The 56,590-nt window shown below is 67.6% G+C and carries 52 protein-coding genes (2 of these 52 only partly in view); 19 read left to right on the top strand and 33 right to left on the bottom strand.

Annotation, left to right across the window (positions count from 1 at the left end):
• The 7 genes from AAFF27_24405 to AAFF27_24375 form a co-directional block, all read left to right on the top strand.
• On the top strand, window positions 1-888 hold the 3' portion of the coding sequence (locus tag AAFF27_24405; protein ID XAH23092.1) for a GyrI-like domain-containing protein. 93 nt of this gene lie to the left of the window's left edge; only the last 888 of its 981 coding nucleotides appear in the window; the start codon falls outside the window, past its left edge; the stop codon is at window positions 886-888.
• Window positions 889-1,098: 210 nt separating this feature from the next.
• On the top strand, window positions 1,099-2,262 hold the full coding sequence (locus AAFF27_24400) for an ABC transporter substrate-binding protein (GenBank protein ID XAH23091.1): 1,164 nt from the start codon (window positions 1,099-1,101) through the stop codon (window positions 2,260-2,262).
• A 6-nt stretch (window positions 2,263-2,268) separates the two neighbouring features.
• Entirely contained in the window at window positions 2,269-4,098 is a 1,830-nt protein-coding gene (locus AAFF27_24395; GenBank protein ID XAH23090.1) for an ABC transporter permease, read from the top strand.
• A gap of 13 nt (window positions 4,099-4,111) precedes the next feature.
• Entirely contained in the window at window positions 4,112-4,690 is a 579-nt protein-coding gene (locus tag AAFF27_24390) for an OsmC family protein (GenBank protein ID XAH23089.1), read from the top strand.
• On the top strand, window positions 4,674-5,516 hold the full coding sequence (locus tag AAFF27_24385) for an ABC transporter ATP-binding protein (GenBank protein ID XAH23088.1): 843 nt from the start codon (window positions 4,674-4,676) through the stop codon (window positions 5,514-5,516). Before AAFF27_24390 ends, AAFF27_24385 begins: the two co-directional genes overlap by 17 nt.
• A complete protein-coding gene (locus AAFF27_24380; protein ID XAH23087.1) occupies window positions 5,513-6,349 on the top strand; it encodes an ABC transporter ATP-binding protein in 837 nt (278 codons plus the stop codon). Before AAFF27_24385 ends, AAFF27_24380 begins: the two co-directional genes overlap by 4 nt.
• A gap of 16 nt (window positions 6,350-6,365) precedes the next feature.
• The gene (locus AAFF27_24375) at window positions 6,366-7,205 is read left to right on the top strand and encodes a VOC family protein (GenBank protein XAH23086.1); all 840 of its coding nucleotides are present in this window, start codon (window positions 6,366-6,368) and stop codon (window positions 7,203-7,205) included.
• On the opposite strand, the gene AAFF27_24370 is transcribed toward AAFF27_24375, so the two are convergent.
• Entirely contained in the window at window positions 7,196-7,864 is a 669-nt protein-coding gene (locus AAFF27_24370; protein XAH23085.1) for a histidine phosphatase family protein, read from the bottom strand. The genes AAFF27_24375 and AAFF27_24370 overlap by 10 nt on opposite strands.
• Before the next feature lie 237 nt (window positions 7,865-8,101).
• Here AAFF27_24370 and hppD point away from each other — a divergent pair, with 237 nt between their 5' ends.
• Window positions 8,102-9,184, top strand: a complete 1,083-nt coding sequence (hppD, locus tag AAFF27_24365) for a 4-hydroxyphenylpyruvate dioxygenase (GenBank protein ID XAH23084.1) — start codon at window positions 8,102-8,104, stop codon at window positions 9,182-9,184.
• A 79-nt stretch (window positions 9,185-9,263) separates the two neighbouring features.
• Window positions 9,264-9,872, top strand: a complete 609-nt coding sequence (locus AAFF27_24360) for a YceI family protein (GenBank protein XAH23083.1) — start codon at window positions 9,264-9,266, stop codon at window positions 9,870-9,872.
• Window positions 9,873-9,946: 74 nt separating this feature from the next.
• On the opposite strand, the gene AAFF27_24355 is transcribed toward AAFF27_24360, so the two are convergent.
• The 7 genes from AAFF27_24355 to AAFF27_24325 form a co-directional block, all read right to left on the bottom strand.
• Window positions 9,947-10,579, bottom strand: a complete 633-nt coding sequence (locus AAFF27_24355; GenBank protein XAH23082.1) for a LysE family translocator — start codon at window positions 10,577-10,579, stop codon at window positions 9,947-9,949.
• Between the two features lie 194 nt (window positions 10,580-10,773).
• Window positions 10,774-11,631, bottom strand: coding sequence for a PhzF family phenazine biosynthesis protein (locus AAFF27_24350; protein XAH23081.1), 858 nt, complete (start codon window positions 11,629-11,631; stop codon window positions 10,774-10,776).
• A gap of 200 nt (window positions 11,632-11,831) precedes the next feature.
• Entirely contained in the window at window positions 11,832-12,473 is a 642-nt protein-coding gene (locus AAFF27_24345) for a glutathione S-transferase (protein ID XAH23080.1), read from the bottom strand.
• 2 nt (window positions 12,474-12,475) lie between these two features.
• On the bottom strand, window positions 12,476-13,138 hold the full coding sequence (locus tag AAFF27_24340) for a LysE family translocator (GenBank protein XAH23079.1): 663 nt from the start codon (window positions 13,136-13,138) through the stop codon (window positions 12,476-12,478).
• Between the two features lie 22 nt (window positions 13,139-13,160).
• Window positions 13,161-14,363, bottom strand: coding sequence for a PLP-dependent aminotransferase family protein (locus AAFF27_24335; protein XAH23078.1), 1,203 nt, complete (start codon window positions 14,361-14,363; stop codon window positions 13,161-13,163).
• 56 nt (window positions 14,364-14,419) lie between these two features.
• Complete coding sequence (locus AAFF27_24330; GenBank protein ID XAH23077.1) at window positions 14,420-15,385, bottom strand: DMT family transporter; 966 nt, start codon at window positions 15,383-15,385, stop codon at window positions 14,420-14,422.
• Window positions 15,382-15,981: a LysE family translocator gene (locus AAFF27_24325; protein XAH23076.1), complete on the bottom strand. Its 600-nt coding sequence runs from the start codon at window positions 15,979-15,981 to the stop codon at window positions 15,382-15,384. The genes AAFF27_24330 and AAFF27_24325 overlap by 4 nt, the downstream gene beginning before the upstream one ends.
• 98 nt (window positions 15,982-16,079) lie before the next feature.
• Here AAFF27_24325 and AAFF27_24320 point away from each other — a divergent pair, with 98 nt between their 5' ends.
• Window positions 16,080-17,531, top strand: a complete 1,452-nt coding sequence (locus AAFF27_24320; protein ID XAH23075.1) for a PLP-dependent aminotransferase family protein — start codon at window positions 16,080-16,082, stop codon at window positions 17,529-17,531.
• An 81-nt stretch (window positions 17,532-17,612) separates the two neighbouring features.
• Entirely contained in the window at window positions 17,613-18,779 is a 1,167-nt protein-coding gene (locus AAFF27_24315) for an AAA family ATPase (protein ID XAH23074.1), read from the top strand.
• Window positions 18,780-18,865: 86 nt separating this feature from the next.
• On the opposite strand, the gene AAFF27_24310 is transcribed toward AAFF27_24315, so the two are convergent.
• The 15 genes from AAFF27_24310 to flgB form a co-directional block, all read right to left on the bottom strand.
• Entirely contained in the window at window positions 18,866-19,774 is a 909-nt protein-coding gene (locus tag AAFF27_24310) for an SDR family NAD(P)-dependent oxidoreductase (protein ID XAH23073.1), read from the bottom strand.
• A gap of 62 nt (window positions 19,775-19,836) precedes the next feature.
• Window positions 19,837-21,408: a glutamate--cysteine ligase gene (gene gshA / locus AAFF27_24305; GenBank protein XAH23072.1), complete on the bottom strand. Its 1,572-nt coding sequence runs from the start codon at window positions 21,406-21,408 to the stop codon at window positions 19,837-19,839.
• A 179-nt stretch (window positions 21,409-21,587) separates the two neighbouring features.
• Window positions 21,588-22,253, bottom strand: a complete 666-nt coding sequence (locus tag AAFF27_24300) for a carboxylesterase (protein ID XAH23071.1) — start codon at window positions 22,251-22,253, stop codon at window positions 21,588-21,590.
• A 49-nt stretch (window positions 22,254-22,302) separates the two neighbouring features.
• Window positions 22,303-23,586, bottom strand: a complete 1,284-nt coding sequence (locus AAFF27_24295) for an HDOD domain-containing protein (protein XAH23070.1) — start codon at window positions 23,584-23,586, stop codon at window positions 22,303-22,305.
• 78 nt (window positions 23,587-23,664) lie between these two features.
• Window positions 23,665-24,891, bottom strand: a complete 1,227-nt coding sequence (gene flgL, locus AAFF27_24290; protein ID XAH23069.1) for a flagellar hook-associated protein FlgL — start codon at window positions 24,889-24,891, stop codon at window positions 23,665-23,667.
• Between the two features lie 182 nt (window positions 24,892-25,073).
• Window positions 25,074-27,017, bottom strand: a complete 1,944-nt coding sequence (gene flgK, locus AAFF27_24285; GenBank protein XAH23068.1) for a flagellar hook-associated protein FlgK — start codon at window positions 27,015-27,017, stop codon at window positions 25,074-25,076.
• 79 nt (window positions 27,018-27,096) lie between these two features.
• Window positions 27,097-28,092 (bottom strand): flagellar assembly peptidoglycan hydrolase FlgJ, encoded by a 996-nt coding sequence (gene flgJ, locus AAFF27_24280; protein ID XAH23067.1) that lies wholly within the window; start codon window positions 28,090-28,092, stop codon window positions 27,097-27,099.
• Between the two features lie 12 nt (window positions 28,093-28,104).
• On the bottom strand, window positions 28,105-29,259 hold the full coding sequence (locus tag AAFF27_24275; protein ID XAH23066.1) for a flagellar basal body P-ring protein FlgI: 1,155 nt from the start codon (window positions 29,257-29,259) through the stop codon (window positions 28,105-28,107).
• A gap of 19 nt (window positions 29,260-29,278) precedes the next feature.
• Complete coding sequence (locus AAFF27_24270) at window positions 29,279-29,959, bottom strand: flagellar basal body L-ring protein FlgH (GenBank protein ID XAH23065.1); 681 nt, start codon at window positions 29,957-29,959, stop codon at window positions 29,279-29,281.
• The gene (gene flgG / locus AAFF27_24265) at window positions 29,959-30,741 is read right to left on the bottom strand and encodes a flagellar basal-body rod protein FlgG (protein XAH23064.1); all 783 of its coding nucleotides are present in this window, start codon (window positions 30,739-30,741) and stop codon (window positions 29,959-29,961) included. Before flgG ends, AAFF27_24270 begins: the two co-directional genes overlap by 1 nt.
• 25 nt (window positions 30,742-30,766) lie before the next feature.
• Entirely contained in the window at window positions 30,767-31,504 is a 738-nt protein-coding gene (locus AAFF27_24260; protein XAH23063.1) for a flagellar basal body rod protein FlgF, read from the bottom strand.
• A gap of 127 nt (window positions 31,505-31,631) precedes the next feature.
• A complete protein-coding gene (gene flgE, locus AAFF27_24255; protein XAH23062.1) occupies window positions 31,632-32,834 on the bottom strand; it encodes a flagellar hook protein FlgE in 1,203 nt (400 codons plus the stop codon).
• Window positions 32,835-32,896: 62 nt separating this feature from the next.
• Entirely contained in the window at window positions 32,897-33,565 is a 669-nt protein-coding gene (locus tag AAFF27_24250; protein XAH23061.1) for a flagellar hook capping FlgD N-terminal domain-containing protein, read from the bottom strand.
• 31 nt (window positions 33,566-33,596) lie between these two features.
• Window positions 33,597-34,001 carry a flagellar basal body rod protein FlgC gene (flgC, locus tag AAFF27_24245; GenBank protein ID XAH23060.1) on the bottom strand — a complete coding sequence of 135 codons (405 nt, stop codon included), beginning with the start codon at window positions 33,999-34,001 and terminating at the stop codon, window positions 33,597-33,599.
• Window positions 34,002-34,026: 25 nt separating this feature from the next.
• Complete coding sequence (gene flgB / locus AAFF27_24240) at window positions 34,027-34,488, bottom strand: flagellar basal body rod protein FlgB (GenBank protein ID XAH23059.1); 462 nt, start codon at window positions 34,486-34,488, stop codon at window positions 34,027-34,029.
• 186 nt (window positions 34,489-34,674) lie between these two features.
• Between flgB and flgA the strand changes: the two genes are divergently transcribed.
• The 3 genes from flgA (at window position 34,675) to AAFF27_24225 (ending at window position 36,581) form a co-directional block, all read left to right on the top strand.
• Window positions 34,675-35,547 carry a flagellar basal body P-ring formation chaperone FlgA gene (flgA, locus tag AAFF27_24235; GenBank protein ID XAH23058.1) on the top strand — a complete coding sequence of 291 codons (873 nt, stop codon included), beginning with the start codon at window positions 34,675-34,677 and terminating at the stop codon, window positions 35,545-35,547.
• A 276-nt stretch (window positions 35,548-35,823) separates the two neighbouring features.
• Complete coding sequence (flgM, locus tag AAFF27_24230) at window positions 35,824-36,171, top strand: flagellar biosynthesis anti-sigma factor FlgM (GenBank protein XAH23057.1); 348 nt, start codon at window positions 35,824-35,826, stop codon at window positions 36,169-36,171.
• A gap of 20 nt (window positions 36,172-36,191) precedes the next feature.
• Complete coding sequence (locus AAFF27_24225; GenBank protein ID XAH23056.1) at window positions 36,192-36,581, top strand: hypothetical protein; 390 nt, start codon at window positions 36,192-36,194, stop codon at window positions 36,579-36,581.
• Window positions 36,582-36,954: 373 nt separating this feature from the next.
• Here AAFF27_24225 and AAFF27_24220 read toward each other — a convergent pair whose 3' ends face one another.
• The 9 genes from AAFF27_24220 to motA form a co-directional block, all read right to left on the bottom strand.
• Window positions 36,955-37,668 carry an RNA polymerase sigma factor FliA gene (locus AAFF27_24220; GenBank protein XAH23055.1) on the bottom strand — a complete coding sequence of 238 codons (714 nt, stop codon included), beginning with the start codon at window positions 37,666-37,668 and terminating at the stop codon, window positions 36,955-36,957.
• Window positions 37,668-38,489: a hypothetical protein gene (locus tag AAFF27_24215; GenBank protein ID XAH23054.1), complete on the bottom strand. Its 822-nt coding sequence runs from the start codon at window positions 38,487-38,489 to the stop codon at window positions 37,668-37,670. The genes AAFF27_24220 and AAFF27_24215 overlap by 1 nt, the downstream gene beginning before the upstream one ends.
• The gene (gene flhF / locus AAFF27_24210) at window positions 38,482-40,035 is read right to left on the bottom strand and encodes a flagellar biosynthesis protein FlhF (protein XAH23053.1); all 1,554 of its coding nucleotides are present in this window, start codon (window positions 40,033-40,035) and stop codon (window positions 38,482-38,484) included. The genes AAFF27_24215 and flhF overlap by 8 nt, the downstream gene beginning before the upstream one ends.
• On the bottom strand, window positions 40,032-42,134 hold the full coding sequence (gene flhA / locus AAFF27_24205) for a flagellar biosynthesis protein FlhA (protein ID XAH23052.1): 2,103 nt from the start codon (window positions 42,132-42,134) through the stop codon (window positions 40,032-40,034). The genes flhF and flhA overlap by 4 nt, the downstream gene beginning before the upstream one ends.
• Complete coding sequence (gene flhB / locus AAFF27_24200) at window positions 42,131-43,348, bottom strand: flagellar biosynthesis protein FlhB (protein ID XAH23051.1); 1,218 nt, start codon at window positions 43,346-43,348, stop codon at window positions 42,131-42,133. Before flhB ends, flhA begins: the two co-directional genes overlap by 4 nt.
• 168 nt (window positions 43,349-43,516) lie before the next feature.
• Window positions 43,517-44,233, bottom strand: coding sequence for a protein phosphatase CheZ (locus AAFF27_24195; protein ID XAH23050.1), 717 nt, complete (start codon window positions 44,231-44,233; stop codon window positions 43,517-43,519).
• Window positions 44,230-44,619 (bottom strand): chemotaxis response regulator CheY, encoded by a 390-nt coding sequence (gene cheY, locus AAFF27_24190; protein ID XAH23049.1) that lies wholly within the window; start codon window positions 44,617-44,619, stop codon window positions 44,230-44,232. Before cheY ends, AAFF27_24195 begins: the two co-directional genes overlap by 4 nt.
• Window positions 44,620-44,678: 59 nt before the next feature.
• Window positions 44,679-45,644, bottom strand: a complete 966-nt coding sequence (motB, locus tag AAFF27_24185; protein ID XAH23048.1) for a flagellar motor protein MotB — start codon at window positions 45,642-45,644, stop codon at window positions 44,679-44,681.
• A 21-nt stretch (window positions 45,645-45,665) separates the two neighbouring features.
• The gene (gene motA, locus AAFF27_24180) at window positions 45,666-46,526 is read right to left on the bottom strand and encodes a flagellar motor stator protein MotA (GenBank protein ID XAH23047.1); all 861 of its coding nucleotides are present in this window, start codon (window positions 46,524-46,526) and stop codon (window positions 45,666-45,668) included.
• Window positions 46,527-46,863: 337 nt separating this feature from the next.
• Here motA and AAFF27_24175 point away from each other — a divergent pair, with 337 nt between their 5' ends.
• The 4 genes from AAFF27_24175 to AAFF27_24160 are packed head-to-tail and all read left to right on the top strand — an operon-like array spanning window position 46,864 to window position 53,675.
• Window positions 46,864-48,012 carry a DegT/DnrJ/EryC1/StrS family aminotransferase gene (locus tag AAFF27_24175; protein XAH23046.1) on the top strand — a complete coding sequence of 383 codons (1,149 nt, stop codon included), beginning with the start codon at window positions 46,864-46,866 and terminating at the stop codon, window positions 48,010-48,012.
• Between the two features lie 21 nt (window positions 48,013-48,033).
• On the top strand, window positions 48,034-49,287 hold the full coding sequence (locus AAFF27_24170; GenBank protein ID XAH23045.1) for an ATP-grasp domain-containing protein: 1,254 nt from the start codon (window positions 48,034-48,036) through the stop codon (window positions 49,285-49,287).
• Window positions 49,284-50,129 carry a DUF1698 domain-containing protein gene (locus AAFF27_24165; protein ID XAH23044.1) on the top strand — a complete coding sequence of 282 codons (846 nt, stop codon included), beginning with the start codon at window positions 49,284-49,286 and terminating at the stop codon, window positions 50,127-50,129. The genes AAFF27_24170 and AAFF27_24165 overlap by 4 nt, the downstream gene beginning before the upstream one ends.
• Window positions 50,130-50,141: 12 nt before the next feature.
• Window positions 50,142-53,675: a glycosyltransferase gene (locus AAFF27_24160; protein XAH23043.1), complete on the top strand. Its 3,534-nt coding sequence runs from the start codon at window positions 50,142-50,144 to the stop codon at window positions 53,673-53,675.
• 123 nt (window positions 53,676-53,798) lie between these two features.
• Here AAFF27_24160 and AAFF27_24155 read toward each other — a convergent pair whose 3' ends face one another.
• Window positions 53,799-55,025, bottom strand: coding sequence for a flagellin (locus AAFF27_24155; GenBank protein XAH23042.1), 1,227 nt, complete (start codon window positions 55,023-55,025; stop codon window positions 53,799-53,801).
• 403 nt (window positions 55,026-55,428) lie between these two features.
• Between AAFF27_24155 and AAFF27_24150 the strand changes: the two genes are divergently transcribed.
• A protein-coding gene (locus tag AAFF27_24150; protein ID XAH23041.1) for a flagellin crosses the window boundary here: on the top strand, window positions 55,429-56,590 show its 5' portion. 59 nt of this gene lie beyond the right edge of the window; the window shows 1,162 of its 1,221 coding nt (coding positions 1-1,162); the start codon lies at window positions 55,429-55,431; its stop codon lies off the right edge, out of view.

Raw genomic sequence — 56,590 nt, 5'->3', positions numbered from 1 at the left:
CCCCTGGAGCTGTCCGTCCTGGCCGAGGTCGCGCATTTCTCGCCCTTTCACTTTCACCGGGTTTTTGCGGCCTGGATGGGCGAAACGCTGGGGGACTACCTGCGCCGCCGCCGGCTGGATATTGCGGCACTGCGGCTTGCCAGCCAGGCGCAGGCACGGGTGCCTGCATCGGTGCTGGAGATTGCGTTGGCGGTGGGGTTCGGCTCGGGCGAGGCCTTTGCTCGCGCCTTCAAGCAGCGCTTCGGCTGCACCCCGAGCGCCTGGCGCGCCGCCACTCCGCAGCGCTGGGCCGGAGAGCTGGCGGCCATGCACCAGCGGCGCCGACACAGCAATCCAGATCAGGACATGCGCAATCCGGATCAGCCGGCAGAGCCGGCTTTCACCAAAGATGCAGGCTCCTTACCCCCGGAGTCATCCATGCAAGTGAAAGTCCTCACCCTTCCCCCTGCGCGCGTCGCCTACATGCGCCACATCGGCCCCTATGGCGCGGGCGTGGCCCGGCTCTGGCGCGAAGTCTTCATGCCTTGGCGCGCGGCCCAGGGCCTGGAGCAGGCGCCCTGCTACGGCATAGGCCATGACGACCCCAGCGTCACCGACCCAGACAAATGCCGCTACGACGCCTGCGTGGAAGTGCCTGACAGCTTCGTCGCCCAGAACCCGGTGGGCATCGCCACCCTGCCGGGCGGGCGCTATGCCGTAGCCGACTACTACGGCACCGGTGCCGGCCTCTCCGTGCCCTGGACCCAACTGCTGCGCGACTGGCTGCCCGCCAGCGGCATGCGGGCCGATAGCCGCCCGCACTTTGAGTACCTCCCTGTCGACACCCGCTACGACCCTCGGACTGGCGAGTTCGGATGTCAGCTGTGCTTGCCGGTGCGGCCTTTGTAAGGCTTCACGTATAGGTCTTCCCATCCCGCAACTCGCCTACTCGTCTGTATTAAGGCCGACGCGGTGGAGGGTTGGTGGCGCATGAAAGCTCCAATGCTTGAACAGGTGGGTGTTATGTAGAAAGCGACTAATGCAGTCAGTTTTTCTTCGTTCCCGATTGCGCCTGCGAGGCGAAGACTCATGGGCTTCCTGTTGCCCTGGGTCACACGCATGCTGCTCCGCCAAACCTTCCTTCGCCTGGCCGCCACCGCGCTGCTGGCGCCGCTCTTCTCATTTGCTGCCCCGGCGACCGGCGAGCCCGTCTGGTTCGGCGTCAGCGGCCCGCTGACCGGGCAGAACGCGCAGTACGGCGCGCAGTGGAAGGCAGGCTTTGACCTGGCCCTGGACGACATCAATGCCAAGGGCGGCATCCAGGGGCGGCCACTGGCCTATGTGTTCGAAGACAGCCAGAGCGACCCGCGCCAGGCGGTCGGGCTGGCGCAGAAGTTCGTCGCTGACCAGCGCATCCGGATCGAACTGGGCGACTTCTCCAGCCCGGCGTCGATGGCCGCGTCCCCGATCTACCAGCGCGCAGGCCTGGTGCAGCTGGGCTTTACCAATTCGCACCCCGACTTCACCAAAGGCGGCGACTACATCTGGAGCCCCTCGGTCAGCCAGGCCGACGCGCAGCCGCTGCTGGCCGAGCTGGCGGTGAAGACGCTGGGCTTCAAGCGCGTCGCGGTGCTGTTCTTGAACAGCGACTGGGGCCGCACCAGCCGCGATGTCTTCGTGAAGGCCGCCGAGGCGCGCGGCGCGCAGGTGGTGATCACCGAGGGCTATCAGCCCGACGAGAAGGACTTCCGCTCGACCCTGGTGCGCGTGCGCGAGGCCAAGCCCGACGGCGTGGTGCTGATCTCTTACTACCCCGACGGCGCCCTGATCGCCGGCCAGGTACGCAGCGTGGGCCTGCAGCAGCCGATTGCCGCCAGCAGCTCGGTCTACTCGCCCAAGTTCCTTGAACTGGGCGGCGCGGCGGTAGAGGGCATCTACACCAACACCTCCTTCTTCCCCGAAGAGCAGCGCGCCGAGGTGCAGGACTTCGTCAAGCGCTTCCGCGCCAAGTACGGCAAGGAGCCGGACGCCTTCAACGCCTATGCCTATGACGCCGTGCAACTGGCCGCCGCCGCCCTCAACCAGGCCGGCCTGCAGGGCGACCGCAAGGCCGTGCGCGATGCGTTCTACAAGATCAAGGACGTGCCCAGCGTGGTGTTTGGCAAGGCCAACTTCGACCCGCAAACCCGCCGCGTGATCGGCGTGAAGAGCGTCGACCTGGTGGTGAGGGACGGCAAGTGGGTGCCGGGCGATGCCCGGACCAAAACGGCTGCTGCGCGCTGATCTGGAATGAGCTTCGCCTCTTTCTTTGACTACACCGTCAACGGCCTGATCATTGGCAACATCTATGCCTTGCTGGCGGTCGGGCTGGCGCTGATCTTCGGTGTCTCGCATCTCATCAATTTCGCGCATGGCTCGGTCTACACGGTGGGGGCCTACATCGGCTGGGGCGCGATCACCTTCCTGCATACGCCGCTGCCCATCACCATCGCGCTGGTGGTGATCGGCTCGGGCGCGCTCGGCATGCTGATCGAGCGTGTGGGGCTGCGGCCCTTGCAGGGCGCGGCGCGCATCGCGCCGCTGCTGGCCACCATCGGCATCAGCTTTGTGCTCGACATCCTGGTGCAACTGCTGGCCAGCCCGGACCCGCGCGCGCTGCCCACGCAACTGCCCGCATGGCGCCTGCAGATCGGCACCGGCACCATTGGCGCGCTTGACCTGCTGATCGCGGGCACCGGCCTGGTGAGTGCCGCGCTGCTGTTTGGCTTCTTGCGCTTCACCAAGCTGGGCTGGGCCGTGCGCGCCACGGCGCAAGACCGCGATGCCGCCCAGCAGATGGGCGTGGACGTGAACCGGGTGAACCAGAGCGTCTTTGCCATTGCGTCCGCGCTGGGCGGCCTGTCGGGGCTGCTGGTGGGCATGTACTACAACAACATCAGCCCGGCCATGAGCTTTCAGGCCACGCTCAAGGGCGTGGTCGCCACCGTGGTGGGTGGCGTTGGAAACGTGCCGGGCGCCATCGCCGGCAGCATGCTGCTGGGGCTGACCGAGAGCTATGGCGTGGCCTTGTTCGGCACGCCCTACCGCAACCTGTTTGCCTTCGCGCTGCTGCTGCTGATCCTGATCTGGAAGCCGAACGGGCTGTTTGGCCGCAAACGCGCGCTGCCGCCCGAGCCGCTCACCGGCACCTTCATTGCGCCGAGCAAGCCCTGGCGCGTGCCGCGCTGGCTGCTGGCCGCCTTGTTCGCGGCCGCCGCAGTGCTGCCGCTGTTCGAACCATCGCCCTACATCCTGCAGACGCTCAGCAACGCCTGGCTCTACGCCGCGCTGGCGCTCAGCCTCACGCTGGTGGCCGGCACGGTGGGGCAGATCTCGCTGGGCCATGCGGGGCTGCTGGCGATTGGCGCCTATGCCTCGGCGCTGCTGGTGCTTGATCTGCATCTGCCGGTGGGCACCAGCATCATCGCCGCCGGCCTGCTCACCTCCTTGATTGGTACTGCGCTGATCTTCCCGGCGTTCCGGCTGCGCGGGCACTATGTGTCGATTGCCACGCTGGGCATTGGCGAGATCGTGGCGCTCACCATCCTCAACTGGGAAAGCCTCACGCGCGGGCCCATTGGCGTGTCGGGCATCCCGCCGCTGTCGCTGTTTGGGTTTGACGCATCGTCCAACAGCGCCTTCTACTGGGCCTCGTTTGGCGCCATGGTGCTGCTGGCATTGTTGCAGTGGCGGCTGCTGCGCTCGCACCTGGGCCGCACCTTTCGCGCGGTGCGCGAAGACGAGGTGGCGGCGCGCGCCTACGGCGTCAGCCCGGATCGCTACAAGGCCATGGCCTTTGGCTTTGGCGGCTTCGCGGCGGGTGTGAGCGGGGCCTTTACCGCGCACCTCTACTCCTACATCAACCATGAGACCTTCACCTCGCAGATCTCGATCCTCGCGCTGACCATGGTGATCCTGGGCGGCCTGGGAAACATCAGCGGCGCACTACTGGGCGCGGTAGCGCTGGTGAGCCTGCCCGAGCTGTTCCGCGTGACGGCCGAGTACCGCATGTTGATCTACGGCATCGCGCTTCTGCTTCTCATCCGCTTCCGCCCGCAAGGTTTGTTGGGCACTGTTTGAACGAAGGAACACCATGAGCCACCTCAACGACTACCTCGCCGAAAAACGCGCCGCCGTGCTGGCGCGCAATGCTGCCGTCGCAGCCGGCACCGCACAGCCCCTGCAACTCAAGGCCAGCGTCAAGGCCGAAGGCCGCAGCGGCGTGCGCCGCCTGCGCATCCGTGATCACCAGATCATCAGCGACAGCCCGCCGGATTTCGCCGGCTACAACCTGGGCCCCAGCTCGCCAGAGCTACAACTGGGCGTGCTGGGCACCTGCGTTACGCACATCTTTTTGATCCAGGCGGCAGAGCGGCAAGTGCCGCTGGAGAGCCTGGAGGTCGAGGTGACCGGCATCATCGATCCGCGCGGCGGCAAGCCGGGCCATGAGCAGACACCGATCTGGCCGCACCAGATCGGCTACACCGTGCACATCGATTCACCCGCGAGCCGGGCTGACATCGACGCGCTGTTTGAGGCGGTTGAGCGCACTTGCCCGATCCTGAACCTGCTGCGCAACCCGCAGACCATCCGGGCCGAGGTCAAGCTGACCAACTCCCGCGCCGATTCGGCAAGCGCCGAGCAGAAAGCCGTGGATGCCGTCGCTGCTTGAGGTCAGCGGGCTCACGCGCCGCTTTGGCGGGCTCACGGCCGTCAACACCGTTGATTTGCAGATAGGCGAGGGCGAACTGGTCAGCGTGATCGGCCCCAACGGCGCGGGCAAGACCACGCTGTTCAACCTCGTCACCGGGCTCGACCGGCCCGATGGCGGCACTGTGCGCTTCGAGGGCCAGGACATCACCGGCTGGCCGGCGCAGAAGCTGGCCCAGCGCGGCCTGGCACGCACCTTCCAGCATGGCCGCGTGTTCGCCAACCTGAGCGTGCTCGACAACGTGCTGGTGGGCGCCCACACGCGGCTGCGCGCGGTGAAGCCGCGCCTGGGCGGCGTGCCCGGCGCGGGCGCGTTGGCCGAATTGGCGCTGGCCCTGGTGCAGCCGCCTTCCGTCACGCGTGAAGAGGCCCGGCTGCGCGAAGAGGCCTTGGCCATCATTGCGCTGTTTGGCGAACGCCTGGCGCCGCGCATCGATCACCCGGCTTACAGCCTGTCGTACGCCAACCGACGCCGCGTCGAGATCGCGCGCGCCCTGGCCTTGCAGCCGCGCCTGCTGCTGCTCGACGAGCCCACGGCCGGCATGAACGAGAGCGAGACGGCAGAGATGCTGGAGATCATCCGCACGCTGAAGGCACGCGGGCAGAGCATTCTGCTGATCGAACACAAGCTGGATCTGGTGATGCAGCTGTCAGACCGCGTGCTGGTGCTGGACGACGGCCGCAAGATCGCTGAAGGCCTGCCCGATGCGGTGCGCAAGGACCCGGCGGTGATCGAGGCCTATCTGGGCCACCGCCACGTGGGCGAGCGGCAGGCGGTGCTGGCATGAGCACGACGGTGGCCCGCAGTGGGTTCTCGTTCTGGCCGCCTGGGGGCGATGGCGCGGCGCCCGCAGCCAATGTGGGGCCGGCCGCTGGCGCGGGCAAGCAGCCGCTGCTGGAGCTGCGCAAGATCAACAGCTTCTATGGCCCGGTGCAGGCGCATTTCGATCTGGACCTGCAAGTGCGCCCGGGTCAGATCGTGAGCCTGCTGGGCGGCAATGCGAGCGGCAAGTCGACCACCATGAAGGTGGTGCTCGGCCTGCTCAAGCCGCGCTCGGGCGAGCTGCGCTTTGAGGGTGAATCGCTGCTCGGCCTGGGCACGCCGCAGGTGATACGCCGCGGCATCGGCTCGGTGCCGGAGGCGCGCCGCCTGTTCCCAGCCATGAGCGTGCGCGAGAACCTGCTGATGGGCGCCTACGCCCGTAAGGACCGCAAGGCCGTGGCCGAGGACCTTGGCCGCATGCTGGACCTGTTCCCGCGCGTGGCCGAGCGCATCGAGTTCCAGGCCGGCACGCTCTCCGGCGGCGAGCAGCAGATGGTGGCCATGGCCCGCGCGCTCATGGGGCGGCCCAAGCTGCTGTGCATGGACGAGCCCACGATGGGCTTGTCGCCGCTCTATGTCGACCGGGTGCTGGAGCTGATCGCGCAGATCAACCGGCAAGGCATCTCGGTCCTCATGGTCGAGCAGAACGCCAGCCTGGCCCTGCAGATCGCACACTACGGCTACGTCTTGCAGACCGGTCGCATCGTGCTGAGTGGGCCGGCGCACGAGCTGCTGGCCGATGCGCGCATCCGCGACGCCTATCTTGGTGGGGGCGATGCCGCCCGCACCGCTTCATGAATCTGAAGGAAGCCCCATGTCCCTACCGCTTGATCACATCGTCATCGCCGTCCATGAGCTTGATGCCGCCATTGCCGACTACACCGCGCTGGGCTTCAACGTGCAGCGCGGCGGTGACCATCCCGGCCGCACGACCCACAACGCACTCGTGGTGTTTGCCGACGGCAGCTACTTCGAGCTGATCGCCTGGAAGGCGCCGGCGCCAGAAGAGCGCTGGTGGCAACTGCTGCAGCGCCACGGTGAAGGCATCATCGACTTCGCCCTGCTGCCGCGCAGCACCGCCGAGACGGTGACGGGGGCTGCGCAGCGCGGCCTTCAGCTGGAGGGGCCGCTCGACGGCGGCCGCCTGCGGCCCGACGGCGAGCGGCTGCTCTGGCAGACGGCGCGGCCAACGTCGCTTGATCTGCCGTTTCTGTGTGGCGACCTTACGCCGCGCGCATTGCGCGTGCCAGAGGGCGACGCGCGTGTGCATCCCAACGGTGCCCTGGGCGTGGCCAGCCTGGCCATTGCGGTGCATGACCTCGACACGACGCTGGCGCGCTACCGCGCACTGTTCGGCGGCGATGTCGGGCCGTCGGTTGCGCTCCCGGGCAGCGGTGTGCGGCAGGCAGTTATCTTCATCGGCGGCAGTGCCCTGGTACTGACCGCGCCGCGCGACCCCATCGGCAGCCCCGCCAGCCCGCTGGCACAACGGCTGGCTGTGCGCGGCGAAGGGCCTTATGCGCTGGTGCTGCACACGGACGATGCGGCACAAACCAGTGCGGCGCTTGATCTCTCACGCACCCATGGCGCGCTCATAGAGTTCGAGCTGGTGGAGGCGCCGTCGCCGGTCCACCTGCATGCATCTCAGGCGTAGGTCAGCCAGTCCCGAAACTCGGCCGCATCCAGGTGCGGCAGCGTGTTGTAGGTGACCAGCATGTGCCGCTTGGGCGTGAAGGCGAATTCGCTCACCGCGCTGTTGCGTATGCGCAGGTTCAGCTCGATGGTGGTGGCCGGCGGCGTGCCCAGCACCTGGCCGACCACGGTGGAGATCGGGCCGCCGCTGGACACCATCAGCACATGGCCGCTGTACTGCGTGCGCACATGGTCCAGCGCGGCGACGATGCCGGCGACAAAGTCCGGGTAGCTGGGCATGCCGGCCGGTTGGGCGCTGCCATCCATCCAACGCGCCAGGCCTTCGCGCAGCAGGCGGAAGTGGTGCCGGTAGTCCTCCGGCGTGATGGCGGGCGGCAGCGGCTCGGGGTGCACCGTGGCGATCACGGCATCGCCGTCGTACTCATTCAGGCCGGGCAGCTCCAGCGGCGTGGGCTGCCATTGCAGGCCTTCGGCGATGCCCTGCAGGGTTTCGCGGTGGCGCCGCAGCGTGCCGGTGATGGCGGCCTCGAAGGTCTGGCCCCGGGCCTGCCAGTACGCGCCTAGCTGCCGCGCCTGCTGGTGGCCGAGCGGGCTGAGCCGGTCGTAGTCGTCGCTGCCGAAAGAGGCTTGCGCATGGCGCACGAGGTGGAGTGTTCCCATGCGGCGATTCTGGGAGCCGGGCCCGGCGCGGCCGGTCGCTTGGGCGACGGGCTGTGGCGCGATCGTGAAGGATCGCTGCGTTAGCCAGAGATCGGGGAAGCGAAATATGTGGGTGGCGGATTGGATTCGCTGGAATCCTGCGAGTCCTGGCGGTATCAGCCGGAAGTTTGCAGGCAAATTGCGGTGCTGCGCTTCTACAGTCTCTGGATCAACCCCACACACACCGGAGCTAGCAACATGGCCGACCTTTTCGAGAACCCGATGGGCCTGATGGGATTCGAGTTCGTTGAGTTCGCATCGCCCACCGCCAACCTGCTGGAGCCGATCTTCAAGCTGCTCGGCTTTACCGAGGTGGCGCGGCACCGCTCCAAGGACGTGTCGCTGTACCGCCAGGGCGATATCAACTTCATCGTCAACCGCGAGCCGCACAGCCCCGCAGCCTACTTCGCGGCCGAGCACGGCCCCTCGGCCTGCGGCCTGGCCTTTCGGGTGCGCGATTCGCACCAGGCCTACAAGCGCGCGCTGGAGCTGGGCGCGCAGCCGGTGGAGGTGCACACCGGCCCGATGGAGCTGCGCCTGCCGGCGATCAAGGGCATTGGCGGCGCGCCGCTCTACCTGATCGACCGCTTCGAGGAAGGCAAGTCGATCTACGACATCGACTTCGAGTTTTTGCCGGGCGTGGACCGCAAACCGCGTGGCCACGGCTTTAGCGTGGTGGACCACCTCACGCACAACGTCTACCGCGGCCGCATGGCCTATTGGGCCGGCTTCTACGAGAAGTTCTTCAACTTCCGCGAGATCCGCTACTTCGATATTCAGGGTGAATACACCGGCCTGACCTCCAAGGCCATGAGCGCCCCCGACGGCCAGATCCGCATCCCGCTCAACGAGGAGGCGCGCCAGGGTGGCGGCCAGATCGAGGAATTCCTCATGCAGTTCAATGGCGAGGGCATCCAGCACATCGCCCTTCTCACCGACGACCTGCTGGGCGCGGTAGACCAACTGGGCCTGGCCGGCGTGTCGCTGGCCACGGCGCCCAATGACGTCTATTACGCCCAGGTCGAAAAGCGCCTGCCCGGCCACGGCGAGAACGTGGCCGAGCTGCAGGCGCGCGGCATCCTGCTTGACGGCACCACCGCTGGTGGCACGCCGCGCCTGCTGCTGCAGATCTTCTCCACGCCGATGCTGGGCCCGGTCTTCTTCGAGTTCATCCAGCGCAAGGGCGACTACCGCGACGGCTTTGGCGAGGGCAACTTCAAGGCGCTGTTCGAGTCGTTGGAGCGCGACCAGATCGAGCGCGGCGTGCTGCAGGCCGCGTAAGCGCGTAAAGGCTGGTTGCAACTGGCGCCCGCCCGGGGCCTAGACTGGGCGCCTTTCGTGTCCCAGCCCCGGAGCCCCGTTGCACAAGATCCTTGCCCTGATCCCATTTCTTGCCCTGGCCGGCGCCCATGCGGCGCCGGTGCGCTATGGGCTTGACCCGGAGCACAGCTTCCCCAGCTTCGAGGTCGACCACATGGGCCTGTCGGTGTGGCGCGGCCGGTTCAACAAGACCAGCGGCAGCGTGCTGCTGGATGCGGCGGCGCAGCGCGGCTCGGTGGATATCGCCATCGACACGGCCTCTGTCGACTTTGGCCTTGAGGCCATGAACGAAAAGGTGCGCGCCGCCGCCATCCTGGACGTGGAGAAATTCCCCACCGCCACCTACCGTGGCAGCTTTGCCAACTTTGCCGGCGGCATGCCGCGCGAGCTGCGTGGCGAGCTGACGCTGCACGGCGTGACCAAGCCGGTGCGGCTGCAGATCGTGAGCTTCAAGTGCATCAAGGAGCACCCGGTCCACAAGCGTGAAACCTGCGGTGCCGATGCGCGCGGCAGCTTCAACCGGGGTGACTTTGGTATCGGCTTTGGGCTGGACATGGGCTTCAAGCCGGTGGTGCACCTGCGCATTCAGGTAGAGGCACTGCAAGGTGCGGACGCGGGGCCGGGCGCAACCGAGAGCGTCACGCAATAGCTATAAAATATATAGCTAATAGCCCAGGTGGGGTAAGGGCTAGAGGCACTTTTTATCAATAATAGAGCGGGGTGTCAGCGGCGATCCGTCCACAGCAGCCGCAGCGCCAGCGCCGCCAGCACGCCGCCCATCAGCCAGCGCTGCACGCGCAGCCAGCTCGGGCGCCCGTTCAGGAAGCCGCCAATGCTTGCCGCGCCCAGCACCAGCAGCGCGTTGACCGTGCCGCTGATGGTGATCTGCACCAGGCCCAGCGCCAGGCTTTGCTGCAGCACGTCACCGCGCTCGGGGTGCAGAAACTGCGGGAAGAAGGACAGGTAGAACACCGCCACCTTGGGGTTCAGCACATTGGTCAGAAAGCCCATGCGCACCAGCGTGGCCGGCGACTCTGGCGGCAGCGCGCGCGCCACGAACGGGTTTGTGCCGCCAGGGCGTACTGCCTGCCAGGCCATCCACAACAGATAGGCCGCACCGGCAGCGCGTATCACCTCGAAGGCCATGGGCACGGCCATCAGCAGCGCCGTCAGGCCAAAGGCCGCCGCCAGCAAATGGAAGACAAAGCCCGCCAGCACGCCAATCAGCGACACCAGCCCGGCGCTGCGGCCCTGGCACAGGCTGCGCGATACGCAGTACACCATGTTGGGGCCGGGGGTCAGCACCAGCACCAGGGCGGCGGCGGAGAACAGCAGGAAGTCGTTCAGCGTGGGCATGGGAGCTTTCTCATACGGTTTTACATTCAATCAGATAGCTAGGCAGGGAGTCGAAGACAGAGGCAGAAGGCCGCGGAGCAGGCCATGCGTGAACCGCCGCGGAACTGGCTCTGCCAGGCCGCTGGCGGTGCCCCCTTCGCGCAGCAGAAGGGGGGGGGGCGAAGCGCGCAGCGTGCAGCCTGGGGGGATTCATCCTAGAGCAATACGGCGCCAGCGATGCAGGGCGCGACGTCACCGCCGACCCAGGTCGTGCCGTCTGTGTCCTGCTCGATGAAGACGCGGCCGGCGCGGCCCAGGCATTCGCCTTGCGACGCCACATAGCGGCCCGACACCAGGCCGGCGCCGATCAGCCATTGCGCAAGCGAGGCGTTGAGGCTGCCGGTGACAGGGTCTTCGGCCACGCCTATGGGCGCGGCAAAGGCACGCACCAGCAGCGCGGGCGTGGCCGGGTCGATGCCGGCCTTGCTGGCATCCAGGTGCACCACGCCGACCTTGGCGTCCAGCTCGCGCAGCCGCGCGTGGTCGGGCGACAGCGCCAGCACGGTCTGCGGGTTGTCCACCAGCAGCGCCAGCCAGACCGGGCCGTTGTCCAGCAACTGGGCGGCGCGGATCTCTTGCGGCTTCAGGCCGAGCGCGCGCGCCACCTGGGCCAGCCGTGCCGGGGCCGGGTCGGTGCGGCGCAGCGGCGGCGCGGCAAAGGCCAGGCGCGTACCGCTGCGGCGTATGCGCACCAGGCCCACGGCGCTCTCTTGCACCACCTCGCCGGCCTGGCGCGGCTGGCCGCCGGCAGCCAGCCAGACATGGCAGCTGCCCAGCGTCGGGTGGCCGGCAAAGGGCAGCTCGCCACCGGGCGTGAAGATGCGCACGCGGTAGTCGGCGGCCGGCGTCGTGGGCGGCAGCAGGAAGGTGGTTTCCGACAGATTGGTCCAGGCCGCGAAGCGCTGCATGGTGGCATCGTCAAGGCCGCTGCCGTCGAGCACGACCGCGAGCGGGTTGCCCCGGTAGGGCGTAGCGGTGAAGACGTCGACTTGCTGGAAGGGGCGGGATTTCATGGGGGTGGGCGTTGCTGTTCAGTGAGCGATATGGGTTTTCTACGGCGCTGAATGTCGTCCGCAGAGCATGAGGCCGAGCGGCATTGAAGGCCGCGGAGCAGGCCATGCGCAAACGTCCGCGGAACCGGCTTTGCCGGGCCGCAGGACGTGCCCCCTGAAGGGGGTTGGCGAAGCGACACGAAGTGCGCGAAGACTGGGGGTCATTCCAATGCCAGATCAAGCACGCCGCGTGCGGCTGGGCGGGAAAGCAGGTTGGCGTACCAGCGTTCCAGGTTTGGCCAGGTCGGCCGGTGGTACTCGACCGCCGGCAGGCCGAACCAGCGGTGCGCTTCGCAGCCCAGCGGGATGTCGGCCATGGTGAAGCGCTCGCCACCGATGTAGGCACGCTTTGCGAGGTGCGCGTCGAGCATGGCGAACAGCGCCTCGCTGTCGTGCACAGAGGCGTCGATCAGCGCCGGCTGGCGCTGCGATGGCGGTGTGCGCACCCACTGGATGAAGGCGTCGCGGCTGGCGCGGTTGAGCGTGGTCTGCTGCCAGTCCATCCAGCGCTCGGCATCGAAGCGCGCGGGCAGCTCGCCTGGGTAGAGCTGGCCTGGCGAATGCTTGGCGCAGAGGTAGCGCACGATCACGTTCGATTCCCACAGCGTCACGCGCTCGGCGCCTTCGCCGTCGTCGATGGCGGGCACCATCGCGTTCGGGTTGAGCGCGAGGTATTCGGGCGTTTGCACCACGCCAAATTTTCCACCGGCCTCGGTGCGCTGGAAGTCAATGCCCAGTTCTTGCGCGCACCACACTACCTTGCGGACGTTGATCGAGCTGGTGCGGCCCCAGATATTGAGCATGTTTAGCGTCCTGGTGTGGAGAGCATGGAAACGGGGGCCGATGGGCGGTCAAGCAGCAGCAGGCGCAGCGCCAGGCCGATCATCACCAGCGCCAGCAGCGTGCGCTGGAACTTCTCGGCGCCGGGGCGGCGTTGCAGCCAGCGCCCGACCTGGCCGCTGCAGGCGCCCAGCAAGGTGTTGAAGGCCAGCGCGGCGATGGACAGCAGCACGCCCAACTGCACCAGTTGCAGCGGCACGCTGCCACGCGCCGGGTCCACAAACTGCGGCAGGAAGACCATGAAGAACAGCAAGGCCTTCGGGTTGACCAGGTTGTTCAGCAGCGCCATGCGCACGATGCGTGCAAAGCCGGCGGGCCTGGCGGCACCCACGCGCAAGCCGCCTTTGCTGCGCAGCGCCTGTGCGGCCAGCCACAGCAGGTACAGCGCGCCCGCATAGCGCAGCAGATCGAAAGAGGGTGGCCACGCCGCCACCAGCGCGGTCACGCCGGTGGCGGCAAACAACGTATGCACCAGGTCGGCCGCCGAGATGCCGATGGCCGCCGCAAAGCCGCCGCGCGGGCCGTGCGCCACGCCGTGCGAGAGCACGAAAGCCATGTTCGGGCCGGGCGAAAGGAACAGCGCCAGAACCGCGAGCAGGAAGAGCGACAGCGTTGCAAGGCCGATCACGGGAGGCTCCTGGTTTGTGCTTTCAGACCTGTGCGACGGCCAGCTTCTTGTCGCCCAGCAGCGCGAGTTCTTCGCGCAGCGTCTGCGCCAGCGCGGCGATGGCGATGTCGATCTCTTCCACGCTGGCGGTCACAAAGGACAGGCGCAGCGTGCGCGGGTCGCCCTCGCCGGCGTAGAAGGGCGCGCCGGGAACGAAGGCCACGTTGCGCTCAACGGCCTTGGGCAGCAGCGTCACGGTGTCTATGCCCTCGGGCAGCCGCGCCCACAGGAACATGCCGCCCTTGGGCGCGTTGAACTGCACGTCCAGGCCCGCCATCTCGCGCTTGAGCGCGGTGATCATGGCGTCGCGCTGGCGCTTGTACAGCGCGCGGATGGTGGGCACGTGGCGGTCCAGGAAGCCATCCTTCATTACCGCCGACACCATGCGCTGCGTGAAGATCGGCGTGTGCAGATCCACCGCCTGCTTGGCCTGCAGCAGCTTCGGGTAGATGGCCTTGGGCGCCACCAGGAAGCCCAGGCGCAGGCCCGGTGCCAGCACCTTCGAGAACGAGCCCAGGTAGATGCAGCCTTCGGGGTTGCGCGCGGTCAGCGGCAGCGGCGGGGCTTCGTCGAACCAGAGCTCGCCGTAGGGGTTGTCTTCGATGATCGGCAGGTTGGCGGCGGCAGCGGCGGCCGACACGGCGGCGCGGCGCTCCTCAGTCATGGTGCGGCCGGTGGGGTTCTGGAAGTTGGGCAGCAGGTAGACAAAGCGCGCGTCCTTGGCCTTGGCGACCAGGTCATCGACGATCACGCCGTCGTCGTCGCTGGCCACGCTCACCGGGTTCGGCTCCATCGGGCCGAAGGCCTGCAGCGCGCCGAGGTAGGTGGGCGTCTCCACCAGCACCTTGCTGCCCGGGTCGATCAGCACCTTGGCCACCAGGTCCAGGCCCTGCTGCGAGCCGGTGGTGATCAGCACCTGGGAGGCGTCGACGTCCCACGGCAGCATGTCGGCCACGGCCTGGCGCAGCGGCGCATAGCCTTCGCTGGCGGCATATTGCAGCGCGGCCTGGCCGTCGTTGTGCAGCACTTCGGCGCAGGCATCAGCAAAGGCCTGGATCGGGAAGGTCTTGGGCGAGGGCAGGCCGCCGGCCAGGCTGATGATGCCGGGGCGTTCGGTGACCTTGAGGATTTCACGCAGCACCGAAGGATTCATCTTGGCGGCGCGGGCGGCGAGTTTCCAGTTCATGTGGTTTTCTTTCAGGCAGGTGAGGTGAGATTCGAACAAAGGGTGCAGGCTGTGCGTCAGGGCCTGCGCAGGCTGGCCGTGCAGACAGTGCCAGCGGGTATTTTCGGTGCGGCGGCGCTTGCTGGTTGCGACAGCCGTTTGCCAACGACCACCGTGGCCACCACGGCGATGGCAAAGCCCAGCGTCACCACGTCGAGTGGTTCGCCCAGCAGCGGGATCGACACAAGAATGGACAGAAACGGCTGCAGCAATTGCGTCTGGCTCACACGCAAGGCGCCGCCCAGGGCCAGGCCGCGGTACCAGGCAAAGAAGCCGATCCACATCGAGAACATGCCGACGTAGACAAAGCCGACCCAGGCCGACGCGGCAATGGGCTGCTGCGGCCACATGGCCAGCGTGGCCGGCAGCGTGACGGGCAGCGCCATCACGCAGACCCAGCAAATCACGCGCTCGGCACCCAAGGAAGGCGTGACCTGCGCGCCGTAGATATAGCCAAAGGACGCGGCAATCACCGCCCCGACCAGCAGCAGGTCGGCCCATTCGAAGCCAAAGCCGTGCCCGCCCTGGTGCGCGCGCAGCACCGAGAACAGCACCACCAGCAAGCTGCCCGCAATGGCGCAGAGCCAGAAGCCCAGCCGCGCGCGCTGGTGCAGCACCCAGGCCGCAACGGCAGCCGTGGCCAGCGGCAGCAGGGCCGTCACCACCGCCGCATGGCTGGCCGTGACCACGCGCAGCGCATAGCCCAGCAGCAGCGGAAAGCCGATGACGTTGCCCAGCACCGCGATGCCCAGCGGCTTCCATTGGTGCGGCGCCGGCCGTGGCGAGCGCGTGGCCAGCAGGAAGACGGCCGACAACACGCCCGCCAGCGCCGCGCGCCCGAGCGTGACGAACCACGGCGACAACTGCGGCGCGGCCTGCGTGCCGGTGGCCAGCCGCGTCATTGGCAGCGTGATGGCGAACAGCGCGACACCGACCACGCCCAGCCACATGCCCAGCGTCTCGTCCTTGATGTCGAGCTTCATACGCTCACCATCCACCAGGCCGTGAGCACCAGCACCAGGCCCATCGCGCGGTTGAACCACAGCAGCCGCGCGCCTTTGGCCAGCCATTCACGCAGCAGCGCGCCCACCAGCGCATAGGTGAAGTTGCTGACGAAGGCATAGAACAGCATCACCGGCGCCACGATGGCAAAGCGGCCTAGCGCATCGGGCTGCCCCGCGATCCAGCCCGCCACCAGCGTGAGCGCCAGCAGCCAGGCCTTGATGTTGACGAACTGCAGCATCACGCCTTGGCCAAAGCCGATGCTGAGCTTGGCGCTGTCGGCGCGGCCCAGCGTGGCGCTACCGCTGAGCTTGTAGGCCAGCCACAGCAGGTAGCCAATGCCCAGCGCCTTGATCGCCAAGCGCAGCGGCGGCACCGCCACCACCAGCGCGCCCAGGCCGGCGGCGCACAGCACCAGCAGCAGCGTCCAGCCGATCGGCACCGCCACCACAAAGCGCATGGCGCGCGGCAGGCCGCCGTTGGCCGCCAGGGCTGTGGAGAGCGTGGTGTTGGGCCCGGGCGAAAAACTCATCGCCGTGGCCAGCACCAGCAGCGCGGTGAATTCTTGCCAGTTCATGCCCAATACTTTAAAGTCTTGACCATCACAGAACCAGTACAGATGGTCGCACAAATCCTGAATCTGTACTGTGCAAGGTACTGGCACAGACTACCCCCATGCTGACCCGAACCCCCACGCAAACCCTGACCGAACAACTCGCCGACCGCTTTGCCGAGCGCGTGCGGGCCGGCTTGCTGGTGCCCGGCGCGCGCCTGCCCTCGGTGCGCGAATGCGCGCGCCAGCAGGGCGTGAGCCCGCACACCGTGGTGGCGGCCTACGACCTGCTGCTGGCCCAGGGGCTGGTGGAGGCGCGGCGGCAGCGCGGTTTCTTTGTCCGGGATTTTTTGCCAAATAGGCCTCAAGCCAAGGATGCGACTGGGCATGAAGCTATAAAAAAAGGAGCGAAAGCGCGTGCGGCGCAGGCCGGCCCGCTGCGCAACGCGCCGCTGCAGGCCACGGCGCTGATCCGCGGCATGTTCCATTCGCCCTCGGGCCGCGCCCAGCCGGGCTCGGGCGTGATGCCGCCCGACTGGCTGGATCTGCCCGCGCTGCAGGCCGCCGTGCGCAAGGTCACCGCCAGTACCGCCTGGGCGCGCAGCTCGCTGGAATACGGCGAGCCGCTGGGCGACAGCGGCCTGCGCGAGGTGCTGTCGCAGCGCCTGTCGCAGATCGGCATCGAGGCCGCACCAGCACAGATCATCACCACCGTGGGCGCCACGCATGCGCTGGACATCGTCAGCCGCACCCTGCTGAAGGCCGGCGACCCGGTGATGGTGGAGGAGCCCGGCTGGTCGGTGGAATTTGCCCGGCTCGACGCCTTGGGCATGCGCGTGCTGCCGGTGCCGCGCGGCGCCGCCGGGCCGGACCTGGAGGTGATGGCGCGCTACTGCCAGACGCATGCGCCGCGGCTCTTCGTCAGCGTCAGCGTGTTCCACAACCCGACCAGCTACTGCCTTGCGCCCGGCAGCGCGCACCGGCTGCTGGAGCTGGCGCAGAAGCACGACTTTCACATCGTCGAAGACGACACCTACAGCCACATCGCGCCCGAGCACGCCACCCGCGTCACCACGCTCGACGGCCTGCGCCGCACCATCTATGTCGGCGGTTTTGCCAAGATCCTGGCGCCCAACTGGCGCGTCGGCTTCCTGGCCGCGCCGCCCGACTTGGTAGAGCGCCTGCTCGACACCAAGATGCTGGCCACCCTCACCACGCCCTCATTGCTGGAGAAGGCGCTGGCCATCTGCATAGAGCAGGGCCAACTGCGCCGCCACGCCGAGCGCGTGCGCGCCCGCCTGGAGCTGGCCCGCAGCCGCAGCGTCAAGCTGGCGCAGGCGGCGGGCTGCAGCTTCGTCGCCGAGCCCATGGGCGTCTTTGGCTGGGTCGACACCGGTGTCGACACCGACGTGCTGGCCCAGCGCATGCTGGACGACGGCTGGCTGCTGGCCCCCGGTGCCCTGTTCAACGCCACGCGCCAGCCCAGCACGCTGATGCGCATCAATTTTGCGAACACGCAGGACGCTACTTTTTGGCGGGCGTTTGAGCGGATGCGGGATGCGATGCGGGGGTGAGGGCATCAATGGGCGATAGAATTATCGAAGTTTATCTAAATTAAGATAATTTATCTTTTTTGTGATATCGAAGGATAAATCATGATCGCCTACTCGCGTTCCGCATTGGCCAAAGAACTGGTGGTGGCCTTGCAGGGCAGGTCGGTGTTTGGCGATGCCCACAACGGCCTGTTCCTGGCCGCGCCGCGCCGCACCGGCAAAACCACCTTCCTGCGCGGTGATTTGCGTCCCGCGCTGGAGCAGGCGGGCATCGTTGTGGTGTACGTCGATCTGTGGGCCGATACCGCTCGCGACCCTGGCGCCCTCATCGCCGAAGCCATTGGGCGCGCGTTGCAGCCGCACCTGGGCGTCGTGGCCCAGGCGGCGCGCAAGGCCGGGCTGGAGAAGGTCAGCCTGGCCGGCTGGCTGCAGATCGACACCAGCAAGATCGGCAAGGTGGATGGCCTGACGCTGACCGACGCCTTGCGCGCCCTGTACGAATCCGCGGGCAAGCCGGTGGCGCTGATCATTGACGAAGCCCAGCACGCCCTCACCAGCGAGGCCGGCGAGAACGCCATGTCGGCCCTCAAATCGGCCCGCGACCAGATGAACCAGCCCGGCGAGGTGCACCTGATGCTGGTGATGTCGGGCTCTGACCGCGACAAGCTGCTGCGCCTGGTCAACACCAACGGGTCGCCCTTCTACGGCTCCCAGATCCAGCGCATGCCGCCCCTGGGTGCTGATTTCATCGCCCACATCGCCCACCTGGTCGAGGCCCAGCGGCCCGACCTTCGACCGGTGGATACCGCCGCCCTGCAGACGGCCTTTGAAGGCTTTGGCAACCGCCCGCAGTTCTTCATGGAGGCCTTGGGCCAGGTGTTGAGCCCGCTGGCAGACCTGCAGGAGCGCTTCGAGCCCGCCATGCTGCATGCCGCGCAACAGCGCCAGCGCGACGACGAAGCGCAGATGGAATCCGACTACCTGGGCTTGAAACCCGCCGAGCAGGCCATGCTGTGGCGCATGCTGGAGCAGGGGCCGCGCTTTCGTCCGTACGACGCCGATGCACTCAAGTTCTATCGCGAAAAGGCAGGCATCGTGGTGAGCGTGGCCCAGGCGCAGAAGGCGCTGGAAGCCCTGCGCCAGCGCATGCCGGCCCTGGTGTGGAAATCAGCGCGCGGCGAATACGCGGTCGAGGATGCTGCGATGCACAGGTGGTTCGAGGCGCGCAGGGAGGCGGGAACATGGCCGCCGGTGCCGTCCCAGGTTTGAGTTCGGCAATTGTCTTCATCAGGGCCAGCGGTCGATGCTGTGACATAGACGATTTGTCACCCACGTATTCCTGAGCTGCCCACGCCTCAAGACCGCCCCGCCAACGCCCGCCCCACCTCCAGCGTCCCCTGCGCCGCCCCGCTCAGCGGCACCTGCTCCCCCGCCCGATCCGTCACCTTGGCCAACTGCGCCGCCAGCCGCTCTGGCGCATCCGGGCCGGTGCCGATGAAAGTGCCTTGGGTGAGCGTGACATGCGCGGCCTCGAAGCTGCCGGCGCCTGCGCACAGAACCGTGCGGTTGGGGGCGTCTTCCGCTGCCAGCACCAGCATGGCGGGCACGACGGCGGCGGGGTCGAGGGCGTCCAGCACCTGCTGCGGCATCAGGCCTTCGGTCATACGGGTGGCGGCGGTGGGGGCCAGGCAGTTGATGCGGATGCCGTGTTTCTCGCCTTCGATGCTGAGCGTCTGCATCAGGCCGACCAGGGCCATCTTGGCGGCGCCGTAGTTGCTCTGGCCGAAGTTGCCGTACAGGCCGGAGGACGAGGTGGTCATGACGATGCGGCCGTATTGCTGCGCGGTCATCAGCGGCCAGACGGCCTTGCTGCAGTGCACGGCGCCCATCAGGTGCACGTCCAGCACCAGGCGGAAGTCGGCCAGCTCCATCTTGGCAAAGCTTTTGTCGCGCAGGATGCCGGCGTTGTTGACCAGTATGTCGACGCGGCCCCAGGCGTCTACCGCCTGCTGCACCATGGCCTGCACGGCGTCGAAGTCGGTAACGGAGGCGCCGTTGGCGATGGCCTGGCCGCCGGCGGCGACGATCTCGTCGACCACCGCTTGCGCCGCCGTGACCGAGCTGCCGCCGCCGTTGAGCGTGCCGCCCAGGTCATTGACGACGACTTTGGCGCCGCGTTTGGCGAGGGCCAGCGCATGCTGGCGGCCCAGGCCGCCGCCGGCTCCGGTGACGATGGCGACGCGGTCTTTGAAATCAATGCCCATGGCGAGACGGTCCTGTGGATAAATGACCGCCCAACTCTACGGCAAGCCGCAGCGCGCCTTTGTCACACGTGCAGCACGGCCTTGGCTTGCTTGCTGCGCGGCATCAGGTGCAGGGGCGATGTGTACTGCTCGCGGAACTGCTCGAAGGGCATGGTGTCGGCGGCTTCGATGCGCTTTTGCGCCTCGACCGAGTCCTGCGCCATCTGCTCGAAGGCGGCCTGCCGCGCGGGCGCCAGCGGCGTGGCCAGCAGCGCTGCGCGCGTGGCCTGCGAGCGGGTGCGGGCAAAGTCGATAAAGGCGTTGCCGTGCTGCTCTTGCATGGCCGCCAGCACGCGGGCCGAGGGCAGGGTGTGCGGCGCGGCAATGGCAGCCTGGGCGGCGCGCACGGCCTCTGCGTGCAATTGGCCGCCGTGCAGGGCGTCGAGTTGCGCGGCAATGGGCGCGCAGTCGGCCAGGATCTGCGCCGCCCAATCGACCAGCGCCACCTGCTGGCCCTGGCGTTGCAGCAGCAGGCCGGGTTGGCGGCCGCTGGCGGCGGTGAGGTGCTGGTTGTGGGCGATCTCGGCGATCTCTGCCGGCGTGTCGGGCGGGCTGTCGGCCAGCAGGCAGTGCAGCAGGAAGACGTCGAGCAGGCGCATGGTCTGCGCGCTGATGCCCAGGGGCTCGAAGGGGTCGAGGTCCATCAGGCGCACTTCGACGTATTCCACGCCGCGCTCGCGCAGCGCATGCAGCGGCCGCTCGCCAGGGTGGATGGTGCGCTTGGGGCGGATGGTGCCGTAGAACTCGTTCTCGATCTGCAGCAGCGTGGTGGCGAGCTGGTTGTATTCACCGCCCAGGTTGCGCACGCCAATGCTTTCGTAGGCCGGGTAGGGGTGCGTCAGCGCATCTTGCAGCGAGGCGCCGTAGCCTTCCAGGCTGTTGTAGCTGACCGATAGCGATGCCTGCGCTTCGCTCTGGTAGCCCAGCCGCCCCATGCGCAGCGAGGTGCCGTAGGGCATGTGCATGGTGTAGTCGCCAATGCGCTCCAGCGTGTGCGGGCGGCCTTCGACAAAGCTCTCGCACACAGCCGGCGAGGCGCCAAACAGCACCAGCGGCAAAAAGGCGTGGCGGCGGAAGTTGCGGATCAGCGCGAAGTACTGCTCGCTCGACACGCCCGGCAGCGACCAGTTGTAGTGGATGCCCGAGATGGTCTGCATGCGCCGGCCGTAGCGGTGGCCCAGGCCCATGCGGTAGACGCTCTTGGCGCGGCCGATGTTGGAGGTGCCGTAGCGCCCGATCGGAATGGTCTCGTCCGATGGCAGGCCGCAGGGCATGCTGGAGGCCCACAGCAGCTCGTCATCCACGTTGGCGCATTCGCGCTGCAAGGTTTGGTAGACGAACTGGTGCACTTCGCGCAGCTCGGCCAGGCAGGCGTCCACGTCGGCATGCACGCCGGTGATGAGCTCAACCTGCGATTCGCTGAAGTCGGTGGTGATGTGCGGGTGCGTGAGCGCGGCGCCCAGCGCCACTGGGTGCGGCGTGAGCGCCAGCTTGCCGTCGGCGCGCGCGCGCAGGCTCTCTTTCTCTATCCCTCGCCGGATGCCTCGCAGGTGCGCCGGCGCCAATGCCGCCAGCCGTTGTTGTAGTTCGCCCATATGCTGATAGCCAATAGTTCTATGTTTTGCTGGGCCGGACGGTAACACCGGCGGTATTTTCTCGCCCGGGGGCGGGAAATTGCCCGGTCGACAAAGCCTTTGGTACTATGTTTTTTATAGCTAATAGCCCAGGTGGGTAAAGGGCTAAGGCCCTATTTTGCTTAAATTTTGTGCGCAGCCTAGGCCAGTACCCGCAGCAGGAAGTGGTTCAGGTCGGCGATCTCGGGTGGGCAGACCGAGTGCTCCATCGGGTAGTCGTGCCACTCAAGCGCATGCCCCAGCGCTGTGAGCGCGTCGCGCGAGGCGATGGCGCGCGGCAGTTGCACCACGCCGTCGTGCCGGCCGTGGGCCAGGAAGATGGGGGTGGCCTGGTTGGCCGGGTGCTGCTCGGCTGCAGTGCTGGCGGCCAGCGGCAGGTAGCCGGAGAGGCCGACGATGCCGGCCAGGGCCTCGGCGTGGCGCAGGCCGGCCAGCAAGGCCATGGCGCAACCCTGCGAGAAGCCCGCCAGCACGATGCGGTTGGCCGGAATGCCGCGCGCCTTCTCGTGTGCCAGCAGGGCCTCGACCGTGGCCAGCGAGCGGCGCAGGCCGGGTTCGTCCTCGCGCCGGGCGATGCCGGTGCCGGGAAAAATGTCGTACCAGGCCGGCATGGCGTAGCCGCCGTTGATGCTGACCGGCTGCACCGGCGCGTTCGGGAACACGAAGCGCACCGGGCCCACGGCGGCCAGGTCCAGCTCATGCGCGATGGGCACAAAGTCATCGCCGCTGGCACCCAGGCCGTGCAGGATGATGATGCTGGCGCGCGGCTGCGGGCCGGTTTCGATCTCGATGGGGGCTGTGCTCATGGTGCGGGCGGTGAGTGGTGAACCGCCCCGAGCATAAACAGCCGCGGTTTCAGCGCAGCGCGCCGTCTGCCTGCAGCCCGCCCAGCATGCGCAGCAGGGCGCGGTTGATGTCGCCGCGGTCCATGGCGTGGCGCACGCACAGGCGGCGGGTGGCCTCGGTGTCGGGGGATTCGAGCGCCACCGCCATGGCCAGGGCGGCGGCGTAGGGGCCGGTGTGCATCACGGTGGCGTCGTAGATGCGGCCGGACAGCGGCAGGCGGGTGAGGATGCTGCCCAGGGGCTGGTCCAGCAGTTGATCCAGGTCGGAGAACAGCCCGCACAGGGCGATCTCGCGGCGCAGCGCTTCTTCGCTGCCGGCGTCGAGCAGGCGCTCCATCAGGCGCGAGCGCATCACCATGCCGGCCTTGACCGGGCGCAGCACCGAGTCATGGCTGGCGTGCGGCAACTGCTCTACCAGCCACTGCGCCAATGTGGCGGTGCCCAGCATCATCAGCCCGTGGCGCACCGACTCCACGCCGCTGCGCAGCCCGACGCCGGGCGAATTGGCATAGACCAGGAAGCGGTAGGCCAGCAGCGGGTCGTCGCACAGCGTGCGCTCCACCGTTTCGGCCGAGCGGTCGGCCTCTAGCGCCTGCAGCGTGGCCAGCACCACCTTGTGGTCGGGCTCCAGCGGGCCGTGGCGCAGGCTGTAGACCGCGTCTTCCACCGGCCAGCCGGCCAGCGCATGGGCGCGGCAGCGCTCAAAGCAATATTCCATCAGCACATGGCTGGCGATGCCGCCAAAGATCTGGCCGCTGGGCAGCGGGCCGGTGGCGGGCACGCCGGCCGGCGCCTTGGCCTGGCGCAGGGCGTCGTGCAGGGCCAGCGCGGCCAGCGCCGGCGATACGCTGAGCCACTGGCGCGCAAAGCAGCCGGCCAGGCCGGGCTCGGGCGGCTGCTCGGCCTCGCCCTGCCAAACCAGTTGCAGCCCGCGCCGGTGGGCGCGGCGCACTGCGTCGGCCACCGGTGCGCGTGCCAGCTCGGTGGCAGGCACCACCAGCGTGGGCGTGAAGAAGGTGTGGGTGCTGAAGGTGGGCTCTTCGCCGGCGAGCCGGCGCGGGGCCGGTTGCACATGGTCCAGCAGGCCGGCCAGCAAGGGGGCTGATTGGGCCAGCAGCAGGATGGGCGGGGCCTCGGCGGGCAGCAGCTCTTGCAGCGCCTCGACCAGGTGGGCGGCATCCACCGTGGCGTCGGCTTCCGGCCGCACGAACAGTGCGATGCCCATCAGCGTGCGGCGGGGACCCCACAGCGGCTGGTAGCCCAGGGTGATGCTGTCGAGGACGGTGGCGGTCATGCGGTGCGCGGAACGGGAGCGGTGACGGGATACGCCATCGTAGCGGCGTGCTGGGGCGCGGGGGCCCCGGACAAACGATCAGCTGATGTAGTTGAACAGCGACAGCTTCTGGATCTGGGCATAGGACGCCAGCGCTGCCGAATAGACCGTCTGCTGGTTCTGGAAGTCCGACACGCGCTTGACCTGGCTGTTGGTGTCCGAGCCCTCGGCCAGCGACAGGTCGGCCGTGACCTGGACCGAGCGCGCGTCCTGCGTGTCGCTGATCCGGTCGGCGCGGTTGAGCAGTTCGCCGGCGTAGGAGCGGCTCGCGCTCACCCGGGACAGGCCGCTGTCGAGCTGCTGCAGCGCCTGGGTCACCGCGTTGGTGGTGGCGCCGACATTGGCGCCGGACTTGCTGAGCTCGCTGATCGCCTGGTCCATCACCGAGAAGATACTGGTCTTCTGGCTGGGCGCGATGTTCATGCTGTCGCCATTGGCGGGGGTGCCCGTGACGTTGAAGGACAGACCGTCGAAGCTGATCGGCTGGCCCGACACATAGGTTTGGTTGGCGATGGGCGGGGTGCTGCCGGGCACGCTGTAGGTGGTGTTGCCGGCGGCATCCACCGCAAAGCTGACGCTGTAGCTGGCGCCGGTCAGGGCTGCGGGGTTGGTCACCGTGCCGGCGTCGGCCCAGGCGGTGCCGGTGTTGGTCACCGTGCCGCTGGCATTGGTCGGCAGCGCAATGCTGAAGACGCCATTGCCGGTGGGCACGTCCATGAAGGTCGCATAGCCGTCGACGGTGGTCGAGATGGCGTTGCCGTTGCTCGCGTTCTGCCCGCCGATGCCGCTGTAGGTAACGACGTTGCCGTCAACGAAGGGGGCCGCCGTGCTGCCCAGGCCGCCGAACAGCGACTGGCCGCTGCTGTCCTTCTGGTTGGCCAGCGACAGGATCTGGTCGCGCAGCGAGCTGAGCTGCTGCACGATGCTGGCGCGCGAGGTCGCGTCATAGCTGCCGTTGCCGGCCTGGATCACCAGGTCGCGGAAGTCCTGGATGGCGGAGTTGACGTTGCCCAGCGTGCCTTCGGCGCTCTGGATGGTGGCGCGCTGCGCGGTCAGCGCCTTTTGTTCGGTATCGATGCGTGACAGGCGCGTGGTGGCGCGCTCGGCCGCCGCGGCGGCGGCAGGGTCGTCGCTGCCGCGCTGCACGTTCTGGTTGGCGCTGACCTGCCCTTGCAGGTTGACCATCGCGCTCTGGCGGGCCGACAGATTGCGAAGGGCGTTGTCAAAGGCGTTGGCGGTGCCGATACGGCCGTAGGGATTGGTCATGCTGGGTCTCTCTCTCTATCAATTGGTCCATGGCGCTACGCGTTAGCCGCACATCGCCCGCAGGGGCTCCAAAGGCCGCGGAGCAGGCCAAGCGCAGACATCCGCGGAACCGGCTTTGCCGGGCCGCTGGATGTGCCCCCTGCAAGGGGGTTGGCGAAGACGCGAAGCGCGTAGCCTGGGGGTCATCGCATGGTCTGGATCAGCGAGTCGAAGATGCTCTGCGACACCTGGATCATCTTGGCCGAGGCCTGGTAGGCCTGCTGGTACATCAGCAGGTTGCTGGCTTCCTCGTCCAGGCTGACGCCCGCGATCGAGGCCTTGTCGCTGGCCAGGCTGGTGGCGATGGAGGTGGACACCTGGGACGCGTACTGCGCGTTCTGCACGCTCAGGCCGACGTTGGCGATGATGCCGGCGTAGCCGTCAGACAGCGTGCCGCCGTCGAAGGCCGTGGCGTCGGCCAGTGCGGCCATGGCCGTGGCGTTGCCCGCGCTGGTGTTGCGGTAGGCGGCGGTGCTCGGGCCGATGGTCAGCGTGTCGCCGGCCGCAGGCGTGCCCTTGAGCATGATGCTGCGGCCCTCGATGGTGATGGTGTCGCCGGGCGTGTAGTTGGCGGTCACGGTGGCGCCGCCCCCGTCCGTGTAGCTGTAGGTGTCCTGCGTGGAGGGTGCTACCGCCTTGGCGAAGGTCAGCGTCAGTGCCGTGGTCGGCAGCACCAGATCGGGCGTGGCCGAGATCGAGGCGACCGACAGCGTGCCGGTGTTGGTGCTGGCGGGCACGGCCTCGATCGGGCTGGCCACGGCCAGCTGGCGCGGGTTGGAGATGGCGGTCTTGATGTCGCCTGCGGCAGTGGCAAAGGGCTTGGCCGTGAGCGTGCTGCCGGCTGCCGGCGCCGGCGTGCCGACGGTGAACTGCAGTCCGTCCATGCTGGTGGTGGTCGTGATGCCGCCGTCATTGGAGAAGGTCAGTGCCCCGCCGGCGCCGACGGTGAAGCTTTCCTTGCTGCCGTCAGCGCTGCGCACCAGGGTCCCGGCCGAGCCGGTGCCGTCGAAGTAGAGCTGGTAGTCGGTGGCCTTCAGCGCCGACGCATCGGTCAGGGTCACGCCCAGGGCCGAGCTCTTGAGGCCGTTCGCGTCATAGACGTTGTCGACCGAGGGCGTGTTGAACAGCGCCGTGCCGGCGTTGCCATCCATGTCCAGGCCCACCTGGTGCTGCGCATTCAGCAGGGAGCTGACGGTGACCGCCATGCGGCCGATCTGGTTGCGCGCGTCCACCATGTCGGTGTTGCTGAATTTCAGCAGGCCGCTGATGCTGCCGCCGCCGATGGTGTTCTCGTCCAGCGTGGTGGTGGCACCGTCGCGCACGATCGCCAGCTTGGTGCCGGACGGGTCGTCGGTCTTGAGCGACACCTGCGTCACCACGTTGCCCAGCACCAGCGGCTGGCTGCCCAGGAAGATGTTGGTGCTGCCGTCGTCGGCGGTCACCTGCGAGGTCTGCACGTAGCCGTTCAGGTCGTTGATCAGCTTGTCGCGCTGGTCCAGCAGGTCGTTGGGCGTATGGCCGCTGCTCTTGGCGCGCGCGATCTGCTCATTCACCGTGGCGATCTGCGAGGTCAGGCGGTTGACCGCCGAGACCGACGTGGAAAGCTCCTGCTGCACGCCGTTGGCCAGGTCGTCGAGCCGCGAGGACGCGGTGCGCAGGCGGTTGGCCAGCTCGTCGGCGTTGGACAAGGCCACCGAGCGCGCGCTCAGGTCCGAGGGGTTGCTGGCAACGTTGGTGAAGGAGTTGAGCAGATTGGTCAGCGCTGCGCCCATGCCGGTCGTGCCGGCGGGGAACAGGTCTTCCATCTGGTACAGGCGCGTGGCGCGGATGGAGTCGGCGGCCGCCACCGAATTGGCGGTGGTGCTCTGGCGTGTCAGCAGGTCGCTGCTTTGGCGCGTGACGGTGACGACCTGCACGCCCTTGCCGATGTAGCCACTGCCATCGTTCTGGCCCTGCACCTGGCCCAGCACCACGGTCTGCCGGGAATAGCCGACCGTATTGACGTTGGCGATGTTGTTGCCGGTGGTTGCCAGCCCGGCCTGGTTGGCCAGCAGCGCGCGCGTGCCGACGTTGAGCAGGCTGCTCATGGCGATACCCCCGTCGCGGCGTGCGCCTGCCGGGAGTGGGCGGGAGGCGCGCTACGGCCAGCCTGTCCTGCGGTGATGTTCATCCTGTGCTTCCATTGGCCAGGGTGATGGCACCCTGGGCTTGTTGCGCGCGCTGCAGCTGCATCGTGCTGTGAATGGCCCGGCTCAGCTTGGAGGCATAGGCCGGGTCGGTGGCGTAGCCGGCGCGCTTGAGTTCGGTGGCGTAGGCCACGGCCGAGTCGGTTTTCTGGCGGGCGGCGGCGTAGCGCGGGCTCTCGTTGATCAGGCGCGCGTAGTCGCGGAACGAGTCCTCGTAGCTGTCATAGGCGCGGAACTTGGCCGTCACCTTGCGCGGCTGGCCGCCCACGTATTCGGTGGTGGTGACCTCGGCCACCTTGCCGGTCCAGCCGGAGCCAGCCTTGATGCCAAACAGGTTGTAGGAGTTGCTGCCGTCCTTCAGGCGGATCTCGCTGCGGCCCCAGCCGGTCTCGTGGCCGGCCTGGCCCATCATGAAGGCGGCGGGAATGCCGCTGTCCTGCGCCACGCGGGCCGCGGTCTGGCTGTGCGCCTGCACAAAGCCGGCCTGCGTTTGCGTGGTGCGCACGCGCGTGGCGGGGGCGGATGCCGCGCTGGCAGCCGCCGTGCCGCTGCTGCCAAAACGGCCCAGCGACAAGGTCGAGGGCACGTTGAATTCCATCTTGGCGGCGTCGCCATCGGCGTCCGCGCTGGTGCTCTGGCGCGACAACTGGCGCGCGATCATCTCCGACAGCCCGCCGGGTTGGCCCGACATCTTCACGGCGAACTGCTGGTCGAGCATGTCGGTGCCCAGGTCCGAGCCGGCGTTGTCGGTCAGGCCGGATTTCATCGTTGCCTCGCGCATGCTCTTGAGCAGCTCGCGCATGAACAGCGATTCAAGCTGCTTGGCGGTTTCCTTGATGGCCGCCGGGCTGTCCTGGCCGGCCTGCAGCTTGAGCGCATTGAGGCTGCGGGCGTCTGCGGCCAGCGCGTTGCTGGACGTGACGCTCTGTGCCGACGAAGACAGCAGGCTGCTGGAGGAGGTGGAAGAGATCGCCATCGGTCTGCCCCGTCAGATCACTTCCAGCTCGGCATTGAGCGCGCCTGCGGCCTTGATCGCCTGCAGGATGGCCAGCAGGTCTTGCGGCGTGGCGCCGAGCGAATTAAGGGCGCGCACCACGTCGGCCAGCTGCGGCGCGGCCGGCAGGGTCAGCAGCGTGCCGGGCTCTTGCTTGATCTGGATGTCGCTCCTTTGCGCCACCACCGTCTGGCCCTGCGAGAACGCGCCGGGCTGGCTGATGATGGGCGTGGAGCTGATGGTGATCGCCAGGTTGCCATGCGCGATGGCGCAGGGGCCCAGGGTGACCGCCTGGTTCAGCACCACCGAGCCGGTGCGCGCATTCACCACCACCTTGGCGGCGGGCGCGGACAGCTCCAGCGGCATTTCTTCCAGGTCGGCAAGGAAGTTCACGCGCGAATTGGGGTCCAGCGGCGCCTGCACCTGCACCGTGCGGCCATCCAGCGCGCGCGCGGTGCCGGCACCGATGCGGGTGTTGATCACCTGCGCCACGCGGCGCGCGGTCTGGAAGTCGGTCGCGTCCAGGTCGAGGTTGATCGTCGTGCCTTCTTGCAGCGGCGTGGGAATGATGCGTTCGACCTGCGCGCCGCCGGGGATGCGGCCGGCGCTCAGGTGGTTGATCTGCACCCGGCTGCCGCCAGCGGAGGCGCCGGCGCCGGCGATCACCAGATTGCCCTGGGCCAGCGCATAGACCTCGCCGTCGACGCCGCGCAGCGGCGTCACCACCAGCGTGCCGCCCTTGAGCGACTTGGCATTGCCGACCGAAGACACATTGATGTCGATGACCTGGCCCGGCTGGGCAAAGGCCGGCATCTCGGCCGTGACCATCACGGCGGCCACGTTCTTCAGTTGCAGTTGCGACAGCGAGCTGGTCGGCAGCGTGATGCCCAGCTGCTGCAGGTAATTGGTCAGGCTTTGGGTGGTGATCGGCATCTGCGTGGTCTGGTCGCCGGTGCCATCCAGGCCCACCACCAAGCCGTAGCCGGTCAATTTATTGCTGCGTGCGCCCGCGACGCTCGCCACTTCCTTGATGCGCAGCGCCTGCGCCGGCAGGCTGGCCGCCAGCGCGGCGAGTATCAGGAGCGCCGCTGCGGCAGTGCGCGCCCGCCGGGCGGGAACAGGAGCGTGGGAGAAGTGCAGGGCAGCCATGCACGCATTTTGCGAAGGATCAGAACGGGCTAACGTTGAAAAAGAAGCGGGAAAGCCAGCCTACTGTCTGGGCTTCGTTCTGCGCGCCGCGGCCACGCGACTCCACCCGCACGTTGGCGACCTGGGTCGACGGGATGGCATTGCCCTGCAGGATCGCGCGCGGGTCCACCGTGCCGGTGAAGCGCAGCACGTCCACGTTCTGCTGCACGCCGATCTGCTTCTCGCCCGCCACCAGCAGGTGGCCGTTGGGCAGTACCTCCACCACCGTGGTGGTGATGGTGCCGGTGAAGGTATTGGCGCTGGCGGTGCCGCCCTTGCCCTCGAACGCGTTCGCGGTGGAGGCGCCGATGTTGGTCTTGGCCGCCAGCGAGGCCGCGCCAAAGAAGGGCAGGGCGCTGATGCCCGCCGCGGTGCTGCTGGTGCGGTCCACGGTGGACGACGATGTCTGGCTGGCCGTGACGTTCTCTGCGATCAGGATGGTCAGGCTGTCGCCCACCAGGCGCGCGCGCCGGTCTTCGAAGGCCGGACGAAAACTGCTGGTGTGGAACAGCCCGCCGGTGACCTGCGGCTTGGCCGGCATGGCGTAGTTGATCGGCGGTGCCGAGGTGGTCGCCATGTCGACCTTGGGCGCCATGGTCTCGCAGCCGGCCAGCAGCAGGCTGGCGGCCAGCAGCGGCAGTGCGGCATGACGCGCGGCCATCACAGCTGCCCCAGCTTTTGCAGCATCTGGTCGGAGGTCTGCACGGCCTTGGAGTTCATCTCGTAGGCGCGCTGGGTCTGGATCATGGTCACCAGTTCCTGCACCACGTTGACGTTGGAGGTCTCGACATAGCCCTGCATCACCGAGCCCAGGCCGTTCAGGCCGGCCGTGCCCTGCTGCGGCTGGCCGGATGCGGCAGTTTCTGTGTAGAGGTTCTGGCCCTTGGGCTCCAGGCCGGCCGGGTTGACGAAGTTGGCCAGGGCAATGGTGCCCACCTGCTGCGGCGCGGTATTGCCCTGGGTCAGCACGCTGACGGTGCCGTCGGCGGCGATGGTGACGCTTTGCGCATTGGCCGGAATGGTCACACCGCTGGCCACCGGCAGGCCGGTGGCATTCACCAGTTGGCCTTGGGCGTTGCGCTGGAACGAGCCGTCGCGGGTATAGCCCAGCGTGCCGTCCGGCATGGTCACCTGGAAGAAGCCATTGCCACTGATGGCCACGTCCAGCGAATTGCCCGACTGCTGCAGGCTGCCCTGCGCGAAGGAACGCGCGGTAGACACGGTGCGCACGCCCAGGCCCAACTGCAGGCCGGTGGGCAGTTGTGACTGCTCGGTGCTGTTGGCGCCGACCTGGCGCAGGTTCTGGTACATCAGGTCTTCGAACACCGCCGTGGCGCGCTTGAAGCCGTTGGTCGAGACGTTGGCCAGGTTGTTGGAGATCACGTCCAGCTGGGTTTGCTGGGCTTCCATGCCGGTCTTGGAGATCCAGAGTGAATTGATCATGGCGGTCTTTCTAAAGGGGAGCTACTTAGCTCTGGCCCAGCAGCTTGCTGGCGCTTCTGTCGTTGGTCTCGGCGGTCTGCATCAGCTTCATCTGCGACTCGAACTGGCGCGCCGCGGCGATCATGCCGACCATGGATTCGACGGCGTTGACGTTGGAGCTTTCCACCGCGCCGGTCTGCAGCTTGGCCAGCGCGTCCTGCGCCACCGGGTCGCCCGAGCGGGTGCGGAACAGGCCGTCATCGCTGCGCCGCAGCGGGTCCTCGGCGTCTGGCGTGGCCAGCTTCACGCGGCCCAGTATGTTGGGCTGCTGGCCGTCGACCTTGGCGGTGACGGTGCCGTCCAGGCCCAGCGAAATCTGCGCGCCTTGCGGCACGTCGATCGGCGCGCCGCCGTCCGACAGCACGGTCAGGCCCACGCTGTTGACCAGCGTGCCCTGGGAGTTGATCTCCAGCGCGCCATTCTTGGTATAGGCCTCGGTGCCGTCCAGGCCCTGCACCGCGAACCAGGCATTGCCCTGCGCCATGGCGTCCAGGTTGCGCTCGGTGCGCTGCACCGAGCCCGGCCGGTCGTCATAGCCCGAGGTGGCCTCCAGCGCAAACACCCGGCTGCTGGTGCCGGTGCCGTTGAGTGGCACCGCGCGAAACTGCGACAGCTCGGCCCGAAAGCCATTGGTCGACGCATTCGCCAGGTTGTTGGCCAGCACCGTCTGCCGCGCCGCAGCAGCGCTGGCGCCGGTCATCGAGGTGTAGATCAAGCGGTCCATGGGCGGCCTTTCATCCCAACGCCAGCCCGGCTGGCACATGCGCAGGCGTGCCGCGCACGGACGCGTCGCCCCTTCGAAAAGGCGGTGGCGGTCATACGCAATGGGCAAGCCTGGAGGTGGTTCATAGTTACCTCAAGTTCACTAGCGTCGACATCACCTGGTCCTGCGTCTTGATGGTCTGCGCATTGGCCTGGTAGGCGCGCTGGGCGGTCATCATGTTCACCAGCTCGGCGGTCAGGTCCACCGTCGAGTCTTCCAGTGCCTGGGACTGCAGCTGGCCGAAGTTGCCGGAGCCCGGCGTGCTGACGATGGGGTCGCCCGAGGCGGCCGTTTGCTTCCAGTAGCTGCCGGACGATGGCTCCAGCCCCTGCACGTTGCGGAAGTTGGCCAGCGTCAACTGGCCCACGGTCTGCGTCTGGCCGTTGGAGTAGCGGGTGGTCAGCTTGCCGTCGGGCTCGATGCTCATGCCGGTGAGCTGGCCGGGCGCGTAGCCGTTCTGCGCGATGTTGGACACCGCGAAGGACGATGCGTTCTGGGTCAGGCCGCTCAGGTCGAAGTTGACATTGATCGGGGTGCTGGTGGCGCCCGCGGCCTGCAGGCCGGTGAGTGCCATCGTGGCCGGGTTGGGCGTGAGGATCTGGCCGCTGGCGTTGAAGGTCAGCTGGGTTGGCGTGTCGCTGGCATCGGCCTTGGTGTAGACGCTCCATGCATTGGCGGCGGTCTTCACGAAGTACAGGTTCACCGGGATGGCATTGCCCTGGGCGTCGTAGACGTTAAGCGAGGTGCCGTAGGTGGTGGTCGGCGTCGGCGGTGTCTCGTTTGCGGCGATATCCGCGCGCGTGTCCAGGTTCAGCTCCAGCGTGCCGCTGGTGGTGGCCTTGCCGTCGATGCCCTTGCCGGTGGGGACTTGCAAGGTGCCCTTGGTCACCACGCCAGTGACCGGGTCGATGATGTCGCCCTGCACCTGGGCGCCGTCGTTGGTGACGATGTTGCCGTTGGAGTCCAGCTTGAAGTTGCCGGCGCGGGTGTAGGCGGTGTCGCCGTCAGGCTGCTTCACGACGAAGAAGCCGCTGCCGCTGATGGCCACGTCCAGGCTGTTGCCGGTGCTGCTGATGTTGCCCTGGGTGAACTGCTGCGACACCGCGCCGACGGTCACGCCAATGCCGGCGGACACACCACCGGCGGTGCCGATGTTGCCGGCATACAGCTCCGAGAATTCGGCGCGCGAGGCCTTCATGCCGGTGGTATTGGCATTGGCGATGTTGTGGCCAATGACGTCGAGGTTGCGGCTGGAGGCGTTGAGGCCCGAGAGCCCTTGCTGGAATGACATGGTCGGTTCTCCTGGTGAACAGTTGCCGTGGCGAAAAAACGGAGGGGCTGGGCGCGCAGCGCCTAGCTGATGGACTTGACCTGGCTGTAGGGCACCTTGCTGCCGTTGTTCAGCGTCAGCGTCAGGGCGCCGTTGCTGTCCGAGCCGACCGAGGTGACGACGCCCTTGGTCAGGGTGGTGCTGGTCACGGCGGCGCCCTTGTTGGTGGCCTCGACGCTGAACTTCAGCGCATCGGTGCCGGTGTAGGACGACGTGTCCCAGCTGAAGTCATGCGCGCCGGCGGCCATGGTGCCCAGGTTGATGCTGCCCAGCGACTTGCCGTCTGCCGTGCTGATGCTGACCACCACGCTGGAGGCCGCGCCATCGAGCTCGAACGCGCCGGTGCCAAGCTTGGTGTCGGCGTCCACCGCCAGCGTGTTGCCGTCGCCTTCCACCGTGTGCCCGACCAGCGAGCTGGCCTGCATGCCCAGCGTGGCGGTCAGCTGCGTCGCCAGGCCCGAGACCGTGGTGTTGAGCTGCTGGATGCCGGTGACCGTGTTGATCTGTGCGATCTGCGTGGTCATCTGGGCGTTGTCCATCGGGTTCATCGGGTCCTGGTTGGTCAGCTGCGCCACCAGCAGCTTCAGGAACCGGTCCTGCGTGGCGCCCATGTCCGTGCTCGTGGTGGCGCTGGTGGTGGGCGTATAGGTATAGGTGGACGAGGCGGCGGTAGCGTCGGTGACGGTGCTCATGGGTGGTTCCCGGTGAAGTGGTGGACGGGGCTCACTGGCCCATCTGCAGGGTCTTGAGCAGCAGCGTCTTGGCGGTGTTCATCACCTCGACGTTGTTCTGGTAGGAGCGCGAGGCCGAGATCATGTTGACCATCTCCTCCACCGCGTTCACGTTGGAATGGGTGACGTAGCCCTGCTCGTCGGCGGCCGGGTTGGCCGGGTCGAGCACGCGGCGCCCGGGCGCGTCGTTCTCGGTGATGGCGTTGACCTTGATACCGGCCGAGCCCTCGCTGCCCATGGGCACGGTCTGGAACACCACCTGGCGCGCCTTGTAGGCCTTGCCGTCGGGGCCGGCCACGGCATCGACGTTGGCCAGGTTGCTGGCCACCACATTGAGTCGCTGCGACTGCGCGCTGACCGCGCTGCCGGAGACGTTGAAGATTGAGAACATCGACATGCGAAAGCTCCTGTCGTGGCCGGGCCTACTGGCCCTGGATGGCCGAGAGAATGGTCTTGGCCGAACCGTTGATGAAACGCAGCGTGGCCTCGTAGCGCACCGAGTTGTCGGCGAAGGCGGCGCGCTCGCGGTCCATGTCCACGCTGTTGCCGTCCATGCTGGGCTGGGTCTGCACCGTGTAGTCCATGCGCGGGCCGCTGCCCGCGAGCGAGGTGGTCAGCGGGATGAAGCCCGGCTCGGTGCGGCCCGTGGAGGTGGCGCTGCCGCCCGATTGGGGTTCGGCCAGGCGCAGGCGGCTGGTGCCGGCGCTGCCGCCGGCCGCCGCACCCGTGGCGTCGCGCAGCGCGTCGTTGAAGCGGAAGTCGCGCCCGGCATAGCCCGGCGTGTCCGCATTGGCGATATTGCTGGCGATGGTGCGCTGGCGCTCGGCACGCAGCACCAGGGCCTTGCCTTGGAAATCCACAGCCTGTGTCAGTTTGTCGAGCATCGGTGCCACCTCGGTTGGGAAAGTGCGGAAGGCAGCCGGCAGGCGGCACTCCACGTGGCAGCGATTATGGAAACCGCTACCCAAGCCCAAAGCGCCGAAGAAAGGGGTGAAGCTGCCGCACTTCGCGCCATCCGCCCGGTGGTGGCTACCTATAGTCAACTTCCGGTTACTGCGGGAGTCTCCGCCATGCGCATCCCCCTTGTTTCTTCCTCTTTCCCTGTCCTGGCCACGGCCCTGCTGCTGATGGCCCCGGGCGTGCACGCGGCCGGCCCGGCGGTGGCGGCGCATACGCCGGCGCAACTGCAGGCGCTGCAGGCCGCCCAACTGGCGGCGCTGACGCAGGCCACGCCTGCGGCCGCGCCCACCGTGGTCGCGTTGGCGGCGCCGGCAGCGCCGGTGGCATCGGTCGGCTCCGAGCAGGACCTGGCCTCGGCCAGCAAACACTTCCTGGACGAGGCCGTGGCCCAACTGCCGCAGCAGATGGCCGGCACCAGCCTGCCGCTGCGCATGGAAGTGAGCCTGGGCGCGCTCGACAGCCGCCTGCGGCTCGCGCCCTGCGCCCGCGTGGAACCCTATCTGCCACCGGGCATGCGCCTGTGGGGCAAGTCCCGGCTCGGCCTGCGCTGCGTCGAAGGCCAGGTGCGCTGGAATGTCTTCCTGCCGGTCACGGTCAAGGCCTTTGGCCCGGCCTGGGTGGTGCAGGGGCCGGTGGCGCCGGGCACCACCCTGTCGGCTGGCGACGCCGTCGAAGGCGAAGTCGACTGGGCCGAGGACATGTCGCCCGTGGTCGCCGACCCGGCGCAGTGGATCGGCAGCACCGTCACCCGCAACCTGGCGCCTGGGCAGGCCCTGCGCCAGTCCATGGTGCGTCCGCCGCAGGCCTTTGGCGCCGGCACCCAGGTACGGGTGGTGGCCCAGGGCCCGGGCTTTGCGGTCACCTCCGATGGCCAGGCCATGACGGCGGGCTTTATCGGGCAGCAGGTACGCATCCGCATGGAGAACGGGCGGATCATGTCCGGCACCGTGCTCGATGAGCGCACGGTGCAGCTTGCCCTCTGACCATGGCACACCCCCAGGCTGCGCGCTTCGCGTCTTCGCCTTCCCCCTTGCAGGAGCCTGTCCTGAGCCCGTCGAAGGGGGCACATCCAGCGGCCCGGCAAAGCCGGTTCCGCGGATGTCCTGGCATGGCCTGCTCCGCGGCCTTTTGTGCTGTTGCGTGGCCGCCACTCTTTGCAGCGGCGGCGAAAACACGCGCGGCGGGGCTAAAGTTCTCCGGGATTGCGCCGAAACAATCCCTGTGCTGCCTCGCGTCCTGGGAGGCTCAGGAGAAATGCCATGAAGATCAACACCTTACCGTCAGCTGACCTGCCCAAGCCGCCCGGCGCCCGCACCGGCGCGGCCGCCAGCCCGGCGCCTGCCCCGGCTCCGGCTCCGACCGCCGCAGCGCCTGCCGCCACCGTGACGGTGTCCAGCCTGGCGCGCTCGATGGAGTCCTCGTCCATCGCCGGTGCCGCCGCAGGTGGCTCCGATTTCAACGCCGAGAAGGTGGCCCAGGTCCGTGCGGCCATCGCCGACGGCTCCTACAAAGTCAACGCCGGCGCCATCGCCGACAAGCTGCTGTCCAACGCCCAGCAACTGCTGCGCCGTAGCGGCGACGCAGAAGACAGCGCCACAGAATCCTGATTGCTCCCCAGGACGAGCCCATGAACACCTCCCGCCCCATGCTCCCGCCAGGACAGGCCGCTGCCTCGCCAGAGGCCGCGGTTGTGCAGGGATTGGCGCGGGTCGAAGCCCAGTTGGCCGCCGTCGGCCAGGCCCTGGTCACGGGTGAGCACAACGCCCTGGAGGCCGCCACCAGCGCACTGCGCGAGGCCTCCACCGACTTCTCCCACTGCCTGGCCCAGCCCGGCGCCGCCGGCGTGCTGGCCGCCAACCCCGAGCTGCAGACGCGCGTGCGCCTGGCCGGCATCGCCCTGGGCCAGCACCGCACCCAACTAGCCCGCCGCGCCGCCGTGGTCGAGCGCAGCCTGGCAGCCCTCATGCCCGGCATCCCCAAGCCCGTGACGTACGGCTCTAGTAGATTTATTGGCTAACCCCCAGGCTACGCGCTTCGCGTCTTCGCCTCCCCCCTTGCAGGGGGCACATCCAGCGGCCCGGCGAAGCCGGTTCCGCGGATGTCTTGGTAGGGAGAGGGCGGTGCCTCTTGTTCGGGTGGCGATTATAAAAAAGATAGCTAGAAGCCCAGGCTGCACCTGGGCTAAAGCCACTTTTCATTCAAAAACGAAATCAGCACCGCCCAGAGCATGCCCGATGCCAAGAACACCGCGGATCTGGCTTTGCCAGTCCGCTGGTGTTGCCCCCGGAAGGGGGTTGGCGAAGACGCGAAGCGCGTAGCCTGGGGGTGAGCCCAGTGACACCCCGGAAGGGGGTTGGCGAAGACACGGAGTGCGTAGCCTGGGGGTGAGCTCAGTGACTCCGCATGCGCGCCCGCAGGCGCGCGATGGACTGGCTGTGCAACTGGCAGACGCGCGACTCGGTGATGCCCAGCACGGCGGCGATTTCCTTCAGGTTCATGTCGTCGTCGTAGTACATGCTCATGATGAATTTCTCGCGCTCGGGCAGGGCCTCGATGGCGGCGACCAGGCCTTCGCGCAGGCGCTGGTCGCGCAGCTGGTGCATGGGGTCGGCATCGGCGTCGCCCACGTGGCGGTCGAGGAAGCCGTCCTGGTCTTCGCCGGCGGTCATGTCTTCCAGGTAGACCAGCTGGGTGCCGCGCACCTTGGCCAGCAGGCTCTGGTAGTCGGGCAGGCTCATGTCGAGCTCGGCGGCGATCTCGGATTCGAGCGGGCTGCGGCCCAGGCGCTGCTCCAGGCGCTGCACTGCGTGCTCGATGTCCTTCTGGCTTTTGCGCGAGCCGCGGCTCATCCAGTCGCCTTCGCGCAGCTCGTCGATCATGGCGCCGCGTATGCGCTGGGTGGCAAAGGTCTCGAACTGCACGCCCTGGCTCACCTGGTAGCGCGACAGCGCCTCGGCCAGGCCCATCATGCCGACCTGGATCAGATCGTCGATCTCGATGTTGGGCGGCAGTTTGGCGATCATGTGGTGCGCCAGCCGCCGTACCAGGGGTACGTACTGGCGAATCATCGCCTCTCGATCGAGTTGGCCTTTGGCGGTGTACATCAGTGGCTCTGTTCAGAACGGTCGAATGCGGAGTGTGCGCCGGTTACGGGCACGGCCAGGACGGGTTCCGGCGCGAGCGCGGCGGCGCCTTCCAGCAGGCGCAGCGCCAGCCGGTGCACGTCGCCGGGCACCGGCGCGCCGTCGGCCGTGGCGGTGCGCACGCGCAGCACCTCGATGCGGCAGCCCAGCCAGTCGGCGGCGCAGCGCGCCAGGTTGTCGCGTGCGGCCCGGGCGCTGCCGGCGGTGACCATGCCGGTGCGGGTGACGACCGAGGCCAGCGTGGGCACGACGCCTGCCTGGTGCAGCACGCGCAGGGATTGGTAGGCCGCCAGCACGCCGCTTTGCAGCGGCGCGGCCGGCAGCACCGGCACGATGCCGCACTGCGCGGTCCAGCGCGCCAGCAGTTCGGCGCTGCCGTAGAGCAGGGCCAGGTCATGCGGGCGCAGCACGCGGGCCAGGCGCGCCAGGCGCGAGGCATGCACGGCCGCAGGCGCCTGGGTGCCGGCGGTGAGCATGGCCAGGCCGCTGGCGGCCGGGAACACGGCCAGGCCCGCGGGCTCGGCGCCCGGGTCCAGCTCGTCGTCGGCGGCCATGCTGCCGTCCAGCAACTGGGCCAGGCCGGGGGCGTCTGCTGTCTCGGCCACGGTGGCGTCGAGCACGGCCACCTGGTAGCCCAGCGCCTGCAGCGCGGCGCACAGCTGCCACAGCAGCGGCAGCTCGGTAAGCGGGTCGCCCTGGCTCACCAGGGCCGCCAGCCGTGGCGCGGCCTGGGGCATCTGCAGCCGCAGGCCGGCGCCCTGGTCGAGGTGGGCTTCAAGCATGGACGGTGCTCCGCGGCCGGGCGGCGGTCGCGGTGGGCGCGGCCGAGGCCTGGGCAAAGAAGAAGTTGAGGTCGGCCGCCTTCGGGTCGAAGGCGGACTTGGCCGGTGCGCGCATGGAGGCGCGCACCAGGTGGCCGGCGTCGGCTTCTTCCCAGTCTTCGGGCACGCGCTGGCCGTTGGCCACGCCGCGCAGCACCAGTTGGTGGCGGATCAGCGCATCGACCGCCGGGCCGAGCTTTACCGCTTCATCGGTCTTGGACAGGATGGCCTGCTGCGCACCGCCGGTCTTGAACGAGGCGACCACGTCGTCCAGCGTGTCGCCATGGCCGCCGGCATTGAGCACCATCAGGCGCTGGATGCCGGGCAGGTCGAGCACGTCGAGCATGTCGCGCTTGCGCGGGTCGCGCGGGGCGACGCCGGTGGTGTCGATCAGCACCATCTTCTTGCCGGCCAGCAGGCCCAGCAGGTCTTGCAGCGCGGCGCGGTCATGCGCCAGGTGCGCCACCACGCCCAGCATGCGGCCGTAGGCGCGCAGTTGTTCGTGGGCCGCGATGCGGTAGGTGTCGAGCGTGATCAGGCCGACGCTGGCCGGCCCGTGCACGCGCGCGCACTGCGCGGCCAGCTTGGCGGCGGTGGTGGTTTTGCCGACGCCGGTGGCGCCGACCAGCGCGAAGATGCCGCCCTCTTCGGCCAGCGGCCGGTTGTCGGGGTCGGTGCGCAGGTTGCGCTCCAGCACATCCATCAGCCAGCGCACGGCCTCGGCCGGGTCGGCGTCTTGCGGCAGGCGCTCGAGCACGGCGCGCGCCAGCGCGGGCGAGTAGCCGGCGCGGATCAGCTTGAGCATCAGATTGGACTGGATCGGGTCCTGCCGCGCCTGGCCCAGCCAGGCCAGGGTGTTGAAGCGTTCCTCGATCAGCTCCTTCATGGACTGCAGCTCGTCCACGATGCCTTGCGAAGGCGCGGCACCAAAGGGTGCGGCCGGGGCGGCAGCGCGTGCGCGTGGGGCTTCCGGCGGGGCTGGGCGCGCCACTGGCGTGGGTGCGCGTGTGGCAATCGGGGCCACCACGGGTGCCGCGACCGGTGCGGGGCGGGCCCGTACCTGTGGTGCGGCTGGCGCGGGTTCTGGGTCGGCCAGCGCCTCGTCGGCGCGCAGGCCTTCAGCCTGGCCGGACAGCGCCTCGTGGCGGCGGCGCAGCATGCGCTCGCGCACGTAGTCCTGGAACGAGAGGGTGCTCATCGCCAGTTGCTCGGTGTCGTCCTGCACCGGGTTGCGCGGCGCGGCGGGCCGGGCGGCGGTGGTGCGTGCCGGGCTTGCGCGCGGCGACTCCAGCTGGGCAGCGGCGCGGCTCTGCAGCGGCGAGGCCGAGGGCGCGGGGGCCGCTGGCTGGTCGTCCAGCGCGGCCAGCGAGTCCTCGGCGGTGGCGACCACTTCCACGCCGTTGGCGGTGGGGCGGTTCGACAGGATCAGCGTGCCTTCGCCAAAGGCGGCGCGGGCCTTGGCCAGGGCCTCGCGCGAGGTGGCGGCGTGGAAGCGTTGGATGTTCATGCGGAGGCACCTCGGAGGATCGGACCGATGCGGATAGTGTGGGTTTCAGGGATCTCGCTGTGGGCGAGCACCTGCAGGCGGGGCGCCACGCGCCGCACCAGGCGAGCGATGGCGCTGCGAATGATGTCGGGCACCAGCAGGCAGGCGGGCAGGCCCAGCTCTTCCTGCTTGAGGGCCACTTCTGCGGCAGAGCGGGTGAGCACGTCGGCCACGCCCGGGTCCAGCGCCGGGCCGCCGGCGCCGCCCAGGGCCTGCACCAGCAGGCGCTCCAGGCCGGGCTCGATGGCGATCACCGCCAGCTCGCGGGTCGGGCCGTAAATCTGTTGCACGATGGCCGGCGCCAGCGCCACGCGCACACGGCGCGCCAGCTCGGCCGGGTCGCTGATGCTGCCGGCGTGCTCGGCCAGCGTCTCGACGATGGTGCGGATGTCGCGGATGTGCACCGACTCATCCAGCAGCAGCTGGAGCACCTTTTGGAACACAGCGATCGGCACCATTTTGGGAACGACTTCCTCGATCAGTTTCGGGGCCAGCTTGGCGACGTGTTCGACGAGCTGCTGGGTCTCGGTGCGGCTCAAGAGCTTGGCTGCCTGCACTTGCATCAAGTGTGACAAATGGGTGGCCATCACGGTTTCTGAATCAACCACGGTAAAGCCGGCCATTTGCGCCGCTTCCTTCTGCCGCTCGTCGATCCAGTGCGCCGGCAGGCCAAAGGCCGGGTCGGTGGTGGGCGTGCCGATCAGCGGCGTGGTGATGCCGCCCGGGTTGATCGCCAGGAACATGCCGGGGAAGGCCTCGCCCTCGCCCACGACCACACCGCGCAGGGTGATGCGGTAGCCGCTGGGCTTCAGCTCCAGGTTGTCGCGCACGTGCACGGCGGGCGGCAAAAAGCCCACCTCTTGCGCAAACTTGCGGCGCACGCCCTTGATGCGGGTCAGCAGGTCGCCCTGGCGGTTCTTGTCCACCAGCGCGATCAGGCGGTAGCCCAGCTCCAGGCCCAGCAGGTCGACCGGCTGCAGGTCGTCCCAGGAGGCTTCGCCGTCGGGCTGCGCGGTGGTGGCCGCAGCGGCTGCGGCGGCGGCCGGATCGGCCGGCGGCGGCCGCTTGTGCAGGCGCCAGGCCATGTAGGCGATGGCGCTGCCCACGCCCAGGAACACCGCGTGCGGCATGCCCGGGATCAGGCCCAGCAGGATCAGGATGCCGGCCGTCAGCCCCAGCACCTTGGGCGAGTTGAACAACTGGCCCAGGATCTGGCCGCCCACGTCCTGCTCCTTGCCCACGCGCGAGATCACCATGGCCGCAGCCACCGAGATCAGCAGGCCCGGGATCTGCGCCACCAGCGCATCGCCCACGGCCAGCAGGATGTAGCTGTCGGCCGCCTGGCTGGCCGACAGGTTGTGCTGCAGCACGCCCACGGCAAAGCCGCCGACGATGTTGATCAGCAGGATCAGGATGCCGGCGATGGCGTCGCCACGCACAAACTTGCTGGCGCCGTCCATGGCGCCGAAGAAGTTGGCTTCCTCGCCCACCTCGACCCGGCGCTTGCGCGCCGTGGCCTCGTCGATCAGGCCGGCGTTCAGGTCGGCGTCCACCGCCATCTGCTTGCCGGGCATGGCGTCCAGCGTGAAGCGGGCCGAGACCTCGGCGATGCGCTCTGCGCCCTTGGTCACCACCACGAAGTTGATCACCACCAGGATCGCGAACACGATCAGCCCGACCGCGAAGTTGCCGCCGATCAGGAAGTGGCCAAAGGCCTCGATCACGGCACCCGCCGCGCCGGCGCCGGTGTGGCCTTCCAGCAGCACGACCCGGGTCGAGGCCACGTTGAGCGACAGGCGCATCAGCGTGGTCAGCAGCAGCACCGAGGGGAAGGCGATGAAATCCAGCGGCTTGATCATGTAGGCCGCCACCATCATCACCATCAGCGCCACCGCGATGTTGATGGTGAAGAAGGTGTCCAGCAGCCAGGGCGGCATTGGCAGCACCATCATGGCCAGGATCATCACCACGAACAGCGGCGCGGCAATGCCCTGCAGCATCGTGGCGTGCTTGCCGAGCCAGAGCCGGGCCTGTCCTAGCTGTCCAAGCGAGGCGTTCATCGGTCAATCCTTGAGGTCGAAGACAGGGACTCCACCGGCGCGGCCGGAGAGCTGGTGGCGGGCGCGGCGGCGTGCGCCGGCTTGTGGTGCGGGTCCATCTCGGGCGGCACCAGCGGCTCGGGCCGCGGCTCGGCGGTCGGCATGGCGCCCTGGCCGCGCAGCGCGGCCTTCATGCGGTAGACGTAGGCCAGCACCTGCGCCACGGCGGCATACAGCGCCGAGGGAATCGCCTGGTCCAGCTCGGCATGGGCGTACAGCGCGCGCGCCAGCATGGGCGACTGCAGCACCGGCACGTCGTGCGACTTGGCCACCTCGCGGATGCGCATGGCCAGCAGGTCGGCGCCCTTGGCGATCACCTGCGGCGCGCCCATGGTCTTCTCGTCGTACTTGAGCGCCACCGCATAGTGCGTCGGGTTCATCAGCACGAAGTCGGCCTTGGGCACGTTGGAGATGCTGCGGCGCTGCGACACCTCGCGCTGGCGCTGGCGCAGCTTGTTCTTGACCTCGGGGCTGCCCTCGGAGTTTTTGTGCTCCTGCTTGACTTCCTGGTGGCTCATCTTGAGCCGCGAGCGGTGGAAGAAGGCCTGCAGCGGCACGTCCAGCACGGCTGCCGCAAACACCACCAGCAGCAGCAGCGACACGCCCGTGACCAGCCAGTTGCCCAGGTCCTGCATGGCCATGGTCGAGGGCTGCAGCACCAGGCTGGCGACACGCTGCACGCTGCTGCGCAGGTAGCTCCAGGAGACCAGCGCCAGGATGCAGGTCAGCAGGCACAGCTTGCTGACATTGGCCAGTTGCTGCTTGCTGAACAGCCGGCCCAGGCCCGCGAGCGGGTTGATCCGGTTGAAGTCGGGCATGACGGGTTTCAGGCTGCTGACCCAGCCGCCTGCGGCCACGGTGCTGAGCATGGCGGTTGCGCCCACGATCACGGCAAAGGCCAGTGCCGCCAGCAGGCCGACCAGGCTCAGGTCGCGCAACTGGTGCAGCATGTTGGCCGGGTCTTGCAAGGTGGTGGCGTTGAACACCAGTTGCCGGCTGAGCGCCAGCTTGAGCCGGTCGAACACCACAGGCATCAGCACCATCACCGCGACCGCGCCACTGCCCAGCACGGCCAGGTGGGCCAAATCGCGCGAACGGGAAACCTGCCCGTCCTGGCGGGCCTGCCGAAGCTTTTGTTCGGTAGCGGGTAGCTGGCGGTCTTGGCTGGAACTCATGGGGCGGGAGGGCTGGTCCCGCCGATTGTCGGCACGCGCCGCCCGCGCTAAAGCCCGATAAGACCGGGTTCACCCCGCCTGTTCAGCCCGGCAGCGGGCGTACGGCAGGGGATTTCAAAAAAGATAGCTAGAAGCCCAGGCGCAGCCTGGGCTAGAGCCACTTTTCCTTCAAAAACCTAAACTTGCCAGCAAATCGTCCACTTCGGACTGGCTAGTGACGACATCCGATGCCGTCTCCGGGTCCACCACCGGCCCCTGCAGGCGCGGCGTGGCCGTGGGGCCTGGCGCGGGCAGTTCGTCGGCGGAGGCGGCCGCAGCGCTGGCGGCGGCGGCGGTGGCAGCCGTGGCGGCAGCCGCGGCTTCGGGCGGGGCGCTGCCCGGCGGGGCGGTCTGGATCAGCAGCTGGACCAGTTGGTCTTCCAGCGTCGCGGCCAGGCTCACGACGCGGGCGATCACCTGGCCGGTGAGGTCATGGAAGTCCTGCGCCATCATGATTTCGGTCAGGTGACCGTCGGCCTCATGGGTGACGCGCTCCATGTCGGTCAGGAAGTTCATGATCTTGCCGGTGGCCACGGCGGCCACCGGGTCCTTCACCAGGTCGGTGACCATGCGCCGCGTTTCGGTGGCGATGTAGGCATGCTGGCTCTTGGCCTGGTCGACCCGGTTCAGCACCTTCTCGGCGGCTTCGCCGGTCAGGCGCGCGATATAGGTCAGCCGGCTCTTGGCGTCGGGCAGCTCGCCGGCGCTGTCGCGCAGCTTCTCGGTGTAGCCCAGGGCATTGAGGGAGTCATGCAGCTGGCGCGTGAGCTGGCCGATCTTGGTGTGCACGTCGACCACGGTATCCGTGGCCAACAGAGGGGAAGATGCCTGCTGCGCCGTCGTCATGCCAGCCCCGTCTTTTTCAAGATGTTGAGAACCTTCTCTTCCAGCGTGGCCTTGGTGAAGGGCTTGACGATGTAGCCGGCAGCGCCGCCCTGGGCGGCCGCGACGATGTCTTCCTTGCGCGCTTCGGCGGTCACCATCAGCACCGGCAGGTGCTTGAGCTTTTCATCGCCCTTGATCTGCGACAGCAGCTCAAAGCCGTTCATGTTGGGCATGTTGATGTCGGTCACAACGAAGTCGAACCGGCTGTTGCGCAGTTTGTTGAGGGCGGCGACGCCGTCCTCGGCTTCATCGGCGTCGGCGTAACCGCTCTCTTTGAGCAGGTTGCGGACGATCCTCCGCATGGTCGAGAAATCGTCGACGATCAGGAAGCGCAGGGCAGTGGCCACGAGAGACCCTTTCGGTAGGGAATGGTAGTTATGGAGGTCATGGGGGCAGGCGGCGGATGCTAACGCGTCGCGGCCGCCGGTGCGGCGGCCGAAGCCGGCGCCTGTTCGATTTCCTGGATGGCGCCGGCAATCTGCTCGGCCGACAGCGCCGCCTTGTGCTGGGTGCCCAGCAGACGGGTCTCGGCCTCGTGCGTCATCACGGTGATGCTGATGCGGCGGTTGACCGGCGCCAGCGGGTGCTCGGGCTCCAGCAGGTCACTTGCGGACAAGCCCACCACGCGCACCAGCTTGGCGTCGGGCATGCCGGCGGCCACCAGTTCGCGGCGCGAGGCATTGGCCCGATCGGATGAAAGCTCCCAGTTGCCGTAGCCGCGCACGCCGTTGCCGTAGGGCGCGGCATCGGTGTGGCCGGCCAGGCTGATGCGGTTTTCGACGCCGTTGAGCGCGGCGCCCACCTCGCGCAGGATGTCGCGCATATAGGGCTTCACCAGCGCGCTGCCGGTGTCGAACATGGGGCGGTTCTGGTCGTCCACGATCTGGATCTGCAGGCCGTCGGGCGTGATGTCCAGGCGGATCTGGGAGCGGAATTCCTGCAACTTGGGGCTTTCGGTGATCAGCGCCTCGATTTTCTCACGCAGCATGCGCAGCTTCTGGGCATCTTGCCGGGCGATCTCGGCCTTGGCCGCCTCGGGCGACATGCGCGACTGGCGATCGGCCTCGGCGTCGGCCCGGCGCACCTGGCCGTGCACCTTGGACAGATCGTTGCCGCCGCCCGGAATCACGCTCGAGCTATTGCCCGCGCCATTGCCGCCCACCATGGCCACCTTCAGCGGCGAGCTGAAATAAGCGGCAATGCCCTGCAGCTCGCCCTTGGCGGTCGAGCCCAGCAGCCACATCAGCAGAAAGAAGGCCATCATGGCCGTGACGAAGTCGGCGTAGGCGATCTTCCAGGCGCCGCCATGGGCCTTGTGGGCCTGCTTCTTGATGCGCTTGACGATGATGGGCTGGAGCTTCTTGTCGGCCATGGTGGCCTCCTTGCTTTACGCTTACTTCCGGCCCTTCACGTGGCTCTCAAGCTCGATGAAGCTCGGGCGCACGTCGGAGAACAGCACCTTGCGGCCGAATTCGATGGCGGTGGTCGGGTTGTAGCCCTGCATGCTGGCCAGCAGCGTGGTCTTGATGCATTGCAGCTCCTTGGTGCCGTCCTCGGACTTCTGCTCCAGCAGCCCGGCCAGCGGCTCCACCACACCGTAAGCAAGGAGAATGCCCAGGAAGGTGCCCACCAGGGCCGAGCCGATCATGGCGCCCAGCACCGCCGGCGGCTGGCCCACCGAACCCATGGTGTTGACCACCCCCAGCACGGCCGCCACGATGCCGAAGGCCGGCAGTGCGCCGGCCAGCCGGGTCAGGGCGGCCACCGGGCCATGGGCCTCTTGGTGGTGGGTTTCGATCTCGCTGTCCATCAGCGCCTCGATCTCGTGTGAATTGAGGTTGCCCGACACCATCATGCGCAGGTAGTCGGTCATGAATTCGGCCACGTGGTGGTCATTGCCCACGGCCGGGTACTTCTGGAAGATGGGCGATTCCTCGGGCTTCTCGACGTCGTTTTCGATCGCCATCAGGCCGTCCTTGCGGGCTTTTTGCAGGATGTCGTAGAGCAGCGACATCAGCTCCAGGTAGCGCGCCTTGGTGTACTTGGAGCCCTTGAAGGCCTGCGGCAGCACCTTGACCGTGGCCTTGAGCACCTTGGACTGGTTGTTCACCACGAAGGCGCCCAGCGCGCCGCCCAGGATGGTGATCAGCTCAAAGGGCAGCGCCTGCAGGATCACGCCAATATTGCCGCCATGCAGGATGAACATCCCGAAGATGCAGCCGAGGCAGACGACGTAGCCGATGATGACGAACATGGACGGATTGGATAGGGCCGGTGTGCCAGGGCTGGCGGAATCCCGATGGGATGCGAACTGGGGCGAAAGGGCGCCGTATCAGAATGCTACTGCACGAGCGGACGGCGCAAGCCGGCGAAAAGAGCCGGGATCGGTATCCATCCCTCACTTTTGAGTCCGGCGGCCTGGTGCGCAGCACCCCATGACAGCTTCTGCCGGGCCTGGCGTGGCGCCGGAATTGGGGCGAATTTGTCTGCTAGTTCCAGGCTCAGCTTTTCTGCGCGGCGGTTAGGCTCGCCAGCAAGACGCCGCTCGCCTCGGGGAGGCCGGCACGAAACCCCAACCAGGAATGCATCACATGAACGCACCGGTGCCGTTCGACAAACCCGCAGGTTTTGCGCCCGTATATGTGACGCGTCCCAGCTTGCCGCCGCTTGAAGAGTTCATTCCCTTCCTGGAGAGAATCTGGGAAAGCGGAATACTGACCAACAACGGGCCCTACCATCAGGAGCTGGAGCAGCGTTTGGGCGAGTATCTTGGAGTCGAGCATGTATCGCTCTTCTCGAACTGCACGATCGCCCTGATCACGGCCTTGCAGGCGCTACGGGTCACAGGTGAGGTCATCACCACGCCCTATTCGTTCGTGGCGACCGCGCACTCCATCTTGTGGAACGGTATCCGTCCGGTCTTTGCCGATATCGACCCTGCAACCCTCAATCTGGACCCTGCCGCCGTGGAGGCGGCCATAACGCCCCAGACAACGGCCATCATGCCGGTCCATTGCTATGGCCGCCCCTGTGATGTTCAGGCTATCCAGAAGATCGCCGACAACTATGGACTCAAGGTCATCTACGATGCGGCCCATGCGTTCGGCGTCCGGGATGCCGGGGGCAGTGTTCTGCGCCATGGGGATCTTTCCGTGGTCAGCTTCCACGCCACCAAGGTCTTCACGACCTTCGAGGGTGGTGCCATCATCAGCCCGGACGCCAAAACCAAGCAGAGAGTGGACTACCTGAAGAACTTCGGGTTTGCCAACGAGGTGACGGTGGTGGCGCCAGGGATCAACGGCAAGATGAGCGAGGTCAATGCCGCCTTCGGCCTGCTGCAACTGCGCGGCATAGACCAGTCGCTAGCGAAGCGACGCGACATTGCCAGGGAGTACAGCCGCGGCCTGGCGGGGTTGCCGGGCATCACCTGCGTGACCCGGGACGTCGTGGAGTCGATCAACAACTCGTATTTCCCCATCATGGTGGACGATGCCTATGGCATCAGCCGCGATGAGTTGTACCGCTTGCTGAAGGAGGGGGGGATTTACGCGCGGCGGTATTTCTACCCGCTGATCACGGAATTCCCGATGTATCGGGGGCTGCCTTCCGCGGCGGCATCTGCACTGCCGGTGGCCCGTTGGGCTGCCGACGGCGTGATCTGTCTGCCGATCTACCCGGACCTCCCGATGAGCATCGTCGAATCGATCGTTCGGACGGTGCGTGAGTGCGGCCATGCTTGAAGCTCGGGCTGGGTCCATCTCATGGTGAGCGTGCTGGTTTTTCCCTGCGGCAGCGAGATTGGCTTGGAGATCGGCCGCTCCCTGCGGCACGTGGAGGATGTGCATCTGGTCGGTGCTTCCTCGGTGGACGATCACGGGCGGTTCGCCTTCGACCACTATGTGGGCGGACTCCCCAGCGTGGAGGACGAGGATTTCCCGGAGAGACTGGCGGACCTGGCCAAGGCGCTGGCCATAGATTTCATATTTCCTGCGCACGACAGCGTGGTGTTGGCGCTGTCCCGCTGCGCGGAGAAATTTGAGGCGGAAATCCTGACGAGCGCCCTCCTGACCTGCGAAGTGACCCGCTCGAAGCGCCAGACCTATGAGTACCTGGGCGGTGTGTTGAGAACTCCGCGGGTCTATGCGGAGAGAAGCGGCCTGCCCTATCCGGTGTTTCTGAAGCCAGACGTTGGCCAAGGGTCGAAGGGAACGCTCACGGCATTCTCGGATGCGGATGTGGCGGGTGCTTTCCAGCGCGATGGCTCGCTGCTGGTACTCGAGTACCTGCCAGGACCCGAGTACACCGTGGACTGCTTCACAGACCGTTCAGGGGTGTTGCGCTATGCGATGCCACGGGTGCGGCGCCGCATTGCCGGCGGCATCAGCGTGAATTCATCCAAGGTGGATCTACCGGAGGCCGCCGACCTCGCGCATGTCATCAATCATGCGCTCGAGTTGCGCGGCGCCTGGTTCTTTCAATTGAAGATCAGCTCGGACGGTGAACCGTGCCTGCTGGAGGTCGCTCCGCGCATCGCCGGGACGATGGCAGTCAGTCGGGCCGCAGGCGTGAACTTGCCGTGGCTGACGTTGATGGACCGTCTGGGGCGAGAGGTTCAGGTGCGTGCCCACCCCTTCCACGTGGAGGTGGACCGGGCGTTGGGTACGCGCTACCGCCTGGGCTTCGAGTTCGAGCATGTGTACATCGACTTGGAGCCGGGACTGCTTATCTGCCAGCAGCCCAGCCCCGAGGCCATGCTCTATCTGCACCGGTGCAGAAATCAATCCAAGAAGACCTATCTCGTGACACGCGGCCTGCCTCAAGAGGCTGTCGCCCGGCAACTTCAGCGTGCCGGCATCGCGCTGACTCTGTTCTCGGAAATCTTGGCACTGGGCCAGGAGGAAGCGCTGGCGCCCGAGCCCAATGCCGTGGTCATCAGCGGGCAGGCACAGCTCGTGCGGTTCAAGGATGGGTCCGTGTGTGTTTTTCATCCCCATGATCTGGAGTGTTTGTTATGACTGCGATCGATGCCGCTCGCCAGGACGAAGAGATATCGGTTCTGCGGCAATTGCTGGCCAAGACCGTGAGCAGCAAGAAGCATGCGGCTTACCAGCGTTTGCCCCAGCGTCTTGCCGACATCCTGGGCCCGCTGGCGGTCGAGCTTCGACCAAAGTTCGAGCATGAGCGCTGGGCCTACATCCGTGACAACGTGCCGCTGCGGGGGCGCTCGGTGCTGGACATCGGGTGCAATACCGGCTATTTCATGTTCGCCGCCCTGGATGACGGTGCTCGCTGTGTGACGGGCTACGAGGGCGGCGTCTTTCATGCCGACTTTGCACGGCGCACCATCGGCGTGCTGGGAGAAGGTGCGCGAGCAGAGATAAAGGCCGAGTACTTCGACTTCCAATCATCCGGCGAGCGCGTGGATGTGGCTTTCCTGTTGAACGTGCTGCACCACGTCGGGGATGACTATGGGGACCCGAGCTTGGATATCTCTGCCGCCAAGCAAGCCATAGCCAAAAGCCTGCGCGAAATGCACAAAGTCGCCGAACGGCTGGTGTTTCAGCTGGGCTTCAATTGGAAGGGCGATATTTCCCGCTGCTTGTTCGACCATGGCTTGAAGTCGGAAATGATCGAATTCGTGCGCGAAGCCGTCCGTGGCGTGTGGACCGTGACCGCCATTGGCGTGGCGACCAGGGGCGAGGACGGCGAGGTCCGCTACTCGGATGTGAGCCCTGACAACATCGCGCGTATGGATGCGCTGGGTGAGTTTCTGAACCGGCCGATCTTTATTCTTGAGCGCATCGAGGCGGCCGGCTTTGATGGCAGCGTTGCCGTTGGCCCAGCATCGGGTCGTTGACGGGGAAGTGAATTGAACAGCAGGCTCTATCGCGCACGCAAACCGCAGCCCTACTACATCTACGCGCCCGACTACGCCGACAGCTCGTCCGGCATCGCCGTGCTGCACTATCTCTGCCACGCGCTCAACCTTGAAGGCTGCGATGCCTTCATCGCGCTGGGGAGCGTCGTCAAGCACGGGCTCAAGACGCCGCTGCTGACCGAGGCCGACAAAGAGGCGCACCGCCGCGCCGGCCGCATGCCGATCGCGGTCTACCCGGAGATCGTGACCGGCAACCCGCTGGGCGCGGACGTCTGCGTGCGCTACATGCTCAACCGCGAGGGCTTCCTCAACGGCAACCGCCTGGAAGCCGGCCCGGCTGACCTGTTCTTCTACTTCTCGCCCGAGTTTGCCGAGCCCGGCACGCCGCCTGCGCAGATGGAGCTGCTCACGCTGCCGCCCAACGACATGGCGCTGTTCGCCCCCGATCCGGCCAACCCCCGGGGGCGCAAGTTCCTGTACCTGCACCGCTTTGCGCAGGAGCGGGTGGACTTCACGCACCTGCCGCCAGACATCGAGATCCTGTCCAACCGCACGCCCGTGCCGTTGGCGGAACTCGCGCGCCTGCTGCAGTCGGCGGACGTGCTCTACAGCTACGAGCGCTCCGCCACCTGCACCAAGGCCATGCTGTGCGGCTGCCCGGTGGTCTACCTGCGCGAGGGCGGGCTCACTACCCTGCCCGGGCAGCACCTCTACGGGGATTGCGGCGCCGCCATGATCGACACCCCGGGCGGCCTGGAGCACGCCCGTGCCTCGGTGGACCGGATCCGCGGCTTCCATGCCAGGCTGGAAGAGGTCTTCTGGCAGCAGCTCGAACGCTTCGTCACCCTCACCCAGGCGCGCGCGGATGCGGTAGCGCCTGTACTGCACTGGGCGCAATCCCGGCTGCCGAGCCAGGCCCAGGGCCGCCTCATGGAGGCCCGGCTGCAGCAGCACGGCGGCGGCCCGTCCATCTGCGTCTTCCTGCGCGACCTGCAGGGCGACAGCCGGCGGCTGGAAGCCACGCTCAAGAGCCTGGTGTTCGGCCAGGGCCTGTATGCCAATCTGAAGATCGTGGTGCTCACCGCCGCGCCGGTGTCCGGCACCACGGCGGCCGACAAGATCCACCTGGTGCAGGTGGAGGAGGGCGGCTACGTCGAGGCGCTCAATGCGCTTGCGGCGCAATCCGACTGCGACTGGCTGCTGCTGGCCGACGCGGGCGATGAATTCACACGCGCCGGCCTGCTGCAGGTGGCCCTGCGCATCATCGATGCGCCACAGTGGCGCGCGGTCTACGCCGACGAACTGCGCCGCCTGCCGGGCGGCGGCATGGGCGTGGCGCTGCGCCCGGCCTTCAACCTCGATCTGCTGCTGAGCCTGCCCGCCAGCATGGCGCGTCGCTGGCTGGTACGCCGCGACGTGCTGCTGGGCGTGGGCGGTTTCGACCCCGCGGCGGCCGAGGCGCTGGAATTCGACCTGCTCCTGCGCCTGATCGACGCCGGCGGCATCGAAGGGCTGGGGCACGTGGACGAGCCATTGCTCACCGCCGATGCGCCAGTGCTGGCCGACAAGCCGGCGGAGCGCCGTGTGCTGCAGCGCCACCTGGAGCAGCGCGGCTACGGCTCGGCCGAGGTGCATTCGACCCTGCCGGGCCGCTACCGCGTGGAATACGGCCATGCGCAGCAGCCTTTGGTCTCCATCATCATTACTGCGCGAGACCCGTTGCCCGTGCTCCAGCGCTGCGTTGAAGGCCTGCTGGAGAAGACGCGCTATCCGCACTACGAACTGCTGATCCTGGACCAGGGCAGCGAAGCCGCCGATATGCGCGCCTGGCTCGATGGCGTGGCCGCCATGGGCAGCGAGCAGGTGCGCGTGCTGCGCGCCGCGCAGGCCTTGGGTACGCCAGCCGCCTGCAATGCCGCCGCGCGCGAGGCGCGCGGCGAATACCTGCTGCTGCTGGACCCCGACACCGCCGTCCTGCACGAGGACTGGCTCGATGCCTTGCTCAACCACGCACAGCGGCCCGAGGTCGGCGTCGTCGGCGCCAAGCTGCTGCGGCCCGACGGCCGTGTTCAGCATGCGGGCCTGGTGCTTGGTTTGCAGGGGCCGGCCGGCCATCCCTTCGTGGGCCAGCCGCTGGATGCGGGCGGCTACATGCACCGGCTGGAGGTGGACCAGGGCTACAGCGCCGTTGCGGCGACCTGCCTCATGGTGCGCAAGTCGCTCTACGACGAGGTCGGCGGCTTTGACGAGGCGGCATTCCAGCAGGCCTACGGCGATGTCGACCTGTGCCTGAAGGTGCGCAGCGCGGGCTACCTCGTCGTCTGGACGCCCCATGCGATGCTGATGCACGAGGGCCCGGAGCCGGCAGAGGCCGCAGCTAGCGAGGCGCGCCATGTGGCCGAGGAAGAGATGTACGCGCGCTGGCTGCCGTCGATCGCGCGCGATCCGGCCTACAACCGCAGCCTCACGCTGCAGGGGCCGGGCTTCGAGCTGGAGACTGCAGAGCCATACACCTGGCGCCCACTCGATTGGCGCCCGCTGCCGGTGGTCCGCGCCATGGCTGCGGACGAGAATGGCTGCGGCCACTACCGCGTCATCCAGCCGCACCAGGCCATGGAGCGCGAAGGCTTGATCCAGGGCGTGCTCGGCTCGGCCCATCTGTCGCCTGTGCAACTGGAACGCCAGGCGCCCGACGCCATCGTCTTCCAGCGCCAACTGCTGGACGGCCAGATCGAATGGATGCGCAAGGCCCGCAAGTTCTCGGGCGCCTTCAAGGTCTATGAGCTGGACGACTACCTGCCCGGCATCCCGCTGAAAAGCGCCCATTGGGGCGCCCTGCCCAATGACGTGCTGAAGTCCTTGCGCAAGGCGCTGGGCCATGTGGACCGCTTCGTGGTGTCGACGCCGGCGCTGGCGGAGGCGTTCTCCGGCCTGCATCCCGACATCCGCGTGGTGCGCAACCGCTTGCCGCCGGCCTGGTGGGCGGGCCTGCAGGGCCAGCGGCGGCGCGGGGCCCGGCCACGCGTCGGCTGGGCCGGCGGCGGCGGGCACCGTGGCGATTTGGAACTGGTCGCCGATGTCGTGGCCGAGCTTGCCGGCGAGGTCGAATGGGTGTTCTTCGGAATGTGCCCCGAGAAGCTGCGGCCCTTTGTGGCCGAGGTGCATCCCGGCGTGCCCATTGCGCAGTACCCCGCAGCCCTGGCGAGGCTCGACCTTGACCTGGCGCTGGCGCCGCTCGAGCACAACCTGTTCAACGAGTGCAAGAGCAACCTGCGGCTGCTGGAATACGGCGCCTGCGGTTTTCCCGTGGTGTGCAGCGACGTGCGCTGCTACAGCGAGGACGGGCTGCCGGTCACCCGGGTCAAGAACCGCTTCAAGGACTGGGTCGCGGCCATCCGCATGCACCTGGATGACCTGGACGCCACAGCCCGGGTGGGCGACGAGTTGCGCGCGGCGGTCACGCGCGACTGGATGCTGGACGGCAAGAATCTGCTGGACTGGCGCGCGGCATGGCTGCCTGCATGAGCCGAGCGGGCACCTAGTCTTCTAGTGCTGGAGGAATAAAAAAAGCGCCCGCAGGACGGGCGCTCTTTTTTTTGGGAGGCCGCCAGAAAACCGGACGGACCTTGCCTGCGAATAGCCGGCCTATCAACCGCCTCCGCGCAGCAGCGTCAGCACGCTCTGCGGCAACTGGTTGGCCTGGGCCACCATCGCGGTGCCGGCCTGTTGCAGGATCTGGGCGCGCGAGAGGTTGGCGGTTTCTGCGGCAAAGTCGGCGTCCACGATGCGGCCGCGGGCGGCGGACATGTTCTCGCTCTGCACGTTGATGTTGTCGATCGAGGTCTCGAAACGGCTCTGGATCGCACCGAGGTCGGCACGCGAGGAGTTGACCGTGTCGATGGCCGAATCGATCTTCTTCAGGGCGACCCAGGCGTCGGCCTGGGTGGCTACCGTCAACTGGCGCTTGCCGGTGGTGTCGTCCACGCCGATACCCAGCGTGGCCGAGCCAGTGGTGGCCGCGGTGATGCTCGCATCGGCGATACCGGCGGTAGTCGCGCTCAGGCCGGAGACCGTGACTGTCAGGGCGTTGCCATTGGCGTCGACCCTGTCGGAGCGGTATTCCACCGTCGTGCCGTCATCGCCCAGGAAGGCGGTCAGGCCGGTATCGGCGGTCTTGGCATTGATTGCGGCTATCACCTGGCCAACACGCTCGGAGGAGGAGGTTGCCGCTGGAATGTCGCTCAGCATGATGGGCGTGCTGCCAGAGACGGTGATGGTCACGCCGCTGATCGCCGCGCCATAGCCGCCCGAGCCCGCTGCCGTGGTGGTGACCGCGCCGCTGGCCGTGCCGTAGGCCACGCTGCCCAGATCGGAGGCCTTGGCATTGCCCAGGTTGCCGATGGTGATGTTGTCGCCGGAGTTGGAGCCGACCTGGAACACCGCGCCGGCAAAACTGCCGTTCAGCAGCTTCTGGCCGTTGAAGGTGGTGGTCTTGGCGACGCGGTCGATTTCGTCGGACAGCTGGGACACTTCTGCCTGCAGGGACTTGCGGTCACTGGCGCTGTTGGTGGCGTTGCCTGCCTGTACCGCCAGTTCGCGCATGCGCTGCAGCATGTCGCCGACCTTGCCCAGGGCGCCTTCGGCCGTCTGCGCCAGCGAAATGCCGTCGTTGGCATTGCGCGCGGCCACGGCCAGGCCCTTGACCTGGGTGTTCATGCGCTCGGAAATCGCCAGGCCGGCCGCATCGTCCTTGGCGCTGTTGACGCGAAGTCCGGAGGACAGGCGCTGCATGGAGGTGGCGAGGGAAGTCTGGGAGGCGCTCAGGTTGCGCTGCGCATTGAGCGAAACGATATTCGTATTGATGGTGGATGCCATGTCGGGTTTCCTCTCGGGATGAAAAACCGGCATGCCGCCGGAAAGGCAGTCGGGTATCCAGCCCGACTTTCTGTCGATGCGCTGGATTCTGGGCATTCGCGGGCGCCCCATGAGCCCGAAAAAGAGGCGAAAAGCGCGCCAATTCCCGGCCTGCCCGGCGGGCCAAACCCCGAAGATCGCCGGGTGCCAGGATCCGGCGCCCGTTGTTTCGGGGGCCGGTTCCCGGAGCGTGCGGCTACAAATTTCATGGACCACCCTCAAGTTTTTCCGTGCTGACCCGAAAACCTGTGCAATGGACCTGCAAGGGTGCATTGGCCGGCAACCACCGGTCTGGTGCCAGCCTCCTGGCTGGCGTTGAGATCGGCGCTTTTGCCGGGTAAACACAAGTTTCAGGAGCTTTTCCATGGCCTCAACCATCAATACCAACGTCGTTTCGCTCAATGCGCAGCGCAACCTGGGTGCATCCCAGTCGTCGCTGGCAACGTCCATGCAGCGCCTGTCTTCGGGCCTGCGCGTCAACAGCGCCAAGGACGATGCAGCTGGCTTGGCGATTTCCGAGCGCATGAACACCCAGGTCAAGGGCCTGGCGGTAGCCGCGCGCAATGCCAACGACGGCATTTCGCTGGCGCAGACGGCCGAAGGCTCGCTGGGCAAGATCAGCGACATGCTGCAGCGCATGCGTGAACTGGCCGTGCAGTCGGGCAATGCCACCAACAGCGCCAGCGACCGCAAGTCCCTGCAGGCAGAAGTGTCCCAGATGTCCGACGAAATCGACCGCGTCGCCAAGACCACCAGCTTCAACGGCGCCAAGATCCTCGACGGCTCCTTTGCGGGTGCCGTGTTCCAGGTGGGCGCCAACTCTGGCGACAACATCTCCACCGGCAGCATGGGCAACGCCAAGACCTCGGCCCTGGGCCAAGTGGCCTACGGTTCGGCCAGCGGTGCTGTTACTACGGTGGTGGCGGGTTCCGGCGGCTATGGCGCCGAAATCAGCGGCGTGACCATCACCGTCTCCGGCAGCCCGACGATCACGCTGGGCACCATCGGCGCGGCTTCGTCTTCTTCCGAGCGCGTCGGCCAGGTCATTGCCGCAATCAATGCCAAGACCGCCGATACCGGCCTGACCGCCTTCCTGGGCGATGACGGCACGACGGTGCAGTACCGCTCCGACAAGGTCGACGCCAACGGCGCAGCCCTGACGGTTTCGATCTCTGGCCTCACCGCCGCCACCGCCGGCATCGCCGATGCGACTGTCAACGCCACCGCCGCCGGCTCGGCCACCCTGGGTATCGGCGTGGATGACGCCACCGGCAAGCGCCAACTGACGGTGACCACCCAGGCCGACGCCTGGGTCGCCCTGAAGAAGATCGACTCGGCCATCGACACGGTCAACTCCTCGCGTGCCGACCTCGGTGCCCTGCAGAGCCGTTTCGAGAACGCCGTCAGCAACATCGGCGTGCAGAGCGAAAACATCTCGGCGTCGCGTGGTCGTATCGTCGACGCCGACTTCGCCAGTGAAACCGCCAACCTCTCGCGGTCCCAGATCCTGCAACAGGCTGGTACCG

It is taken from the genome of Xylophilus sp. GW821-FHT01B05, from assembly GCA_038961845.1.
GTDB lineage: Bacteria > Pseudomonadota > Gammaproteobacteria > Burkholderiales > Burkholderiaceae_C > Xylophilus.
Note: the sequence above shows the minus strand (reverse complement) of the source record. Positions and strands in the feature narration are given on the sequence as shown.

Bases quoted from the DNA above. Each gene is read 5' to 3' on its own strand.
- AAFF27_24400 (XAH23091.1), top strand. From the start codon at position 1,099: ATGCTGCTCCGCCAAACCTTCCTTCGCCTGGCCGCCACCGCGCTGCTG.
- AAFF27_24395 (XAH23090.1), top strand. From the start codon at position 2,269: ATGAGCTTCGCCTCTTTCTTTGACTACACCGTCAACGGCCTGATCATT.
- AAFF27_24390 (XAH23089.1), top strand. From the start codon at position 4,112: ATGAGCCACCTCAACGACTACCTCGCCGAAAAACGCGCCGCCGTGCTG.
- AAFF27_24385 (XAH23088.1), top strand. From the start codon at position 4,674: ATGCCGTCGCTGCTTGAGGTCAGCGGGCTCACGCGCCGCTTTGGCGGG.
- AAFF27_24380 (XAH23087.1), top strand. From the start codon at position 5,513: ATGAGCACGACGGTGGCCCGCAGTGGGTTCTCGTTCTGGCCGCCTGGG.
- AAFF27_24375 (XAH23086.1), top strand. From the start codon at position 6,366: ATGTCCCTACCGCTTGATCACATCGTCATCGCCGTCCATGAGCTTGAT.
- AAFF27_24370 (XAH23085.1), bottom strand. From the start codon at position 7,864: ATGGGAACACTCCACCTCGTGCGCCATGCGCAAGCCTCTTTCGGCAGC.
- hppD (XAH23084.1), top strand. From the start codon at position 8,102: ATGGCCGACCTTTTCGAGAACCCGATGGGCCTGATGGGATTCGAGTTC.
- AAFF27_24355 (XAH23082.1), bottom strand. From the start codon at position 10,579: ATGCCCACGCTGAACGACTTCCTGCTGTTCTCCGCCGCCGCCCTGGTG.
- AAFF27_24350 (XAH23081.1), bottom strand. From the start codon at position 11,631: ATGAAATCCCGCCCCTTCCAGCAAGTCGACGTCTTCACCGCTACGCCC.
- AAFF27_24345 (XAH23080.1), bottom strand. From the start codon at position 12,473: ATGCTCAATATCTGGGGCCGCACCAGCTCGATCAACGTCCGCAAGGTA.
- AAFF27_24335 (XAH23078.1), bottom strand. From the start codon at position 14,363: ATGAACTGGAAACTCGCCGCCCGCGCCGCCAAGATGAATCCTTCGGTG.
- AAFF27_24330 (XAH23077.1), bottom strand. From the start codon at position 15,385: ATGAAGCTCGACATCAAGGACGAGACGCTGGGCATGTGGCTGGGCGTG.
- AAFF27_24325 (XAH23076.1), bottom strand. From the start codon at position 15,981: ATGAACTGGCAAGAATTCACCGCGCTGCTGGTGCTGGCCACGGCGATG.
- AAFF27_24320 (XAH23075.1), top strand. From the start codon at position 16,080: ATGCTGACCCGAACCCCCACGCAAACCCTGACCGAACAACTCGCCGAC.
- AAFF27_24315 (XAH23074.1), top strand. From the start codon at position 17,613: ATGATCGCCTACTCGCGTTCCGCATTGGCCAAAGAACTGGTGGTGGCC.
- AAFF27_24310 (XAH23073.1), bottom strand. From the start codon at position 19,774: ATGGGCATTGATTTCAAAGACCGCGTCGCCATCGTCACCGGAGCCGGC.
- gshA (XAH23072.1), bottom strand. From the start codon at position 21,408: ATGGGCGAACTACAACAACGGCTGGCGGCATTGGCGCCGGCGCACCTG.
- AAFF27_24300 (XAH23071.1), bottom strand. From the start codon at position 22,253: ATGAGCACAGCCCCCATCGAGATCGAAACCGGCCCGCAGCCGCGCGCC.
- AAFF27_24295 (XAH23070.1), bottom strand. From the start codon at position 23,586: ATGACCGCCACCGTCCTCGACAGCATCACCCTGGGCTACCAGCCGCTG.
- flgL (XAH23069.1), bottom strand. From the start codon at position 24,891: ATGACCAATCCCTACGGCCGTATCGGCACCGCCAACGCCTTTGACAAC.
- flgK (XAH23068.1), bottom strand. From the start codon at position 27,017: ATGAGCAGCCTGCTCAACGTCGGCACGCGCGCGCTGCTGGCCAACCAG.
- flgJ (XAH23067.1), bottom strand. From the start codon at position 28,092: ATGGCGATCTCTTCCACCTCCTCCAGCAGCCTGCTGTCTTCGTCGGCA.
- AAFF27_24275 (XAH23066.1), bottom strand. From the start codon at position 29,259: ATGGCTGCCCTGCACTTCTCCCACGCTCCTGTTCCCGCCCGGCGGGCG.
- AAFF27_24270 (XAH23065.1), bottom strand. From the start codon at position 29,959: ATGGCCGCGCGTCATGCCGCACTGCCGCTGCTGGCCGCCAGCCTGCTG.
- flgG (XAH23064.1), bottom strand. From the start codon at position 30,741: ATGATCAATTCACTCTGGATCTCCAAGACCGGCATGGAAGCCCAGCAA.
- AAFF27_24260 (XAH23063.1), bottom strand. From the start codon at position 31,504: ATGGACCGCTTGATCTACACCTCGATGACCGGCGCCAGCGCTGCTGCG.
- flgE (XAH23062.1), bottom strand. From the start codon at position 32,834: ATGTCATTCCAGCAAGGGCTCTCGGGCCTCAACGCCTCCAGCCGCAAC.
- AAFF27_24250 (XAH23061.1), bottom strand. From the start codon at position 33,565: ATGAGCACCGTCACCGACGCTACCGCCGCCTCGTCCACCTATACCTAT.
- flgC (XAH23060.1), bottom strand. From the start codon at position 34,001: ATGTCGATGTTCTCAATCTTCAACGTCTCCGGCAGCGCGGTCAGCGCG.
- flgB (XAH23059.1), bottom strand. From the start codon at position 34,488: ATGCTCGACAAACTGACACAGGCTGTGGATTTCCAAGGCAAGGCCCTG.
- flgA (XAH23058.1), top strand. From the start codon at position 34,675: ATGCGCATCCCCCTTGTTTCTTCCTCTTTCCCTGTCCTGGCCACGGCC.
- flgM (XAH23057.1), top strand. From the start codon at position 35,824: ATGAAGATCAACACCTTACCGTCAGCTGACCTGCCCAAGCCGCCCGGC.
- AAFF27_24225 (XAH23056.1), top strand. From the start codon at position 36,192: ATGAACACCTCCCGCCCCATGCTCCCGCCAGGACAGGCCGCTGCCTCG.
- AAFF27_24220 (XAH23055.1), bottom strand. From the start codon at position 37,668: ATGTACACCGCCAAAGGCCAACTCGATCGAGAGGCGATGATTCGCCAG.
- AAFF27_24215 (XAH23054.1), bottom strand. From the start codon at position 38,489: ATGCTTGAAGCCCACCTCGACCAGGGCGCCGGCCTGCGGCTGCAGATG.
- flhF (XAH23053.1), bottom strand. From the start codon at position 40,035: ATGAACATCCAACGCTTCCACGCCGCCACCTCGCGCGAGGCCCTGGCC.
- flhA (XAH23052.1), bottom strand. From the start codon at position 42,134: ATGAACGCCTCGCTTGGACAGCTAGGACAGGCCCGGCTCTGGCTCGGC.
- flhB (XAH23051.1), bottom strand. From the start codon at position 43,348: ATGAGTTCCAGCCAAGACCGCCAGCTACCCGCTACCGAACAAAAGCTT.
- AAFF27_24195 (XAH23050.1), bottom strand. From the start codon at position 44,233: ATGACGACGGCGCAGCAGGCATCTTCCCCTCTGTTGGCCACGGATACC.
- motB (XAH23048.1), bottom strand. From the start codon at position 45,644: ATGGCCGACAAGAAGCTCCAGCCCATCATCGTCAAGCGCATCAAGAAG.
- motA (XAH23047.1), bottom strand. From the start codon at position 46,526: ATGTTCGTCATCATCGGCTACGTCGTCTGCCTCGGCTGCATCTTCGGG.
- AAFF27_24175 (XAH23046.1), top strand. From the start codon at position 46,864: ATGAACGCACCGGTGCCGTTCGACAAACCCGCAGGTTTTGCGCCCGTA.
- AAFF27_24170 (XAH23045.1), top strand. From the start codon at position 48,034: ATGGTGAGCGTGCTGGTTTTTCCCTGCGGCAGCGAGATTGGCTTGGAG.
- AAFF27_24165 (XAH23044.1), top strand. From the start codon at position 49,284: ATGACTGCGATCGATGCCGCTCGCCAGGACGAAGAGATATCGGTTCTG.
- AAFF27_24155 (XAH23042.1), bottom strand. From the start codon at position 55,025: ATGGCATCCACCATCAATACGAATATCGTTTCGCTCAATGCGCAGCGC.